At 33.2% G+C, this 57,671-nt stretch carries 44 protein-coding genes (1 of these 44 running past the window's edge); 21 read left to right on the top strand and 23 right to left on the bottom strand.

Annotation, left to right across the window (positions count from 1 at the left end):
* The 4 genes from ACSVH7_RS14415 to ACSVH7_RS14400 form a co-directional block, all read right to left on the bottom strand.
* On the bottom strand, positions 1-1,779 hold the 5' portion of the coding sequence (locus tag ACSVH7_RS14415; protein WP_438067387.1) for a prolyl oligopeptidase family serine peptidase. The gene continues 576 nt to the left of window position 1, outside the view; 1,779 of the gene's 2,355 nt are visible here — the first part of the coding sequence; its start codon is at positions 1,777-1,779; its stop codon lies off the left edge, out of view.
* Positions 1,780-2,394 carry a hypothetical protein gene (locus tag ACSVH7_RS14410; RefSeq protein WP_438067386.1) on the bottom strand — a complete coding sequence of 205 codons (615 nt, stop codon included), beginning with the start codon at positions 2,392-2,394 and terminating at the stop codon, positions 1,780-1,782. It lies immediately after the preceding gene.
* Positions 2,395-2,430: 36 nt separating this feature from the next.
* On the bottom strand, positions 2,431-3,294 hold the full coding sequence (locus ACSVH7_RS14405; protein ID WP_438067385.1) for a Cof-type HAD-IIB family hydrolase: 864 nt from the start codon (positions 3,292-3,294) through the stop codon (positions 2,431-2,433).
* Between the two features lie 83 nt (positions 3,295-3,377).
* Positions 3,378-4,328, bottom strand: coding sequence for a PhoH family protein (locus tag ACSVH7_RS14400; RefSeq protein ID WP_438067384.1), 951 nt, complete (start codon positions 4,326-4,328; stop codon positions 3,378-3,380).
* Between the two features lie 108 nt (positions 4,329-4,436).
* Here ACSVH7_RS14400 and ACSVH7_RS14395 point away from each other — a divergent pair, with 108 nt between their 5' ends.
* From ACSVH7_RS14395 to dnaN, 5 genes are all read left to right on the top strand, one after another.
* A complete protein-coding gene (locus tag ACSVH7_RS14395; RefSeq protein ID WP_438067383.1) occupies positions 4,437-5,264 on the top strand; it encodes an SAM hydrolase/SAM-dependent halogenase family protein in 828 nt (275 codons plus the stop codon).
* A 32-nt stretch (positions 5,265-5,296) separates the two neighbouring features.
* A complete protein-coding gene (locus ACSVH7_RS14390; RefSeq protein WP_438067382.1) occupies positions 5,297-5,593 on the top strand; it encodes a putative quinol monooxygenase in 297 nt (98 codons plus the stop codon).
* Positions 5,594-5,641: 48 nt separating this feature from the next.
* A complete protein-coding gene (gldF, locus tag ACSVH7_RS14385; protein ID WP_438067381.1) occupies positions 5,642-6,367 on the top strand; it encodes a gliding motility-associated ABC transporter permease subunit GldF in 726 nt (241 codons plus the stop codon).
* Positions 6,367-8,052 carry a gliding motility-associated ABC transporter substrate-binding protein GldG gene (gene gldG, locus ACSVH7_RS14380; RefSeq protein ID WP_438067380.1) on the top strand — a complete coding sequence of 562 codons (1,686 nt, stop codon included), beginning with the start codon at positions 6,367-6,369 and terminating at the stop codon, positions 8,050-8,052. The genes gldF and gldG overlap by 1 nt, the downstream gene beginning before the upstream one ends.
* Positions 8,053-8,154: 102 nt before the next feature.
* Positions 8,155-9,273 carry a DNA polymerase III subunit beta gene (dnaN, locus tag ACSVH7_RS14375; protein ID WP_438067379.1) on the top strand — a complete coding sequence of 373 codons (1,119 nt, stop codon included), beginning with the start codon at positions 8,155-8,157 and terminating at the stop codon, positions 9,271-9,273.
* A gap of 468 nt (positions 9,274-9,741) precedes the next feature.
* On the opposite strand, the gene ACSVH7_RS14370 is transcribed toward dnaN, so the two are convergent.
* From ACSVH7_RS14370 to ACSVH7_RS14360, 3 genes are all read right to left on the bottom strand, one after another.
* On the bottom strand, positions 9,742-11,514 hold the full coding sequence (locus tag ACSVH7_RS14370; protein ID WP_438067378.1) for a MutS-related protein: 1,773 nt from the start codon (positions 11,512-11,514) through the stop codon (positions 9,742-9,744).
* Positions 11,515-11,825: 311 nt separating this feature from the next.
* A complete protein-coding gene (locus ACSVH7_RS14365) occupies positions 11,826-12,665 on the bottom strand; it encodes a universal stress protein (RefSeq protein WP_438067376.1) in 840 nt (279 codons plus the stop codon).
* Positions 12,666-12,743: 78 nt separating this feature from the next.
* Positions 12,744-13,001 (bottom strand): hypothetical protein, encoded by a 258-nt coding sequence (locus ACSVH7_RS14360; protein WP_438067375.1) that lies wholly within the window; start codon positions 12,999-13,001, stop codon positions 12,744-12,746.
* A gap of 27 nt (positions 13,002-13,028) precedes the next feature.
* On the opposite strand from ACSVH7_RS14360, the gene mnmE reads away from it, so the two are divergent.
* The 8 genes from mnmE to ACSVH7_RS14320 all read left to right on the top strand — a co-directional run bounded on the left by mnmE (position 13,029) and on the right by ACSVH7_RS14320 (position 20,398).
* Positions 13,029-14,417, top strand: a complete 1,389-nt coding sequence (gene mnmE, locus ACSVH7_RS14355) for a tRNA uridine-5-carboxymethylaminomethyl(34) synthesis GTPase MnmE (protein WP_438067374.1) — start codon at positions 13,029-13,031, stop codon at positions 14,415-14,417.
* Positions 14,418-14,660: 243 nt separating this feature from the next.
* Entirely contained in the window at positions 14,661-15,233 is a 573-nt protein-coding gene (locus tag ACSVH7_RS14350) for a helix-turn-helix domain-containing protein (RefSeq protein WP_438067373.1), read from the top strand.
* 10 nt (positions 15,234-15,243) lie between these two features.
* Positions 15,244-16,380, top strand: coding sequence for a tyrosine-type recombinase/integrase (locus tag ACSVH7_RS14345; RefSeq protein ID WP_438067372.1), 1,137 nt, complete (start codon positions 15,244-15,246; stop codon positions 16,378-16,380).
* Positions 16,370-17,272: a hypothetical protein gene (locus ACSVH7_RS14340; RefSeq protein ID WP_438067371.1), complete on the top strand. Its 903-nt coding sequence runs from the start codon at positions 16,370-16,372 to the stop codon at positions 17,270-17,272. Before ACSVH7_RS14345 ends, ACSVH7_RS14340 begins: the two co-directional genes overlap by 11 nt.
* Positions 17,273-17,483: 211 nt before the next feature.
* Positions 17,484-17,819, top strand: a complete 336-nt coding sequence (locus ACSVH7_RS14335; protein WP_315146244.1) for a helix-turn-helix domain-containing protein — start codon at positions 17,484-17,486, stop codon at positions 17,817-17,819.
* Between the two features lie 12 nt (positions 17,820-17,831).
* Entirely contained in the window at positions 17,832-18,044 is a 213-nt protein-coding gene (locus tag ACSVH7_RS14330; protein WP_438067370.1) for a hypothetical protein, read from the top strand.
* Positions 18,031-19,323: a DUF3987 domain-containing protein gene (locus ACSVH7_RS14325; RefSeq protein ID WP_438067369.1), complete on the top strand. Its 1,293-nt coding sequence runs from the start codon at positions 18,031-18,033 to the stop codon at positions 19,321-19,323. The genes ACSVH7_RS14330 and ACSVH7_RS14325 overlap by 14 nt, the downstream gene beginning before the upstream one ends.
* 79 nt (positions 19,324-19,402) lie before the next feature.
* Positions 19,403-20,398, top strand: a complete 996-nt coding sequence (locus tag ACSVH7_RS14320) for a DUF6371 domain-containing protein (protein ID WP_438067368.1) — start codon at positions 19,403-19,405, stop codon at positions 20,396-20,398.
* Between the two features lie 9 nt (positions 20,399-20,407).
* On the opposite strand, the gene ACSVH7_RS14315 is transcribed toward ACSVH7_RS14320, so the two are convergent.
* The 13 genes from ACSVH7_RS14315 to ACSVH7_RS14255 form a co-directional block, all read right to left on the bottom strand.
* The gene (locus ACSVH7_RS14315) at positions 20,408-20,662 is read right to left on the bottom strand and encodes a helix-turn-helix domain-containing protein (protein WP_315146231.1); all 255 of its coding nucleotides are present in this window, start codon (positions 20,660-20,662) and stop codon (positions 20,408-20,410) included.
* A gap of 127 nt (positions 20,663-20,789) precedes the next feature.
* Positions 20,790-21,863 (bottom strand): hypothetical protein, encoded by a 1,074-nt coding sequence (locus tag ACSVH7_RS14310; protein ID WP_438067367.1) that lies wholly within the window; start codon positions 21,861-21,863, stop codon positions 20,790-20,792.
* Positions 21,864-22,368: 505 nt separating this feature from the next.
* Entirely contained in the window at positions 22,369-25,953 is a 3,585-nt protein-coding gene (locus tag ACSVH7_RS14305; RefSeq protein WP_438067366.1) for an AAA family ATPase, read from the bottom strand.
* 76 nt (positions 25,954-26,029) lie between these two features.
* On the bottom strand, positions 26,030-27,262 hold the full coding sequence (gene sbcD / locus ACSVH7_RS14300) for an exonuclease subunit SbcD (protein ID WP_438067365.1): 1,233 nt from the start codon (positions 27,260-27,262) through the stop codon (positions 26,030-26,032).
* A 231-nt stretch (positions 27,263-27,493) separates the two neighbouring features.
* Positions 27,494-29,875: an AAA family ATPase gene (locus ACSVH7_RS14295; RefSeq protein ID WP_315146220.1), complete on the bottom strand. Its 2,382-nt coding sequence runs from the start codon at positions 29,873-29,875 to the stop codon at positions 27,494-27,496.
* On the bottom strand, positions 29,868-30,572 hold the full coding sequence (locus tag ACSVH7_RS14290) for an ABC-three component system middle component 1 (RefSeq protein WP_315146218.1): 705 nt from the start codon (positions 30,570-30,572) through the stop codon (positions 29,868-29,870). The genes ACSVH7_RS14295 and ACSVH7_RS14290 overlap by 8 nt, the downstream gene beginning before the upstream one ends.
* Entirely contained in the window at positions 30,553-31,887 is a 1,335-nt protein-coding gene (locus ACSVH7_RS14285; protein WP_315146215.1) for an ABC-three component system protein, read from the bottom strand. The genes ACSVH7_RS14290 and ACSVH7_RS14285 overlap by 20 nt, the downstream gene beginning before the upstream one ends.
* A 205-nt stretch (positions 31,888-32,092) precedes the next feature.
* The gene (locus ACSVH7_RS14280; RefSeq protein ID WP_438067364.1) at positions 32,093-35,296 is read right to left on the bottom strand and encodes a type I restriction endonuclease subunit R; all 3,204 of its coding nucleotides are present in this window, start codon (positions 35,294-35,296) and stop codon (positions 32,093-32,095) included.
* A 3-nt stretch (positions 35,297-35,299) separates the two neighbouring features.
* Positions 35,300-37,348, bottom strand: coding sequence for a DUF262 domain-containing protein (locus ACSVH7_RS14275; RefSeq protein WP_438067363.1), 2,049 nt, complete (start codon positions 37,346-37,348; stop codon positions 35,300-35,302).
* The gene (locus ACSVH7_RS14270) at positions 37,341-39,176 is read right to left on the bottom strand and encodes a DUF262 domain-containing protein (protein ID WP_438067362.1); all 1,836 of its coding nucleotides are present in this window, start codon (positions 39,174-39,176) and stop codon (positions 37,341-37,343) included. Before ACSVH7_RS14270 ends, ACSVH7_RS14275 begins: the two co-directional genes overlap by 8 nt.
* A 145-nt stretch (positions 39,177-39,321) precedes the next feature.
* The gene (locus ACSVH7_RS14265) at positions 39,322-40,230 is read right to left on the bottom strand and encodes a hypothetical protein (protein ID WP_438067361.1); all 909 of its coding nucleotides are present in this window, start codon (positions 40,228-40,230) and stop codon (positions 39,322-39,324) included.
* Positions 40,231-40,238: 8 nt separating this feature from the next.
* Positions 40,239-41,492 carry a restriction endonuclease subunit S gene (locus ACSVH7_RS14260; protein WP_438067360.1) on the bottom strand — a complete coding sequence of 418 codons (1,254 nt, stop codon included), beginning with the start codon at positions 41,490-41,492 and terminating at the stop codon, positions 40,239-40,241.
* Positions 41,489-43,069, bottom strand: a complete 1,581-nt coding sequence (locus ACSVH7_RS14255; RefSeq protein WP_438067359.1) for a type I restriction-modification system subunit M — start codon at positions 43,067-43,069, stop codon at positions 41,489-41,491. The genes ACSVH7_RS14260 and ACSVH7_RS14255 overlap by 4 nt, the downstream gene beginning before the upstream one ends.
* Positions 43,070-43,785: 716 nt before the next feature.
* Here ACSVH7_RS14255 and ACSVH7_RS14250 point away from each other — a divergent pair.
* The 5 genes from ACSVH7_RS14250 to ACSVH7_RS14230 all read left to right on the top strand — a co-directional run bounded on the left by ACSVH7_RS14250 (position 43,786) and on the right by ACSVH7_RS14230 (position 50,435).
* Entirely contained in the window at positions 43,786-44,310 is a 525-nt protein-coding gene (locus tag ACSVH7_RS14250) for a hypothetical protein (protein WP_438067358.1), read from the top strand.
* Positions 44,300-44,992: a nucleotidyl transferase AbiEii/AbiGii toxin family protein gene (locus tag ACSVH7_RS14245; protein WP_438067357.1), complete on the top strand. Its 693-nt coding sequence runs from the start codon at positions 44,300-44,302 to the stop codon at positions 44,990-44,992. The genes ACSVH7_RS14250 and ACSVH7_RS14245 overlap by 11 nt, the downstream gene beginning before the upstream one ends.
* 8 nt (positions 44,993-45,000) lie before the next feature.
* Positions 45,001-48,009, top strand: a complete 3,009-nt coding sequence (locus ACSVH7_RS14240) for a TOTE conflict system archaeo-eukaryotic primase domain-containing protein (protein WP_438067356.1) — start codon at positions 45,001-45,003, stop codon at positions 48,007-48,009.
* Positions 48,010-48,523: 514 nt separating this feature from the next.
* Positions 48,524-48,883, top strand: coding sequence for a hypothetical protein (locus ACSVH7_RS14235; protein WP_438067355.1), 360 nt, complete (start codon positions 48,524-48,526; stop codon positions 48,881-48,883).
* A 280-nt stretch (positions 48,884-49,163) separates the two neighbouring features.
* Positions 49,164-50,435 carry an acyltransferase family protein gene (locus ACSVH7_RS14230; protein WP_438067354.1) on the top strand — a complete coding sequence of 424 codons (1,272 nt, stop codon included), beginning with the start codon at positions 49,164-49,166 and terminating at the stop codon, positions 50,433-50,435.
* 226 nt (positions 50,436-50,661) lie between these two features.
* On the opposite strand, the gene ACSVH7_RS14225 is transcribed toward ACSVH7_RS14230, so the two are convergent.
* Positions 50,662-51,120: an RNA methyltransferase gene (locus ACSVH7_RS14225; protein WP_438067353.1), complete on the bottom strand. Its 459-nt coding sequence runs from the start codon at positions 51,118-51,120 to the stop codon at positions 50,662-50,664.
* Between the two features lie 159 nt (positions 51,121-51,279).
* Between ACSVH7_RS14225 and ACSVH7_RS14220 the strand changes: the two genes are divergently transcribed.
* From ACSVH7_RS14220 to ACSVH7_RS14210, 3 genes are all read left to right on the top strand, one after another.
* Positions 51,280-52,041 carry a S1/P1 nuclease gene (locus tag ACSVH7_RS14220; RefSeq protein ID WP_438067352.1) on the top strand — a complete coding sequence of 254 codons (762 nt, stop codon included), beginning with the start codon at positions 51,280-51,282 and terminating at the stop codon, positions 52,039-52,041.
* Between the two features lie 437 nt (positions 52,042-52,478).
* Positions 52,479-53,312, top strand: a complete 834-nt coding sequence (locus ACSVH7_RS14215; RefSeq protein WP_438067351.1) for an AraC family transcriptional regulator — start codon at positions 52,479-52,481, stop codon at positions 53,310-53,312.
* A 71-nt stretch (positions 53,313-53,383) separates the two neighbouring features.
* Positions 53,384-53,935, top strand: a complete 552-nt coding sequence (locus ACSVH7_RS14210) for a cupin domain-containing protein (protein ID WP_438067350.1) — start codon at positions 53,384-53,386, stop codon at positions 53,933-53,935.
* Between the two features lie 509 nt (positions 53,936-54,444).
* Here ACSVH7_RS14210 and ACSVH7_RS14205 read toward each other — a convergent pair.
* Positions 54,445-55,065, bottom strand: a complete 621-nt coding sequence (locus tag ACSVH7_RS14205; RefSeq protein ID WP_438067349.1) for an L-threonylcarbamoyladenylate synthase — start codon at positions 55,063-55,065, stop codon at positions 54,445-54,447.
* Between the two features lie 70 nt (positions 55,066-55,135).
* Positions 55,136-57,469 carry an ATP-dependent helicase gene (locus ACSVH7_RS14200; RefSeq protein WP_438067348.1) on the bottom strand — a complete coding sequence of 778 codons (2,334 nt, stop codon included), beginning with the start codon at positions 57,467-57,469 and terminating at the stop codon, positions 55,136-55,138.
* Positions 57,470-57,671 lie beyond the last annotated feature (202 nt).

The following is a 57,671-nucleotide window of genomic DNA, read 5'->3' as shown; positions in this document are numbered from 1 at the left end:
AACAGTATAGCCTAAATCCGTCAATAAATTATGGAACATGTATTCTCTATGGTAATTACTCCAATAATTGTGGGCGTTTTGTAAATATCCCGCGCCATGTACAAAAATTACCGCAGCTGTATTGGATTTCGCCACTTCAGGTTGATACAATCTTGCGTAAACGGAAGTGCCATCTTGTGCTTTATAGGTTATTACTTCCGGTTTTTTCCATTTGTAGCTTTTGAAAGCTTCGGATGCAGAACTTGTAATAGGATTAAGCTTTGCGTTTTTTACATTAGAAGCTAAATACAATTCCCATGGTTTGTCTTTATACGAATATCGAACTAAAAGTGTTGTTTCATCTGGTGACAAACTTACTTCGTGTGCTCCATCGGCTGTCAATATAGGTTGCAAGGCCTTATCACTAACATTCAATTTATAAAATTCACGATTTCCAGGATGCGTGGTATTCGTTGATAGGTAAAATACTTTTTTATCTTTGGACAAGGTTACGTCACGAACCTCCCATTTACCACTAGTCAACTGTGTTTTCTTTTTAGTTTTTAGATTAAAAGTATACAAATGAGAAAATCCAGTCGCTTCAGATTGAAAATAAATAGTTTCATTGTCATACAAAAAGCCTAAACTTCCGGATGTAAATGAATAAGATGGAATCCCCGGACCACCAATCCAAGCCTCATCATGTTGATGTTCTATCTCTTCGAAAGTACCGTTTTCTAAATTGAGGTTCACTAACCAACGATCTTTATTATCTTGGCTTCTGATTTCTACCACAGCCAAAGAACCTGTTTCGTTATACACCGGATCTTGAGCAACAATTAATTTATCTTCTTTCTCTTTCTTTTTTAAATTATCATACAACGCATAATATTCTGGTTGCTCCTTGAGGTGTGATAATTTTGAAAAATTAATCATGTATACGGTATCTTTCGCTACATTATAAATTCCCATTTTAGTATTTACTAAATTTTTGACAGACACTTTCTCTTTCGTATCTGGCGATTGGTTGTAGCCGTCAGCGGTGATGAAAACTTCCATTTTTTCACTTTTATTTTTAGCCTCTTCGGTGAGTCGAAAAGTGGCATATTTCCCATTTGGATTCATTTTAAAAGCTTCCAAATTATCGTCACCATACCAATATTCCTTAGGAAAATCAGATTTTATGGATTTTGCACGATCAGCATTCCATTTCTTTTTAGCTTCTTGGTCCCTAATGAATTGAAAAAGTTCTGTTTGTTGTGTTTTCAAAAATGATATCTCCTCCTCTTTTTTGGGCTTTAAAGTGCCTTTTTTAAAATTAGTCATCTGAATCAAAGTTCCTTCTTTGGTATCAAACTGCATCAAATTTTCATTTTGCTCAAAAAATAATACCCCATCTTTACTTGCTAACTCCAAATTAGCAATAGCGGCAGTAGTTGCATAAAGTTTTTTGGTTGCTTTGTTTTTTATCGAATACGAATAAATAGCGCCTTTATTGGTGTAATAGCCAATGGTCCCATTTTTGTTGAATTTGATATTAAATCTTGAAAAAGCAGCTTCTTCAGGTGTGGCTAGTTTTGGTACTGAAACTCCTTTTTGCCAAAAATACGTACTTGCTCCCCATTCTTTGTTGGGATTCCATTCAAAAAACACTTTTTGCCCGTCTGCGGACCAACGAGGATTTTCAGGTTGCCAACCGATGAAATCATTTCCTTTCATGATTTCTTCCAATTTTAGCGATTGGTTGTAACCCAGAAAAGTAGTTAAAAGTAAAAAAAGGGGCCATTTGTTTTGTAACATTTATTCTTGTTTTTTAATTAATTCTAAAAATCCTTCGCCGTTGTTGTTGATTGAATTGATAAATTCTGCTTCAGTCACACCGTTTAAAATTTTAATATTTTCAATGGATGTTACATAAAATCCTGTTTCTGTGATGGAATTAGAATTCATCTGATATATAACTGCTTCCCCCTTATCATTTTTTTCTTTTAAAAATGCTGGAAACCAACTTCCATGATGTTGATACAAAACTGGAATTTTGGGAGGCGTAATCGGTGTTTCTTCTTTTTTATCCTCCTTAATTAATTTTTGCTTTGCCATTTCTTTATGTTTTTCATAGCCTGGAATGAAAATTTTAAGTTTCTCATCAATGGAGTCACTTATACGTTTAAAAAAACTGAGACGAACTAGAAAACCACAAACCATTAAAAAGGAAAAAAGTAAAATGACACCGAAAATATTAGCCATGTTTTTGCCTAAAAAATTTTCTAAACCAAAATACTTTGCCATACCGCTACCAAACTTGGCAAAAAAAACAAATGTTTTTTGAATAATCATCATCAAAACATAAAGGGGCAATAAAAACAGCACACCTGCTATTGTATTATTTTTCACATTATTCCAAAATTTTTCCATAAGTATAAAAATTAGTTATATAGATTATTCAATATTTCAAAAAAAGTTGTGTTTCATTTTCTTTAAAAAAAAAATCATCTCATTTAGATAATGAGCAACTGCATCTTCTTCATTCGAGCCAATTACTTCAAGGTGTCGTAATTGATCTTTTAAATTTTGAGGCGCATTTTGCATCACCAAACCTTTGGCCACTGCTTGTAACATTTTTTCATCATTAAAACCGTCTCCAAAAGCAATGGTTTGATCAAAAGTAAGGGATTCCCTTACTAAAATTTTAGCAATAGCCATACTTTTATCAATTGATTTGTCCATAAATTCAAGACAAAAAGGCAAACTAAACGCGAAAGAAAGAGCATCAGAATGCGTTTTCATAATCGCCTCTTTTAAGGTGACTAATACATCATGGTCATCATGCGTAAAAAAAAGTTTGATGGCACTAAAATCTTTTAATTTTTTAAAATCAACTACTCGGGGTGGGTAAGATAAATCTTTTTGAAAACTACTAATTTTTTGGTTGGTTTTAGAAGTCAACCATTCTGTTTCTTTGAACAATACTGCTGTTATATTTGGGTCGATCTGTAAATCAAATACTGATTGTATAATTTGGCTATCAATAGTAAGAGAAAAAAGAAGTGTTTCGTCAGGACAATGAATTCTGGCACCGTTCGAAGTCACAAGATAAAAAGGGATTTCCAATTCATTTACAATGGCTTTTGCATCCAAATGATGTCGACCCGTAGCAATTATAATTTTGTATCCTTGAAGGTGTAACTTTTTAAATACTTTTTTAGTAAAAGGCGTAATTTGATGGTTCGCATTCAATAAGGTCCCATCTAAATCAGAAATTATTACTTTAATTGGTTGTTGGTTGTCTCTCTTCATTTTTTTTCCTGCGCTCATTACTTTTATAATTTAAAACATAAAGCGAAAAGAAAAACCTGGCAGGTTCACTCTTTTCGCTGAATTAACTAAAACTAATTTTTTTAATCATTATTCTCTATCTGCTTGTAGGCATCGATTACTTTTTTCACTAATCGATGACGGACAATATCTTTGTCATCTAAATAAATAATGCCAATTCCTTCTATATCTTTTAAGACCAATAAGGCTTCTTTTAGTCCAGAAATAGTTCTTCTAGGTAAATCTACTTGTCCGGGATCCCCTGTAATCATGAATTTTGCACATTTACCCATACGCGTTAAAAACATTTTCATCTGAGAATGTGTGGTGTTTTGTGCTTCATCCAAAATTACGAAAGCATGATCTAAAGTTCGGCCCCTCATGAAAGCCAAAGGAGCAATTTGAATAATCCCTTTGGTAATAAAGTCTTCTAACTTTTCATTTGGAATCATATCACGCAAAGCATCATAAAGCGGTTGCATGTACGGATCCAATTTTTCTTTCATATCACCAGGCAAGAAGCCCAGATTTTCTCCAGCTTCTACTGCAGGTCGAGTTAAAATTATTCTTTTGACTTGTTTTTCTTTTAAGGCTTTCACGGCCATGGCTACCCCTGTATATGTTTTGCCCGTACCTGCAGGTCCGACAGCAAAAACCATATCGTTTTTATGTAACGTATCTACCAACAATTGTTGGTTTGGAGTCATAGCCTTAATGATTTTCCCCCCTACTCCATGTACTAAAATCTTATCGTAATCTAGATTTTTCTTATGTTCATCATTATCATTCAAGATGACCCTTTCAATCACATTTAGGTCAATTGTATTGTAACGAGAAAAATGTAACATGAGTCTTTGAAACTGTTTTTCAAACTCGTCCAAGACCTCTTTTTCGCCAAAAGCTTTTAAAGTTGATCCACGTGCTACGATTTTAAGTTTAGGGTAATACTTCTTAATCAATTCAAGATGAGAATCTTGCGTTCCCCAAAATTCTTTTGGAGCAATATCGTTTAGCTCAATGGTTCTTTCGTTCAAAATGGAGTGGTTTTTAATTAAAAAATAATCGCTTAAATTAGTAGCTTTGCAACTCTCAAATTTAATAAAAATAGCTTTTCATTGCCCTAAATAGTTATAAACAAAATTATGTCAATAATTACTCTTACTACCGATTATGGATTGAAAGACTACTTTGTGGGCGCACTAAAGGGAAAGCTATTAACGATTAATCCAGAATGTAAAGTAGTAGATATTTCACACGATATTGATCCTTTTAACATTGTGGAAGCTAGCTACATTTTAAATGCAGCTTACAGTAGTTTTCCAAAGGGAACCGTGCATTTAATTGGTGTCGACATTGAATTGACCAAAGAGAATCAGCATATAGCCATAGAGTGGAACGATCATTTCTTCATCGCTGCCGATAATGGTATCTTGAGTATGCTATGTCAAAAAATTATTCCGCAAAAAATGGTTGCCATCAATATTCATGATCGATTACACGAAGGTGCAACAGATTTGGAAGTTTTTGTGCAAGTTGCCAGCCATTTGGCAAACGGAGGTTCATTAAATGTTATTGGTAAAGAAATCATATCAATAAAAGAAGTGACAGAAATGAAAGTCAACCTTAATGATCAAGGTAACCAACTTTCGGGCTGTGTTATCTATATAGATCATTTTGGCAATGTGGTCAGTAACATTACGAAAAAACACTTTATTGAAGCTGGTAAAGGGCGTTCTTTTGAGATTTTATTAAAGTCAAAAAGTATTAAATCTATAGTTCCAAAATACTCCGCAATTGCCACTTCTAATAAATTTCCTCCTAAATATTTCGAGGGTGATAAGTTAGCTTTATTCAATGAAGCTGGCTATTTGGAGATTGCTATCTACCGAAGTAATCCTTCAAAAGTTGGATCCGCACACAGCTTACTAGGTTTGAATTATAGAGATCCTATAACGGTTATTTTTACTTAATACTTAAATCACATTAACTTCAAAATAGTATCATGTTTGTACGAATTGTAAAATTGAGTTTTCATCCAGAACACATTACAGTTTTCTTAGACAATTTTAACGTAATGAAAGACCAAATTCGTCAAGCTCCAGGGAATCGTTTGTTGGAATTATATCAAGATAAGATGAATGAAAATGTGTTTTTTACTTACAGTTATTGGGAAACAGAAGCTGATCTTGAAAACTACAGAAAGTCTGCCTTATTTAATGAAGTATGGACGTTTACTAAGCAGCTATTTAATGATAAACCTGAAGCTTGGAGTGTAGACAAATTAATAAGTTTGCCGTAATTTTTGATGCAATACTAAATAAATAAAACTTTTCAAATTACATAAAAAATGAAATCTATTATCATTAGAGAAATAAAATCCTTTTTTGGATCGCCCGTTGGCTATTTGGTCATCGCACTATTTTTACTCCTGAATGGACTTTTCCTTTGGGTTTTTGAAGGAGAATACAACATTCTTACCTCTGGATTTGCAGATTTAACACCTTTCTTCACTTTAGCACCTTGGATTCTCCTTTTTCTAATTCCTGCCGTTACCATGCGAAGTTTTTCAGATGAAAGAAAACAAGGTACCTTAGAATTATTATTAACGAAACCTTTGAATATTTGGGAAATTGCTGGTGGTAAATTTTTTGGAGCATTTTCACTTATAGTTATCGCAATTTTACCCACTTTTTTATATGTCTTTATTATTTCAAGCCTTGGATTCCCCGAAGGCAATATTGACATGGGCAGCACTATTGGCTCTTATTTCGGATTACTATTCTTGATTGGAGGATATACTGCCATTGGTATCTTTACTTCTACTCTTTCAGAAAATCAGATTGTAGCCTTCATCATTGCCGTTTTCCTATGCTTTGTTTTTTATTTTGGATTTGAAGGATTGTCCCGCGTTTTTAAAGGATGGAGTGCATATATCACTTATTTTGGTATGCAAGATCATTTTAAAAGTATGAGCCGAGGCGTTTTGGATACGAGGGACATAAGTTATTTTACAAGTATCACGGTTTTATTTTTATCCCTTACTGTATTTAACCTAAAATCTTTTAAAGCGTAATGAAAGTCTCCCAAAAAAATAACTATACTCAATTATTCTATACCATTGCAATCGTTTTGACATTGCAAATCATCGGTACTTTTTTCTTCTATCGATTAGATTTAACTAAGGATAAAAGATATACCCTATCCACTACTTCATTAAGTATAGTAAAAGAAGTAAAAAATCCTTTAGCTATCAAAGTATATATGGGAGGTGAATTACCCGCAGAATTCAAGCGTTTACAACTAGAAACCAAACAAATTATAGAAGAATTCCAAGCCTACAACAACCAAATTGTCGTTGAATTTGTAGATCCAATGGAAAATGAAGAAGAAAGTATGGATCTTCTCAAGGACTTATACAAAAAAGGGTTAACACCCATAAATATAACTGTAGATGACAAAGGAAAACAATCACAAGCTATGGTGTTTCCTTGGGCTATTGCTGCATATGACGGCAAAGAAGTGGCAATTCCATTGTTAAAAAATCAAATGGGAACTTCTACTACTCAGAAAGTAATAGGATCTGTACAACATTTAGAATATTCTTTTTCAGATGCTTTTAGTAAAATATCCAAAGACAAACAAAAAAAAGTGGCTATCCTTAAAGGTAATGGTGAACTAAAAGAAGCTTTTATTGCTAAATTTTTATTACAAATAAGAGAGCGTTATTTTATTGCTCCTTTTACCCTTGACTCAATAGCAAAAGATCCCGCAGGAAGTTTAACAGCCTTAAAAAAATATGACTTAGCTATAATTGCAAAACCTACCGAAGCCTTTAGTGAAAGCGAAAAACAAGTATTGGATCAATACCTGATGAATGGAGGTAAAACCATTTGGCTTTTAGACCAAGTAGTGGCTGAGATCGATAGTTTATACAATCCATCTGGCGCAAATCTAGCCTTTCCAAGAGATTTGAATATTAATGATATGTTGTTTAAATATGGTGTCAGAATCAATCCTGATCTTGTTAAAGATGAACAAGGAAGTCCAATACAGTTAGCTTCTGGTGAACCCGGAAGTGCTACTCGTTTTCAACAATTCAATTGGAAATATGCTCCTTTAGTGACTCCAACAAGCAAACATCCCATCGTAAAAAATCTAGGAGGTATCAAACTCGATTTTACCAATTCTATTGATACTTTAAAAAATGGAATAAACAAAACAATTCTTTTACAGTCCTCACCCTATTCCAAACGAATCGGTACGCCTACCGAAATTAACTTGTCGATGGTATCAGAAACGACTACTCCAGAGGATTATCCAAATACAGGAAATATTCCTGTAGCCATTTTGTTAGAAGGTTCATTTAGTTCTGCTTTTGAAAATAGAATTCAAGCTTTTGAGCAAAGTAATTTTAAAAACAAAAGTAATCCTACAAAAATGATAATTGTTTCTGATGGTGATATCTTGCGTAATCAACTTGACAAAAATGAGCTACCAGTAGAACTAGGTTATGACCAACGTTCTGGCAATCTTTATGACAACAAAGATTTTTTAATGAATTGTGTTAATTTTTTACTAGACGACAACGGACTTATCAACATTAGAAGTAAAGATTTAGACCTCCCATTATTAGATAAAGAAAAAGTATATTCAGAATACACTTTTATTCAAATACTAACAATTGGGCTTCCAATTCTTATTTTAGGTGTTTTTGGTCTAGTATTTACGTATCTTCGCAAACGAAAATATGCCCAATAAGTGTTAATAAAAAAAATATAAAACTAAACTAGTTTACAATATATTTGTAGTTAGGTATTCTAGCCTAGTCGAAATAGAATCCAATAAAATAAAACCATACCCATGAAATTTATAGTATCGAGTTCGTACTTATTAAAACAATTGCAAGTCTTAGGAAGCGTAATTAACAGTAGTAATACCTTACCTATTTTGGATAATTTTTTATTTGAATTAGACAATAATCAATTAACTGTTTCTGCCTCTGATTTAGAAACAACAATGTCGGCTTCTTTGGTAATTGATTCTACAAGTGTTGGCAGCGTTGCAGTACCAGCAAAATTACTTCTTGAAATTCTAAAAACATTCCCAGAACAACCGCTGACTTTTACAGTTGAAGATAATAATACTATTGAAATTAGCTCTAATTCTGGAAAATATGCCTTAGCCTACGCCTCAGGAGACGAATTTCCTAAAGCTATGCAATTGGACGAACCTTCAGTAACTTTAGTTCCAGCAGATGTGTTAGCTACCGCTATTAGCAAAACTATTTTTGCCGCTGGAAATGATGATTTAAGACCCGTGATGTCTGGAGTATTTTTTCAGTTTTCACCTGAAGGATTGATATTTGTCGCTACTGATGCTCATAAATTGGTAAAATATGCTCGTACTGATGTAACTGCCTCAGAAGTAGCAGATTTTATTATGCCTAAAAAGCCATTGACTATTTTAAAAAATATACTTTCCACATCGGATGCTGAGGTTAAAATAGAATACAACACTAGTAATGCTACTTTCTCCTTTGACAACTATAACTTGTTGTGCCGTTTGATCGATGGAAAATATCCTAACTATGAAGCCGTAATTCCAAAAGAAAATCCTAACAAGTTAGTGATAGACCGTAGTCTTTTCTTAAGCTCAGTGCGTCGTGTGGCTATTTTTTCAAATAAAACAACACATCAAATTCGTTTAAAAATCGCAGGTGCAGAGCTGAATGTTTCAGCTGAAGATATTGATTATTCCAACAAAGCCGAAGAACGTTTGACTTGTGACTATCAAGGTGACGACATGCAAATTGGATACAATTCGAGATTCTTAACCGAAATGTTGACCAATCTTCAATCTGATATGATTATGCTAGAAATGTCTTTACCTAATCGTGCGGGAATTTTAACGCCTGTTGATGGTTTAGAAGAAGGAGAGACAGTTACCATGCTAGTAATGCCGGTAATGCTAAATAGCTAATCCACTATTTATTCAACCAACCAAAATACTTTATCAAAGTCCGTAATTCCATATTGAATTACGGACTTTTTTTTGGGAGCAGAAAGAATGGGGATTTCTAGAAACATCGTCCCGCTCTACGTTACAATCTTTGCTGCCGAACCCCGGCAACAAAGGATTTCCACTGCGATCGGGGCTAAAAGGAAAGATTTAGCTTCTTTGGCAGCACTTAAAGAAGCTGTTATTTAGTTTACAGAATCTGCAAAGTTTTAAGACCTAGTTGGTCTCATTCCTGCAATCATTATCAATAAAATACCTACAAGGTCAAAAAAAAAAAAGACCTTGAAGGAAATCATAACAGAAATTGATGGTACTCTACACGACCTGCAAGGTTTTCAAAACCTTGTAGGTCTTACTCATTATTATAATTCCGAAATACCTACGAGGTCAAAAAAAAACCTTGCAGGGAATCCAGAAAAAAACTATTGATTAAATGACTCCCATCTTTTTCATCAAAAAAGTAGCGCTCTTATTTTGACAAATTCCATCTCGCAATTGATAATCAAAATGCAACTCATCATTTTTAATTTCGACTTCGAAACATTTATTAGTCAAAATATTTGAAAAATCGTGGGTTGTCAAACAAACCTCAATATCGTGGGTTGCAATCGCGCCAATGGCTTTTTTGGCAATTACTTTTTTGACCACCTCAATCGTTCCGCTGCGCTTGTCATCGGAATTCGTGCCCCGCAAAATTTCATCCAATAAAACAAAGGCAGGACTTTCGTCCAATCCATCCATAATTTGTTTGAGTCGCTTGATCTCGGCAAAAAAGTAGGATTCACTATCCGATAACGAATCCGACAATCGCATAGATACCAAGACTGGTAAAGGATGTACATTCGCTTGTGTGGCGCAAACAGGGGCTCCCATTCCTGCCAAAACCATATTGACTCCCAAACTTCGCAAAAAAGTACTTTTGCCAGACATGTTAGAACCTGTCAAAATCAAGAACGATTGCGGCTGAAAATTCACCGTATTCCCTACTCTAGTTTTGGGATTCAAAAGCGGATGGCTCAGGTTTTCAAAAGCAATTTTATGCTCATTATTCAACTTTGGAAATGCAAAATCAGGATTATTGAATGAAAAATTGGCCAAACTATTGAGCATTTCAAATTCGCCAATTACTGACAAGCTTTGATCTAAATTGATGGCATGATTTTTTTTCCAATTCACTACTCCAAGCAAAATATGAATGTTATACAAGAAAAAACCATTGAATAATACAGCAGTTAATAAATTGCTAGTGCTGTCCATTTTTGAGAACAAATCAGATAATTGTTTCAACTGAAGACTTACTTTGTAATTTTCATGAACTAATTGTTGTTGTAGATGAATGTTTTTGTGACTACTAAATTTTTCATTTTCAATTTTTTCAATTAGTAAGCTGTAATTGTAGACAATTGCATTAATTTCCGATGAATGGGCAGTTTCAGACAAAATACGCTTTAGAAAAATGCCCGAAACTCCCAGATTAATCATAAATAAAAGTCCGAAAGACTTAGCTAAAACCAAACTGGAGGTCAAGCCATAACTTATACCTAAAATTGCTAAAATAACGGGAGAAACAAAAGCAAAAATAACGGCCAATTTTGGCACTGGATTACTATTGAATACGCTCCAACGCAAGAGTTTTTGATACATGGCTTCGCTATCTTTCCCAACTTTGGCGGTAGCCAAAAAAGTTTGGCGCCACTCTAATTTTTCACGTAGCTCCTTGATTGCTTCCTGAATTTGTTCAATTGCTGTTGCCGAATTTACTTTTAACAAATGAGAAGCTAAGATTTTTTTTCCCATGAATGTTCCGGTGCGATTCAGACTTTGGAATAAAGACTGTTGACCAAAAATATCCAAATCATAAGCATACGGATGATGAAAATCATTATACTCGATTCCATCTTCAAAAGGACTGTTTTTACGTTCTAAAAAATCAATTTCATCAGCATTTATGGCCACTAAAGTTTGGGCGATTTTCTTTTGATACGTTACGCGAGTATGCCAACGCATTAAAACAAAAAAAGCGGCAACGGCTAAAAGACCTAAAAAGACTAAGCTATTACTATCGTTTTTTTGATACCCATAAATAGCCAAAATCAATACTAAAATAGCCGCTAAGCGCCCAAGGCTAATGCGATTGTAGTGTAGTTGCAATTGTTTTACTTGAGCTTCGTAAAGTGCTTTTTTTTGTCTGTAAATTTCCATTGGATTATTGTAGTATGAAAGGCAAATATAAGTGTTTTCAAAAGTTATGAAAGCAGAAAAAAGACACAGATTGACACAGATTAATCATTGCGTGCTGCGTGGTGAAAAAACTTTAAATTACAATAATTAATCGTGTGCAGGTATGCGTGAGGGATTGAAGTGGAGCTCTTTTTTTATCCCTTTTTTCAAGGGATAAAAAAAAGCGGGAACGTAAAGCCCGACCCGACCTACTGAGCTTGTCGAAGTATTGGGAGGGGCACGCCCAAAGTAAAATTAGTATTTTTAACCGCTATCGTCTCTCGATTCAATGCTTACTTTTCGTCACTTTGTAGTGCCAAAATAGGGATTTCTGAATAATCTGAAAATTTTCGGGTGAGACTCGGATTAAATAATTCAACAAAAAAATTGCGTTTGTAAGTTACCATTGCCAGAACATCAATGCTTTTTTGAGATACAAAATCGAGGATAGTCCCTTGTACATCCTCTAAAGGAAGAATTGTAAATTGAACCGGTTCGTTAGCAAATTGAGTTTCCCATTCTTGGATGGTAGCTTGTTTTACATCGGATTGATTTGTTTTTACGTATAAACATTTTACTTCAGCATTTGTTTTTTTAGCGATTGTGCAAATCAATTGTAAGGCATTTTTATCTTTTTCTCTAAATTTAGTAGTGAATCCTATAGTTTTTATTTTTTTGTAAGGAGCTACGAGAGGTACACTTAAAACGGGAACGGAAACTGAACTTATCACTGAACCGGTGTTTGTCCCTATAAAAAATGTTTCCCAACCATTTGCTCCAGCTGTTCCCATCACTACAAAATTGATATTTTCTTCTTTGATCACAGTTTGGATAGTGGTCACTAAATCGCCGTCCATCAAACGATGTGTAATTTTTATATGACCTAGTTTTTCTTTTTCAGCAATGGCATGTAGCATTGGAATTTGCTCTTTAAAGACATCAAATTCTGCTAATTGTAAGGATTCATAAATAGTGTAATAATTGAGTGGTGTAAACTGACCATCAACGACCGGTAACTGAAAGGTGTGTAGTAGCACCAACTCACCTTGAACTACATCGGCTAAGTGTAGCGCATGAACAAAAGCATTAGTGGCTACATCGGAAAAATCTGTTGGAAATAATATCTTTTTCATGACTTTTGGTTTAAAGTACTGCTAAAATTATAAAATGTTTAGCCTTTATCGCCTGATATTTATCAGTTTACCAAATATTTAACTATGAGATACCGAAACAATCACAAGTAGCAGTATGGCAGGGCATTCGCGCATAAAAAAAGTAAGCCACGAATTACACCTATTGTTACTAATGGTCATCGAAATTAAAAATCGAACGTCACGAATTCCGTCAACTTTAAAAATTCGCGTCTTTAAAACATAATATTTAAGGTTTATTAGTGCAGTAGTAGCAGGAATTTTAGAAAGTGAATGCCCTGAGTGGCGAAGTAAATTGAAAAGCCGATACTTTTCCATACTTTTGTATTTAAATTGTCACCTCCTATGATTCCAAACGATTCTATAGTTGCTTTAGCTACTCCCTCGGGTGCTGGAGCTATTGCCATCATTCGTATTTCTGGTCAAGATGCCATTCAAATTGGGCATTCTGTTTTTCGTTCTATCAAAAACAAAGACTTGACTACCCAAAAAACACATACGCTGCATTTGGGACATATTATGGATGGAGAAAAGACCTTGGACCAAGTATTGGTTTCGATTTTTAAAGGACCTAATTCTTACACGGGAGAAAATACGATTGAAATTTCATGTCATGGTTCTACGTATATTCAGCAACAAATTATTCAGTTGTTATTGCGTAAAGGTTGTAGAATGGCTGATGCCGGTGAATTTACGCTAAGAGCCTTTTTGAATGGAAAATTGGATTTATCCCAAGCCGAAGCCGTTGCCGATTTGATTTCGTCAGACAACGAAGCGAGCCACCAAATTGCAATGCAGCAAATGCGCGGAGGTTTCTCTAACGAAATTGCTAAACTACGCGAAGAACTGTTGAACTTTGCCTCACTAATCGAATTGGAATTGGATTTTGCCGAAGAAGATGTAGAATTTGCTGACAGAACTCAATTTCACGAATTGGTCAACCGAATTGAATTTGTATTGAAACGTTTGATTGATTCTTTTGCAGTAGGAAATGTAATCAAAAACGGAATTCCAGTGGCTATTGTTGGCGAACCGAATGTTGGAAAATCGACTTTATTGAATGCAATACTTAACGAAGAACGCGCTATTGTGTCTGAAATTGCGGGTACCACTCGTGATACTATCGAAGACGAATTGGTCATTGGCGGCATTGGTTTTCGATTTATCGACACGGCCGGAATTCGAGAAACGAAAGACTATGTGGAAAGCATTGGCATCCAAAAGACTTTTGAAAAAATAGAACAAGCGCAAGTCGTAATTTATTTAAGCCCAGTAACCCCAAAAGGTGGAATTTTGGATAACGTGAAATTGGAACTTGAAAAAATAAAAAATCAGTATCCGTTAAAACCTTTGGTGGTGATCATGAATAAAAAAGATTTATTATCCGAAAATGAAATTCAAAACATTCAAAATCAAATTCCAAATATCCTTTTAATTTCCGCTAAAAATAAAGAAGGTATCGAGGATTTAAAGCATCAATTGCTTTCATATGTTAACACTGGTGCTTTGCGTAATAACGAAACAATAGTCACAAATACAAGACATTATGATTCGTTACTTAAAGCTTTAGAAGAAATAAAAAAGGTAAAATTTGGACTGGAAACGAATTTATCTAGTGACCTTATGGCTTTGGATATTCGTGAAGCTTTGTACCAATTTGGACTCATTACAGGTCAAGTTACGAATGACGAATTACTGGGGAATATCTTTGCTAATTTTTGTATCGGCAAGTAAATACCCAAAACTTCACAAGAAAAGCCAAATCATAACACAGTTTAACCCTTGAATTTCAAGGGTTTTTTATTTTCACAATTTTTCATGTCGTGGTTTGAATTATTTTTTTTTATGCTTTTTTGTACCTCCAGTGTACCTCGTCCATTTTTTTTATTAAATTTACATTAAGACTGGACAGATTATGTCCCTTATTTACCCTTAATTCTATTTATGTCCTAATATTTCTAACTATTATAATAAAAAATGAGCTCCAATTTAAGCGTAAATCGTGTTTGTGAATACTGCAAAAATACATTTGTAGCCAAGACAACGCGCACTAGATTTTGCTCACCTATTTGCAATGGAAGAAACAATAAGATGATCATTCGGAATTTAAAAATTAAAGAAAGTGATTTAGATACTTTATCAAAATCAAATGATACACAAACCCAAAAAATTGAAGAAATAAAAGGAAGAGATTTTTTGACGGTTAAAGATGCTTCCCTACTATTGAATATTTCGACAAAAACCCTTTACCGATTAATTGAAAGAAAGGAAATCAATTCCTTTACTTTTTCACCACGAAAAACATTAATCAGAAGAAAAGATATTGATTCCTATTTTGATAAGAATCTAAAAGAATTAGAAAGCAGCAAAAAAACAGTTGAGATTGATATTAATCTTGACAATTCATATACCATTCAAGAAGTACAGGAAAAGTACAATATTTCGAATGGTGCACTTTATAATTTGATTATTCGATTTAAAATACCTAAGAAAAAACAAGGTAAATATACTTTGGTGAGAAGAGAAGATATTGATTCCATTTTCAATTAAATAAAAAATCATGGCAAATGTAACCCTCCGAAAAAAAGCGTTAGCAAATAATAAGTCGAGTTTATACTTAGACTACTTTCCTCCTATTATTAATCCTAAAACAGGAAAAGAATCAAGAAGAGAATTTTTAGGGCTACAGCTATTTGAAAAACCAAAGAACGATATTGAAAAAAGCCACAACAAATCCACCTTAGAATTTGCTGAATTGATACGATCCAAAAGACTTACTCAGATTAAAGAGAAAGAATATGGATTTAAAGAAAACATCATTTACAATAAAGACTTCATTGAATATTATGCTTCAATAGTAGATGAATACCTTAACATAGGGAGCAGATCAAATTATAGTACTTGGAATACTTCATTGAATTATTTTAAAGTTTTCGCTGGAAACAAATTACAAGCTAACTTACTAGATCAAAACCATGTTAAGAAATACAGAGCATTTTTACTTGAGACAAAAAACTTAAGAACACAAAAAAAGAAGCTATCAAGAAATACTGCAGCCGCCTATTACAAAAATTTTATTTTCATTCTAAAAAAGGCATATAAGGACAAAATAATAGAACATAATCTTGCTGCCGATGCGGATTACATAAAAGAAGAAGAAACGTATCGAGAATACTTATCCGAAAAAGAATTGGAGAAACTATGGAATACGGAATGTAGTTTTACAAAATTAAAACACATGGCACTTTTTTCAGCTTTGACTGGATTACGATTTGTAGACATTAAAACTTTACCGTTTTGCAATATCTATTCCGATATCCATCAGGGACATTACATTAAAGTACGAGAGCAGAAGACAGGTAATTTATACAATCATCCTATATCTGAAAATGTGCTAAACATTATCAACTTACAAACCAAGGAAAATGAATTTGTATTTGGTACTATTGCATATACAGAAATAACAAAACCTTTGAAAAATTGGCTCTCTGACGCTGGAATAACCAAGAAAATTTCTTTCCACAACTTTAGACACACCTACGCCACTTTACAATTAGCCAACGGAACAGATATTTACACGGTTTCAAAACTTTTGGGTCACAAAAATGTTTCGACTACACAAATTTATACCAAGATAATGGACAAAAACAAAATAGTTGCCGCTAACCGTATCAAACTGAATTTAAATGAAATATAAAACCACTTATGATTATTTCTATAATAAAACGTATTCTTTAGGTGAAAAAATGATACAAAATTCCCTAATAGAAGCTAAAAAAAACTCAAGAAGTTTTGCGTTTACCTTAGAGCAGATTAACAAAAAAAACAATGAATTAATTGTAAATAACTGCAAGATAAAATCTAGTAAATATCTGATTGAATTAGAGAAAGTATTTAAAAAAAGCTTATCTACTTATTCTGAAAACAGCATTGCACTTACACTCCAAAATGAGGTATTAACGGCATTTAAAAAACTAAAATCTTCCGAAATTCCTGCAGACTATACCTTTAAAAAATTTAGTGCAGATCTTGGAATTTTGCAAGGAATCAACGATGTAGATTATCGATTTTGTGAACAAATGGACTATTTTAAAACAAAATACGAATGCAATCAACTAAGTGATTTTTCCATTGCAGCCATACAATCTGAATTGGTTTCAATTGCTCCTTCTTTAGATTTTGAGCAACATAATGAAGTAAAGCATGCGAAAATCAAAAACTCAGGAACCACCTCACTTCCAAATAATTTAACATCAGAAGAAAAAGCTTTTTTGTTTTACATCCTTTGCAAAGCATTGAGCGAACCAAAAACCGAACCCTCTAGCGAAGGTTTTAATTTACCTTACACAGAATTAATCCGATTGAATACAATCATCGATTTTAAAGATAAATTCTGTTTTGAAAACAATTATAGAGATTCAAACAATTATAAAATTTTAACCAAAGGAATTGAATTTTTCCCCAATACGGAAAGAATAGCTTTTTTAAACATATTGATTGAAAAATTAAATGATTTACTACTCCCGAAGACTACAAAATATATCAAAGAATTACTTAATAAAGAGTACAATAAACAGCTAAAACGCTAAACCATATCTAAACAATAGAAAACAGAACCTACTTTTCTCCACAAGAAAATAACTAAAACCCAAATGAGATTACTATCTAATCCTCATTTGGGTTTTCTTTTTCTATAAAAAAAAGCTCGGAAAGCTTGAATTTATTGGCTTTTTTTTCAAACCAAAAACTACACTACTTACCACACGAAAATCCACAAGTCATTATCCCCAAATTTGAATCATGGAAAATCAACAAATCTACATGATCACAGAAGCAGGAATAAAAGTACTGACGGATCAAATTACGGAGAAAATTTTAAAAGCTATTCAACCCTCAAACACTTCTGACGAGGATGCTTTTTTATCAATTGAAGAAACCGCAAAAATTGTAAATCTTACTAAAGCAACAATTTATGGTTTAACACACCAAAAGGTAATTCCTTATCATAAAAGAGGAAAACGACTTTACTTCTTAAAATCTGAAATTTTGCAATGGATTAGAAACGGCAAAACAGAATCTAAATCAGAATTAGAACTTCGTGCCGATGCCTATTTATCAAAAAGACGTCTTTTTTAACCTTATTAAAAAATGAAACTCAAAAAAAACACAAAGAAAAAGCTTTGCAAAAAGGTAACTTCGTTAGAGAAGAATACGCTTCAATTTCTTATTTCCAACTTAAAGCAACGATTTTACTTGATTCATAATCTTCCAGAAAAACCAAATGGAACTAAACCCTATTTTGATTTAAAAACCAAAAATGTTATGTATTTAAATCCAATTACTAAATATGAAAATCAATGATATTAAAGATGCTATTGATAGTATTACTTTAACTAAAAAAGAAGTGGCAACACAGCAATTACATCAAATTATTTCCTTACTTCCTATGGAAATAAGGAATTTAATTTATGATGCTTTTGTACATCAAAGGATACCCAAGGAATATTTATTGAGTTCCATTTTGTTTGCTTTTAGCAATGCCATTGGGTTATCCTTTTCAATAAATGCAATGGGATATACCAATTACTCTAATTTATATTTTGCCATTGTAGGAAGTAGAGGCGATAGTAAATCTCCTGCCATGGATTTAGCAACTGCACCACTCCATAAAAATGATGACAAAAATTACCAAGAAGCGAAGAAAAATAAATTGGAGGACCCGAGCAACAATTGTTTTAGAAAGCAATTGTTTTTACAAGACGCAACGATAGAATCGGCCTTATATGTACATCATAAAAACCCCTATTCCATTGGTATCTTCATTGACGAACTTTACTATTTAGTACAAAAAATGGCCAATAAGAATAGTAACGAAGGATCTGCATGGCGCACCTTTTTTTTACAAGGAAACACCAATAAGCATATTGACATTTCCAGAAAAACAACCGAAAGTTACCGAATCGAAAAATCGTATCCCACCTTAATGGGGTCCATTCAAAACCAGTTTGTTCCGCAACTTTTTGCCGACGGAAACCTTGAAAGTGGCTTGATTGATCGCTTTTTGTTCACCACAAAATTAACCTGTAATACTAAACTATCCATCAACAAAATATCGGACATTACTATTGACAGATACGCGACTTTACTTCTAAACGTATTACAATATAGAAATGAAATTGAAGCCACTACTGAGATTAATTGTATTACACTAAAACTAAATGAAGCAGCTGAAAAAAGAATGTTTGACTATTCGCAATCCTTGATAAATGAACAAAATATCCTTTCAGATTATAGCCGAGAGTACCTTGCCAAAATGCTAATAAACATTCATAAAATCACTCTTTTGGTCCATTTGATTGAGAATGCCTCTACTAGCGATTTCAACAAGCCTATTCTTGAAACTACTTTGGAAACTGCGATTGAAATCAATGCGTTCTATTTTACTAATTTCAAAATTATACTAGAAGAAAACATTTCTAATTCAACAAAGAAACCCTCCATAGAAGAGATTATCAAATTAGCTATAAATAATGGGGCTACTCAAAAAGATGTAGTGGCTATATCTGGCTTGGATAAATCTACCATTTCAAGAAAATGGAATAAAGTAGTCAACAACATGCAACTAACAACACCACCATAATACTTTGAAAACCCTAGTAAAATTAGGACTTAGCAAAAACACTAGCCTTAATTGCAAGTTGCATTTAAAAATTATCATTATGCTCAAAAAAATAGCTCTTCATCTGAAATTTGATCCCAAGCGAGATTTTAAATTAAAAACGCCATGTTGCCAACGCAATAATAAAGACGGTAAGTTTTCCAATTATCTCAATTTACCCCCACAATTTGGGTACTGCCATTCGTGCGGAAAAACTAGCCTTCCTCCTACTCGATATGAAAATGAACAGGGCAATGAATACATTTGGAATGACCTTTCGAATCAATTTGACCCTATTGCAATGCCTTTGCAAAAGAATTCAACTTCCTTTGCAAAAGAAGTTGATTCCGTTGCAAAGGAAGTCGGTTTTGTTGCAAAAAAGCAAGAAAACGTTGCGGCTGTTTTGCAAATTTCGAAATACATTCCAGAAAGTCTTATTTGGAGCTACTTTCATACAACTCCCGAAAACAATTTATTGCAATACCTTTGCAAAGTGTATGGCAAAACAAAAATGGAAGATGCCAAAACAACTTACGTTATAGGGACAACTCACGATGGCGGAACTGTATTCTGGAATATTAATGCTGAATTAAAAGTGCAAAAAGCCAAAATTTGTTACTATGATGAAAACGGAAAAAGAAGCAAAATCTTCAAAGTTCCTTACAAAAACGAAGACGGATATTACTCTTGTTTGTTCGGTGCACACCTCCTCAATGATCAATTAAAAGGCAAAAAAAACATACTACTTGTAGAAAGTGAAAAAACCGCTATTGTTGGTTACCTGCACTTTCCAGAGTACATTTGGTTAGCTTATGGCGGGCTCAATGGTCTTACCGAAAACAAACTACAACCATTAATTGGTCATACCGTAATCATCATTCCTGATTGTAGCGAAAATGCTGTTCAAGTCATTTCTAATAAAATCCCTACTCTGATTTCACTTGGAATCAATGCCAAAATTTGGGACATGACCGAAGGCAAAACCGATGCGGAATTGAAAAGTGAAGGCATTTACAACAATGATCTTGAGGATGTGTTTAGGAAATTTGTGCAATGAAGCACCTCATTATTTATTAATGCACATAATACTATCCATGACCTCCTTTTTCTTATAATAAATTCTATTTCCCAAACCATAACTAGTCAGTCTACCACTCTTAGTATGTTTCCAAAGGGAGGTTTCATTTATTTTTAGCAATTCGCAAGTTTCGGCTCTAGAAAGTAATCTTTCCCCATCAATACCTGCAGAAGCCTTTACTTGCTCTAGTTCTTTCTGAATAGCATCTAATTTTTCTAAAATTATTTCGAATGGATTTTCCATTTTTAATATAATTAAGATTAATGACAATAGCATGACCTACAATTGGTTTCAAACGATAAATATAAAAAGCTAATAACCTATGATTCAGAAATCAATGGTTGAAAAGACTTTTATATTTCCACTTTTTTTATTTAGCGTCCAATATATCATCTGGTCTGTTGATCAATGGATCAAGCCAATCCGCTTTATCCGTTGCCCAATTTATCCATTCTTGTTTTTCTTGAGTTAGGTTATTAGTATTTATTGCATGTTGCTTTTCAGCATCAATATAATTTCTAATTAATAGCGCTTTGTTATATTGTTCCGAGAGTGCAACCAAATTGTTGAAATTTTTAATTTCTTCTTCCTTACGTTTTTTTATTTTCTCCTTACGTTCTAATTCTGCATCATATTGTAATCTCCATAAACGCGATGCCTCCTGTTGTTTTTTCTCTTCTTGAGCATAAATTTCAAGTTTTGCAAGTATCCTTGCTAGTATTTCTTCAAGTTTAACCTTTCCGTCTCGCCACTCTTTTTCTCCCGAGTACTTACCTATTTTAAGTATAAATTCTCCTGTTGGAACATATTCTGAAAAACTATGTTCTGTTGTGGCAGGTACTCTTTTCGTTGCTTCCCTGAGGTCAAATTCAATGTAAATCCCATCGATTAAAACACAAGTTTGGTAATTATCTTTTGCAATAGTATGACCTCTATAACGTAACAACTTGGTAAAGGCATCCATAAAACACAATGCCCTTTCGCGATGCTTATCACCTACCCTTATTGGATAACGCAACTTTTTATATTTATCATAAAACACATTACATTTACTTTCAGCCCAATACTCCTTGGTCTGCACAGTTAACAGGTCTGGTTTATTAATTTTATTAGGAACCACTAAAGGAGCCTTGGGATCATTTTCGATTTCTTTGGTTCTTATGGTCAAAGGGGTTTGGTCCACGTTTACAGAATTCCCTTCTTCTCTTATCGTTAAAATAATTTTATCTACACCGCCAAAGACAGGATTAAACATTGTTTTGTTGATCTTTTTATTGAATTTTAGCTTCATCCAATATCCTCCATCCGGCATGGGGATTTCAAATTGTTTACACAGTTTTTTTATTCCATCAGTTGAAAGTGCATATTCTTGAATGAGCTTTGATACTGGCGTAGTCCATACTTTATCGTATAATTCTTTTCTAGTTAATTCAATAGTTTTCATAAGGTTAACTCTTTAAAAGACAGAATTAAAGATACAAAATGTTGACTAAAAACGAATTAATCAATTTGAATTAAACGATAAACAAATAGTTAAAATATTTTATTGAATTTTGGTTTCTGCTGGGGTCATATTTATCTGGACTTGTAATCTTGCTTCTATAGGCAGTTGATATTAAGTTTTGTTTTTGCAACAAGCGATGATATTTTCTGAAAGCCCCAATAAATTTCAATGATTACTTTTTTTAAATCATTGATATAAATCACATATTTATCCATTAAGCTAGTCGATTATTTTAAGAATTATTTTTTTATTTAGTAATATATTATCTGTTTGGTTAGGAAATAAACTAACCCTAGACTCGCCATATTACCAAACGGCTATTGGCTATAGTTTCTTTATAAAGTGCGGTTTAATTTCATTATTTAATTCATTACCTATATTTTATGAATTCATTTTCCTTTAGTACTGCTCAAAGTGCCAAACTTTGAGCAGTACTTGATAATTTTTAATCCACAATTTCAATAGTACTAAACTCACTTGTGTATTTTTTTACTTGAATTTGAGTGGTAATTCTCTTTTTCAATTCTTCAACATGAGAGATGATTCCAATTTGACGGTCATCATTTTGGCGAAGCAGCTCAAGCGTGTCTAATGCATTATTCAAGTTCTCAGGATCTAGTGAACCAAAACCTTCGTCAATAAAAAGGGAACGGATTTTAGTATTCTTACTCGCAAGGTCGGATAATCCTAATGCTAATGATAAACTTACCAAAAAAGTTTCACCACCCGAGAGCGAATTAATATTACGAATTTCTCCAAAAAAATTATTGTCTTTTATTTGCAATTCCATTTCCTCTGAAGTGTCATCTTTGAAAAGTTCATATCTGTTGAACATGGTTTCTAGATGCTTATTGGCATGTTGCACCAATAGAGAAAGTGTAAAATCTTGGGCGAATTTTTTGAAAGCTTTACCATCGGCAGAACCTACCATTTTATTTAATAGATCCCATTTTTGGAATACACTATTTTTTGTTTTTATGGTATCAAGGATCAGCTGGTTTTCTTCTTCGATTTTATTATTAATCTTGATTTGCTCTTTCAATTGCCCGATTTCTTGGTTTATTTTAGTTTTATTTTCCTCCAAAGCCACTTTTTCGATATTTAAATCTGCTGCTGATTTAGTGGTTAAAGGGTTGGAATTGAGTTCTTCTTGTTTGAGTAAATTAGCATTCAATGCCCCTTCGATTTGTTGTCTTTGATTTTCGAAAGATTGTTTTTGTGTGATTAAGAAGGCACTGTTTTCTAAGTTTAATGCTACTTGTAATTGCCCAATGTTTTCGAAGCCATTTTCAGTCAGTTTATGATCTAAATGTGATTTTGAAAGACGAAATGCCTCATCAAGGTCTAAATTTTCAGCAACTAATTGCATTAAATCTGTTTGTTTATTTTTGATAGAAGACAAGGTTATTTCCTTTTCACTATTCCATTTTGTTACCGAATCTTGTTCTGCTTTAACTTTAGTTTGCAAACGGTACTCTTCCTCTTGTGGTGATTTCAATTCAAAGCTGGCTGTTTGATCTTTCAATTCATTCTCCAACAAACTTTTTTTAGCGATAAGTACTTCATCCTCTTTTTGATGCATCGAAACACTCTCTCCTAAGCTGGTACTTTTTGTTAAAAACTCCGTTATAGCATTGTTTACAGTTATCATCTCAGCATTGTTGCCTTTTAAAAGCTCATTTTCAGCATTCAATTTTATTAAATTCTCCCCTAGCTTCTTTCCGATTTCTAAAACGGCCGCGATGTCGTTTTCTTCTAAATTCTCATCAAACAAAACAAATGTTTTTTTAACAAATTCGAAATTTTCAGCTATGTTAACTTCCTTTTCGTCTATTTGTTTTTTAGCAGTTTGATAGGCTGTATAGGCTAAATGAATCTCATTTAATTGGTTGGTTTTATTGGAATATAATTTATTAACACGGTCATAATTTGAATTCAATTCCGATAGTTTCTTAATCTCGGCTTGGACAAAGTTTAATTCAGCTTCCAAATGGAGGATTGTAGCTTCAATATCCTCTATTTTTAACTCTTTTTCTACTTGTAAAACGGATTTTAATTTATCAATAGCCTCCTGAATTTCAGCAATAGATTCATTTGTACTTTTGATTTGTTGACTGTAACTTGCTGCTTTTTTTACAACTTCTTCCTTTTCTTTTTCCTTGGATTTTATTTCGAAATCAAGTTCCTTTATTTTTTCGTCAATATCATTTTTGGATACTATTTCTGGTAAATTAAGGGTATAGGGATGTTCTTTAGAACCACATAACGGACAATCTTCCTCCTCTTTTAAATTGTGACGGTGTTCCTCAAAACTCGCCAATACCTGTTTTAAGTTTTTATTTTCATATAAAATAACCAGCGATTTTTTTTTGTCTAAAATGGCTGTTTCTAGAGTTTCCATGGATAAATTAGCAGTGTTTAATTCGGCGGAATTTACTTCTAGTTGATTATTTTGCCTCTCTAATTTTGGAAGATACTCTGATAATTTCTTCCAATTTTCTACATCGGTTTTTGTATTGTCTTTTAGTTTGGATATGTTTTCAAGGGTAACTGACTCTTTTTTTTGTAATTCCAATACCTCAACTTCCGATTTTAAAGCGTCAGTTTCGTTTTTTGTGTTTTGCAATAACTGTTCTATACCAACATTTTTCGTGTCATAATCAGAAATCCGTTTTTGTAAACTTTCAATAGTGTAAGATTCAATTTCTTTTTGCAATTTTTCAATATCCTCTTGTTTTAAGTGTATAGCACCTTTTTCGGTTTCCCAAGTCCCATATTTCTCGTATTGTAAAATGGTATTTTTGTTCTCTCCAATTGCAGTATCCAAAATTGATTTTTTGGCCAGTTGAACTTTTAAATCTTCTTGGTTTGAATCGAAATTGTTTTTAGCTGTTTTTAAATCTTCAGCATTCTGTTTTAGGTTTTCGTTGTTGTTTGCAATCGTAGCAAAAGTTATTTTGGCACTTTCTATTAATGGTTTTTTACTAGTTTGCTCCTTTTGAATTGCTTCAAATTTATGGAGTGCACTTTCTAGTTCGGGTTGAATGGCTGTCATTTTTTGATTAAGCCCTTCAATTTCATCCGTTGTTCTTTGTATGTTTTCAGTATTTTTCGTGCATTCTTTTTCACAGTTTCGAAAAGCTTGCCAATCTTTTTCTATCAACGTTGCCTTGTTGTAATGCTCTAATTTTTTATACGATTCGACATTCTCTAAAAAATGCTGCTTCACCAATTCGAGCGAACTTTTATGTTGATCGATTTCCTTTTTTGTGTTTTCAACAGCCGCCAACCAAGTAATTTCGCCTAGAATTTGGATTAATTTCGGTTCTATTTCCTTAATCGTATTTTCTTTTTCTTCAAAGGAAACGGCAATCGCATTTAATTCTTCTTCATTTAAAATATTCCCGTTTATGGTCGCTCTTAAGTTATTTATTTCGGTTTCAAAACCCTTTGTTTGCTCAAAAACTTTCTTCGAGATTTCTTCATAAATTTGCGTCCCGGTTATTTTGCTGAGCATTTCGGCACGCTCGTCTGGTCTTGCCTTTAAAAATGCAGAAAAATTATTTTGAGCCAGCAAAATTGATTTGGTAAATTGCTCGTATTTCAGCCCAATAATTTCTTCTATCATTGGGTTTACATTCGATACTTTTTCGGCAATCAAGCGAAATTCACCGTTCTCTTTTCTAAACAATTTTCTATCATCCGTAACATTTATTTTCTTGTTTTTGTTAAATGAAGCTGCCCATCTTGCCAAATAAACGATGTCATTTACCTCAAAAGTAACCTCAGCATAAGCCTCTTTTTGATTGCGGGTGATTATTTCTGAACTTTGTTTGTCGTTACCGTATCGATTTATTTTACCATACAATGCCAAAGTAATTGCATCCAAAATGGTTGATTTTCCCGCACCTGTTTGTCCGGTAATGGCATACAAGCCCGCATGTTCCAAAATGCCATCGGTGAAATTAATTTCGGGTTGCACCCCTTTTAAAGATTGTATGTTATTGATGTTTATTTTTAAAATTTTCATAGGATGATGCTGTTTTTTTTGAGAATAGAGTAGTATTTTAATCCTGAAATAAAAAATATTCAATTGTTTTTGAAACCTAATGCGTGTTATCAATTTCATCCAATATTTGCATGAACAATGGCATTATTTCGGTAATACTTTCTTCGTCCATTCCTTTCTTTTCGCATCTCAAGGTGAAAATTTTCGGAACATCTTCTAAAGGATTATTATCCGTTCCGGCAATATATTCAGCTCTTACCGATTGATTGTCGGAGGAGGTAAACTTGGTGGTTCGGCTCAAAATTTCTATGTTTTTTTCAAGACATAAATCATTGATCTTATTATTGAATTCAATATAATTTACGGCTTCGGTAATGATGATTTCGGCCCATGTTGGCAATACTTGTGAAGGTTGATGGCCTTTTATTTTTTCAATAATTTCATCAGCCTTTCCTTCAAATCGAATCACGCTTCTTTGAAAAGGAATAGACAGTGATTCATGCACTATTCTATTATCGGCAATAGTCAAAATGGTGATTTCTTTTAGATCATTCCGTTCGTTAAAACTCAACGGAATGGGGGAACCGGCATATTTTACAATCACATTATCCGGATGTTGGATCATTTGAGGTTTGTGAATGTGTCCCATCGCAATATAATCATATCCGTCTGAAAATACAGTCGATGGTATTTGTCCGAGTGTGCCCACCAAGGAATGCATTCTTTTTTCGGCAGGTTCACTAAGTAAACAACCCGTTACATACAAATGCGCCGTACCAATAACGGGGACACTTGGATGATTCGTTTTGGCTTGTTCCAACAAATTATCATAATGTTTTTTTACTTCAGCTGTAAATAAACCGTGGGCTTCATTGATGTTTTCTCCCTCGGTAATTTTACGAATATCACCATCCCGAAGGTAAGGCACTGCGGCCACAACGGCAGCGACATTAGTGGTTCCGCGTTTGTAAACAGGAATTAGTTCTCCCACATTGTTTAGATCACCACCGACAATACTTACATTTAAAATTTTAAAAATATCTTTATAAGAATTTAATCGAGACGCAGAATCGTGATTGCCACCTATAATTATAACTTGTACATCCAATTTATACGCCTCCAATAAGAAATAATGGTACTTATTTATGGCTTCTACCGAAGGACTCGAAACATCAAAAATATCACCTGCAACAATTATGGTATCAATAGCTTGTTTTGCTATGATTTGCAATAGCCAATCTATAAAATATTGGTGTTCTTCACTTCTTGATTTTTGCAAAAAGGTCTGTCCAAGATGCCAATCGGCGGTGTGTATTACTTTTAATGACATAGAGTCGTGTTATTAATATTGTTAAGGTAGATTTTGATTGAATATGAGGATCAATATATTCCTGAATTTTTAATGTTTTTTACAACATTATAAACACACTAATAGTTTAGAAGTGTTTTCTGCCGCATCCGATATTTTAAAAATGAGCAATTCACTTTTTTTTTTAGGGGTCAAAACAATTAAAACGAAATGTAGACACTTCACTGGAGATTATTTTAAGTAAGTTTATATTTAAAATATTGATTGTTCTAAAACTAATTTCTGAACATTCTGAATTTTAGTTTTCATATCGTATTTATCAAATTTATATTGCATATATCTTGAAGTAAAATCATCGTGAGTTGATGTAATAATTTGATAATCTTTGAATTCATTTCTAATCAGCTCAATAAACGTATGAATGTTTAAATCATCCATTGTTTGGATAGGATCATCGATTGCTAAAAATTTAAAATTTTGATTGGTATTATAAACTTTATTCAATGATAGACAAAACGCTAATGAAACTACAGCCATCTGACCCGAGCTTAAATGATACACAATGTCATGATCTGATGTATGACCTGTTTTAAAAACAACATTATTATTCTGTCCAGTTGGATTAATCTTAACAAAAATACCCAAACCTTGTTGATAGCTTTGTAAAATCTTCCCTGAGTAAATATAAAATGGAATCTTTATTTTGTTTATCATTTCCGCTTTATGTCCTTGAATTGTTCTATGAACATTATCATAGATTTTATTTACTCTCTCAATAATCGTTTTAAGTTTTTCATGCCTAGTCATTAGAAACTGAAGTTGATCATTTGTTAGATGAGCATAACGTCCTTGTATATACTCCTTTTTTGATAAAAAATCCTCTACTTCAAGTTTTTTTAAAGTTTCTTTATCTGAATTAAAATATTGAACATAAAGATTTTTATTTTCTATTTCATCTTCGTTATAATTTAAGTCCTTTAATAACTTACTTACCAAAAACAATTTTAATTGTGCTAATTTATCATCTATTTCAACTTTATTTACCGGTATACTACTACAGACAATTTTGAGAATATCTTCTCCATTTAATAATGGATAGCTTTCAGAAATTTGATTAATCGTTGCCTCATAATTAGTGTAATTTCTAACTATTGCCAATATTTCGGGTTCAATTAGTTTATTTTCCTCAATATACTTTTTAGTAAAAACAGAAATTTTTTCACGAAAAGCTTTAATTTGCTCAATTAAAAATTGCTTCTCTATCAGTTTAGAAAGATTAAATTTCTCTAATGTTTGGGTTTTGAATTTTATCGCTTCTTCAAGTTTTGAAAAAGATTCAAATTCTGTATTACATAATGGACAGCTATTTTCAGAAATATTTTGAATCTCCTTAATTTTTACAAAAGCGTTTAGTGCTTTTTCTCTTTCTTGCATTAATTCCGAAACAATAACACCTATTTCACCTAAATCCCTGTCAATCGTATTAATCTGTTTTTCAACTTCCTTATATTTTCTACTCTCTTCCTCCTGATCGTTCAAGAAAAGAGTAAAGAATTCTGGATTTATAAAACTTGTAACTTCTTGTGAATTAAATTCAATAGCTTTACTTACTCTAATATTTTTTTCTGAGATTTTATCTGCTAAATCTGAAGAATAAATACTTTTAATAAGTAATGATTTTAGTAAACCATCATTATTTATTATCTCTTCATTTAACTTTTTGTAAAGTAATGATTTGTCATATTCAATTGGATTAAAAACTTGTCGAAACTCTATAAGCTTACCTAATAGTTCTTCAAAAGCATTTAATTTGTTCGTTGGGTCATTTATTAAAAAAAACGGCTCTTCACTATCAAACTCGAATTCGGAATCCGGAAATAATTTTTGATATTCAACCGATTTTATATCTGGAATAGATTCCTTTAATGCCATAATTTTTTGGTCAATTTCTGTTGATTGACGTTCCAAATTTGTTTTTAATTCCAGTAATCGTTTTTTACCCTGCTCCTCTTTTTCAATATTAAATAAGAATCCTAAAGATGATCCTTTATCATCTTCGCTTTTTCTTAAAAAATAAATACTGTTTTCTTGCTGTATGTAATTAAAAAGATAAAAAGTTGATGAAATATCTATGCTTGAATTTTCACCATAAACTAGTTTATTAATATCTTTTTGTTCCACAGATTGTAAAGCTGTTAAATCATCAATATCAAAATAATTGATGTCCTCTGTTAAATAGGTTTTAAATATTTTACTGGCATCACTTGGTATGAAATTACGAGATGATTTTACTTTTGTAACAGAACGAGCATCATCATAGTGTTTTATAATTATATATTGTTCCCTGGTTGCAGTATTTTCAATCCATAATTTTAAAATGACGTTTTCACCATCCGTATTTTGAAAAAAAGGCTTGTTTCTGTCTTTGTTCTTCTTTTGGACAGTATCAAACCATTCTACACGGTTAAATTCACCTGTTAGGCATAATTCAATTACCTCAAAAATGGTAGTCTTTCCAAAGCCATTTGGACCAGAAAGAATATTTACGTTTATAGATAAACTATCAAAATCAAAAATAGTTCTAGGTTTTATTCCTTTAAAATTCTGAAGATATATTTTCTTTATTTTAATCATTTGACATCATTTTCAAAATTAAATCGATTTTTCTTTCATCTTCGACTCTACTAAAATCGATTTCATTAATATCACTATGATATTTTATTAATCTATCAAATCTTAAAGAATCTTTTTCCAAACTATTCTTTAATTTATTATTTAAATCAAAGTATTCGTTTTGAGAAAATAATATTTTTAAAAATGGCAACTTTATAAAAAGCTGTATCACTACCATGTATTCCATTAAATCTGAACTATATCCAAAATCAGAATACTTATTGAATTTACCAGAATCATTTAGCTTATCTTGGAGAAAATCAATCGTAGGTTTTTTTAATAATTCAGATATGGATTCTTCTGTATATAAAATGACATATTTTTTAAAGAAATATTCATTTTCTTCAATCAGTAATATTTGTTGTTGTAACTTAGATAAAGCTTCTAAATCTTCGCATTTTACCGTAATAATTAATGATGAATTTTTCTCAATTTCAGCAATGCCACTTGTGTCAACTAATTTCTTATAGACTTCTAAAATATTTTTATAATCTTTATTGTCATAAAAATTTTGAGTATTTTTTATCGAGAACAATTCGGATTCATTAATATTTATATTGAAGAAAAATGATTTGTTTTTATATGAAAAACAATCAATATCACCTGGGTGTTTATCGATACCATGTTGTTCAAAAATACTATAAAGTAACTGTTTCATTTGCTAGTATATTTTTTGCTTCATCACGATTAATTAGTTTTGATTTTGAAGAGAATGACATAAATTTTTCTTCTTCTTTACCATCTTCATTATTAATGATAATATTGTTGATTTTGGGGATGTTGTCTAAAAAATTTGCAGAAATGTTTCTATTTATTAAAGCATGATTTTCCCAAAGCATGTTTTGGGAATTTAGATTATCTAATATTACCGATATTACTGTTTTGACTTCTTCTTCATCACTAATTATGGCAGTCAAAACATATTTTAATTTGTCTCCTGTATTAATATATTGCACAGAGTTTTCAATAATTTCGGGTAATATGTTTTTGACTTCTAAAAGTATTTTCATGAATACTTGTCTGAGTCCATTTGGATTAAAATTATAATGTGGAGTGTTGAGAGATTCTAAATTTTCATTTAGATTAAGTTTTTTTAGAAAATTTAGAAAATCTAAATCCTCAAGTTCATATAATTGTTGAATAATACTTGATTTGAGTAATTCAATATGATCATTATCTTCTTCTACTGTATGAGTTTTTACTTTATTAATAAATTCATTGTAAAACAAGTTTCTACTAATAAATATATTATTCGAAGAAACATCATTTGTTTCATTAATGATTAATAAAAGTTCTTGAAAGCTAAACCTTATGTCATATAAATCTTTACTTGGTTTGGTGGCATGTTCACATCTTATTTTTTCATCTAATTTGAACGATAGACGGTTTAATGCCATACTTGCTAAACCTTGATTACCATTATGAAAATCATGTGAATTAAGTTCCTGCGCTAAATAATTACTTATTTCTTCCGTGCCACAATTGAAAATATTTGTGTTGTATTCATATCGCAATATACTTTTTGGATTTCCACCAACTGAAGTAAAATCATGAGCAGGCCAATTCCCTATACTTTGAACAGTATGTAAAAAATTATTTCCAGTACACCATTGTCCTGGTTCGTAATTACCAGTTTCGATTTTTTTACCATGAACATCTTTTTCAAATTTCCCATTTAATCCGATTTGATAAATTGGAACACCTGCAAAAACTGATTTGTAGGTATTTAGTAAATGACCTTGTGAATAATATGCTTTTACCTGATGAACTGATAATAGCTCTTTTGCCACATTTGGTAATTGTTTAGATATTGCAACGTCTTCATTATTTTCATATTCTACATAATGAAAATCAAATTCATTTTGTAAACCAGACTGTATTAATCTTCGCATTTCTCTCAAAGCAACTAATAAGCCTACTTGTCCTTGATGTGAATAACCACTCCAACTTGCTGTTGCATTTCTTGAACTCATTTACCAACTTTTTTAATTTAATAAAGTACTTTATGAATAAACACCCTTTGTAATATAGAATTGTGATTTGATTTATAGATATTTATGGAAAATCACTAAATCAAACATCCAAATTATATCAAATGTCTCACCTTAATTTTATTTTGTTTCATTAACCAAGTATTTTACCTCGTTGTTTTTGAAGACAAATTCACCAATTTGAAGGCTAGAGATGTGATTGATACACACTATTCCCGCCTCCATAATAATTAGAATAAATATGCTGATAAATTGCTACGGTTTTAAGGCTAACTTCTTCATCGGTATACACTTCTTGAGGAAGCCATAGCAATTGGTTGTAAATCTCACTTTTCACTTGTGCAGTAACCTCTCGTTTTTCTCTCCAACGATCAATTTTTAATTTCTCAGCTTTGAGTTTTTCAAGTGTTTCTTGAGCTACTTTTTTAACTTGTTTTAGATCTTTGCCTTCTAATTCTTTTCCTTCTCGCAGTAAATCAAAAATGGCTAAAGTTTCTTGGTCTTTTAGGTTTTCTCTAATGGTTCGTTGCTCTTCAAAAGTCAAATCTGCTACATAATTACTCAGTTTGTCAAAGGTGGCCATGGTATCTTCTAAGGATTTCCCTTTGTTGTATTCTTCGACTATCTCTTTGTACCTTTCGTAAAAATCCAAACGCAACGGATTTTCTTTCAGCATTTGTTGCAATTTTTTATCTATGGCTTGTTGCAAATCAAAAACTAAGGCGTTTTTATGTGGTGCTTTTGCAAAAGCAGCTTTCAATTTTTCAAAATCCAGTTTGCTTAAATCAACGTAAATTTCCTCCTTGGACTCTTTGATTTTACTTTTTTCCAAATGAACACTCTCGTTGACAATATTTTGCAATTGCATCATAATCTCAGTCACATCTGCCGATTTCACGTTTTGATTTAGCAAACTGTAAATGGCATCAATAGCATTGAATTGCTTGATGTACGGTTTTGCTTCATCTTCTGGAAACAAGGCTTTGTATTTTCTAAAAACAGAACGAGCCATCATTTCAAAACTGGTTCGGGTGGTTTCGTTTAAGCAGATACAATCGGCTGCTTTATTAAGCAAACCAATTTTTTCCATTGGTTTAACATTGAATAAATCAGAAAGTTTAAAACCTAAAGTTTGTAGATAGTCTTTGACTTCTTTAATTGCCAATTTTAACTCTTTTTCTAGATCGCCAATTTCTTCAACGGCTTTTCCGCTGTCAGCTCCTTTACCTTTACCACCTTCTCCGTACACAGAATACGCCTGTTCCAATTTTTTGTAAACGTTTCCGTAATCGACGATCAAACCATTTTCTTTTTCATCATCGTATACGCGATTCGCCCTTGCAATGGTTTGCATGAGTGTATGTCCTTTGATAGGCTTGTCCAAATAAACCGTTGATACGCATTGTGCATCAAAACCGGTAATCCACATCGCACAAACAATAGCCAGACGGAAAGGGTTTTCGGAATCTTTGAATTCTTTTTCAAGATTACGCTCCACCATTTTACGACGGTGTTGCTCTATGTCTAAATTCATTTTACGGAATTTATCCACTTCATTTTGCTCACTGCTGACCACAACGCACACTTCTGTTTCGGTAACCTTATTGTATTTTCTTTGTAATTCTTGTGCTTCTTGTTGGTCTTGTGCTTTGGAAATACGATCTCCGAGTTCTTTTAAATACAGAGGCCAATACTTCATGATTAATTGATGCATCCGCACGGCTGTTGGTTTATCAAGTGCCACATACATCGCCTTTCCTTGATAGCCTCTTTCGTTGAAATGCCAAACAAGATCTTTTGCAATAGCATCTAAACGTTTCTCGGCGGTAAGAATGGGGTAATTCTTTTGAAATAAATAGGCTAATTTTTTCTTTTTGTCCTCCTCAAGATTCTCATCTTCCAAAACCTCAGCCATTTTTTCATCTAGCTCAGGATTGTCAATTCCAAGTTTTTCACCTCTATTGATATAAAGTAAAGGCAATGTTGCATCATCTTCTATCGCCCTTTTGAAATCATAAACCGAAACGTATTCTCCAAAGATATTTTTAGTTAATTCTTCTTCATCTTTGATAATTGGTGTTCCTGTAAAACCAAGATAGGAAGCATTTGGCAAACCAAAGAAACGCATGTTTCTGGCATAAGTTCCGCCTTGTGTACGGTGCGCTTCATCTGAAATCACGATGATGTTTTTACGATTGGTAATCAGTGGATATTCTGTTTCCTTTTCGGGATCAATAGAAAATTTATGAATTAAAGTAAAAACATACCGGTGATTTTCAGCGAGTAATTCCCTAAGATGATCACGTCCTGTAAGTCCGGGTTTATTTCCTGCAACGATATGTTTATCATTTACAATTCCAGCTCCTGAGAAGGTATCGTATAATTGATTTTCTAATTCGGTTCTGTCAACCGCGATAAGGAAAGTATAGGCTCCTCCAAATTTTCGGTGTACTTTTTCACATAGAAAAACCATTGAATACGACTTTCCACTGCCTTGTGTATGCCAGTAGACTCCCAACTTTCCTTGAAGGTCTTCGATGTTACGCACATTTTCCAATACTTTGTTTACGCCGATATATTGGTGGTTTTTGGCCATTAATTTCACAACATCACCACTACTTTCATCAAATAATAAAAAGTTTTCGAACAAATCCATCAAACGATGTGGTGCGCAGGTTCCGCGAATCATGGTGTCTAAACTAACCACTCCTTCTTGCTCTTCCTCAATACGTTTCCAATCCAGAAAGAATTTGTACGGACTCGTCACGGTTCCTACCTTGCTAGCTACACCATTACTGAGTATGATGAAAGCATTGGTATGGAAAACGTGCGCAATAGTGTCTTTATAATCTTTGATGTTGTCATTGTAGGCATTGCGTAAATCGCTGTGGTGGCCTTTTAGTTCAAAGAAAACTAAGGGAACACCATTTACAAATCCAATTACATCCGGACGGCGGCTGTATAATTCGCCCACGATTTCTAATTGACGAACGGCTAGAAAATCATTGTTGGCATAATTGTTATAATCAAAAATCTTGAGTTTCTTCTTTACCAATTCACCACTATCGTTGGTATAGACTACAGGAATCCCGTTCTTGAGTACGTCATATTTTTCTTTGTTGATACTCGCCAAGGTTTTGTCAGCCACTTTTTGAGCCAGCAATTCATACGCCTGTTCATAGACTGAAAGGGGTAAATCAGGATTTAAGGCAGCTAAAGCCTGAATCACATAGCGTTTTAGAATCACTTCTGATTTGTTCTCACGGCCTAATAGACCTTGCTCACCAAAGGATTCTTTTGTCCATGCGGTAACCACTTTCCAACCCAACTCTTCCAATACATCTTGAGTGGCTTGTTCTATGAGGGCGTCTTCTGAATATTCGTAGCTCATTGATTAATTTTTAATAAGTTCTGACAAAACTTTAGGACTACCTCCATTAAAAGTTCCTTTAGTATTTACCAATTCTCTGATATTCTTAAAATACTTATCTTGTCCCTCATGTTTATAATGATTGAATGAAATAAATCTTCCTTGACTCCAAAGTTCTTCATTCAATTTTGCCGCATACCATTTAAACATTTCTAATTTTTCATGGGTTTCAAAATTCACTTCACTATTTATAACTACTTTTTCTGAATATAATTTTTCTAAATCATTTTCTAAAAAATCTCTAAAAAATGAATTAAAAACCCCTTCTTCTATTTTAATTGAACGAATGATTTTTTTCCAATCCCCAAAATCATATCTCCAATAATAGCTAGCCCAATTTTCGGTCCAATATTTGCCATAAAAAAACAGTGTATTTCTTAGTTTATTTGCATTCATAAAGTTGACACTGTCTTTTTCCGCATGTAATGGGAATAAATTGTAAAATTTAAATTTAATTAATTCTAAAGTTTGTTTACATGGGTTTTCTTCAAAATATATTAGATGGGAAGAATTTATATTTTGCAAATCTGCCCCATCTAAATTCAGTGGATGGTCTTCAATTTCCCAGATTAAACTTTCTATATCTAGTAAATCATTAGGTTTGGTAGATTCCACTATAGAAAGATAATTGTACTTTATTTTTTCATTTGATTTTTTAGATTCTTCTTGATCATTATCACTCTCGTCTTCATTACTATTTGATCCAAAAATTTTATTCTCAATTATGGATTCAACTGTTTTATACAATTGGTTAACACCACGATTATTATTGTTTTTTCTAATAAAAAAGAACCTAAAAAACCGCAACAATTCTAAATCATCGATTGTCTTATTTAATTCTTGTTGCTTGTTAATGAATAATAAGAAGGACCAAATAAAGACCATTCTATTTTGTTCTGAGGATCTATTTTTATCTCCATAATCAACATGCCAATTGGTTACATTATCGTTAAATATTTTCCATACTTCATTATAAAAAGTATCAATCCATTTTGTGTGTTTGTGATGAGACTTCAAATGTTCTTTTCTATTAAGAAAGAACTCTAACGAAGTTATATAAGATTCAACTTTTTGTAAAGTTAATATTTCATTCACTTTACAAAAGGAAAACTCCTTATCCTTTCTTGTACGTATATAATTTTCTAAACCAGCTATGCAATCAATGAAGCTATTAAAACCAAAATCTGCACTTTGTATAGCGCGGTTTTGATCTCTATTTTTCCAAAATATTTGTTGCCACTTTTCCCATTTAATACCAGAATCAAATAAATCTTTGTCTTCCAACATTAAAGCGGCTTTCGTAATTTCATTTGCTGCTAAGTCTTCACCACGAGCATTCATCGTGATATACAATTCTTCTCCTTCGGAAGTAGCCTCTGTCTTAAAATGCCAAAAAACAATCTTATTTATAAAATGAGAATAGTATTTAGTAGCATCATTAAAAATTTCTGTAATATAGTTAAGTGCTTTGACAACTAAGCTAACACTTAAATCATTTTTATAATCATCCAAAAACCACGTTTGCTGACCAATTTGTTTAAATTCAGAAACGGAGTTAGTTTTTTGAATAAATTCTAAGAAAAATAGCTTAGTAGTATCTCTAACTTTAAAATCAAAACACATTGAGTCTTCCTCGAAACGTATCAAGTTTAAAAATTCGTTTTTTCTATCTTCTTTTAAAGCAAAGTAGAACAGCATTAAAAACAAAGTTGTAAAACGTTGTTGACCATCAATTAGATTTTCATCTAAAAAACGGTCATTTTGAACTTTTACATAATCTGGTTTATAGGAATACAAAAAGCCAATATTAATTTTTTGAGCTTCACTTGGCAAATGACAAACATTGCAGGCAACGCCAATTTTATCTTTTAAGTTCGTTAAAAATTTCTTTATTACATCTTCATTATTACCCCAAACATATTCCCGTTGTATCTCAGGAATAATAAAATTATTTTGAGATAATAACGTTAAAAGATTTTCTTCTTTTAAGAAAGCTTTTGTTTTCTTAGACATCAGACTTGTTTTTAAAAAATTTTTCTAAAGTGATTGCTATTTCATCGGCGTTTTTTCGAACATCGTCAAAATCCCAGTTGCCCAAATTTTCTTGAGATTTATGTTTTAAAAACACCTTAACGGTATGCTGTCTTACATACAATCCATTAATGGTATTTGATAAAATTTCACTTCTCTTTTTCCTATAGCCATCGTTGCCGTAACCTCTGTTTATTGTTTGATGTAGCAAAACTAAATTACCGATAGAATTAATTGGGGTTTTTTTGTGGATTTCTGTTTTTAAACCATTCAATTTGTTTTCTCTTTCTTGAATTTCAAAGGAGTCCCAATCTTCTTTTGAGAAAGGAAAATCTATTTCGGATTCTAAAGATTCAATATAATTCTTTAAAGCACAAAAGTCGGTAAGTTCCTTTAATTCTTTGGGAGTCCCAGAGAAAATATGCTCTTTATCCTCTTTATAATTGGTGAAATATTTTGCATTTAAAAATGGAAGTGGGTTTCCTATTTCATTATCTTTAGTATGAGTAATAACATCTAATAGTAACAAAATATTACTTAATTGACCTGATTGATACCAATTGGTTTTTTCTAGAGTATCATAATCAGTAATCTTTCCTAATAAATGGTTTTTAGCTTCTTCAATTGTATCACTTTCTTCTTTTGTACATATTAGCTCTTCAATTTTTGAAACACACCACTTATTAATAAAATGATCTCTGGTATTTTGTGATTTTCCCCATTCTTTTAAAACCTCTTTAATCTTTACTTTTTTATGAGAGAATAAAAAACCTAAATAATGGTATATTTTTCTGTTTTCAAACCAATCTTTTAACGTGCGATGAAGTTTTAGTATGGATTGATAAATTTCGTCAGCCTTACTTTCTTCAAAAGCCTTAAGGGTAATTTCATTTTTCCCTTTTGTTTCAATCCAAATTTTATACAAAAGATTTATAGGATGTAAATCTTGATTAAATTTGATTGATTCTTTACTTCCAGTATTTACACTGGTGAAATTTTTAAAATATTCTTTTACTTCTGCTTTACTCCACCATGCATTCAATTCATCCAACTGCCATCCGATACGGGTTCTGCGTTGATTTAATTTTACTATATCTTGTATGTCTTCAGCATCATAATCCTCCAATTCTTGTTTTGCCACTCTTGTAATGAGTATGGCACGCACTAAATCGGCACCATCTAAATGAACTTTTCCGGCGTTTAGATTCATAAACAATTCCTGCTCATTTACATTTTCTACCTTGTTTACAATTAGTTTTACATGTTTAAGCAGTACTTCTTTAAAAGCTTCTTTGTCATTGTTTTGCTGTGTAAACCAATCATGAATTGTTCGAATTGCTGTGTACATAAAAAACACATCCTGAAAATCAAGATCTTCTTCTTGTTCCTTTTCAAATGCTGTAAAATTTTCGGAATTTATTATACACTCTATGATTTCGTCTTTGTTATCAATACAATTTTGAATAAAAGTATTTGATATTGTTCTTACAGCATAAATAAGTTTGTTTGATAAAAGTTTTTTTTCTCCAAGATAAGCAAGTAACAAAATAGTGGTGGTTAAACGCTGTTGACCATCTACAACATTAATATGCGTTTCATTTATTTCAGATTGAAATAAAGTTATGTTTTGCAAACAATAAAAATGACTTTCATCTTTTGTTTTAGAAAAAATGTGAATATCATCTAACAACTGTTTTACCTGTTGTTGGTTCCATTTGTATCCTCTTTGATATTCGGGAATATTGAATTTTTGAGTTTCTTTCAAATAAGTACCAAATACCTCTTGAATCGAATATAATAATTTAGCCATTTTCTATAGTTTATAAAGTTTGTGTTTCCTACTCCTCCACATCAATCATCCCATTCATTAACCTTGGCAATAAAATATCGCGTGCTTCTTTGAAAAGACGGTTTTGGTTAGTTAGATTTTTAGTACTTTCATCAAGAAGATACCTTTAATTCAAAAAGAATCCTAAAAATTGCTTTTGAAAACCTGAACTACCATTTACGGCTTCAAGAATGGTTTCGCAATCGCCTAAATATTTATTGGCTTCATTAATAGGCATTTTATCGGTTCCAGGATATAAGTAGGCTATATACAACAAGTTTTTATCTATCATTAAAGCTAAACGGGAAACAAACTTCTTAGCAATACTGTCAGCTCTATGAGGATCGAGCTCTACTACAATATGTTCATTTAGCTCTTTGCTGTATCCATAAATATCAAAACTATCTTTTCTACCCTCTTTAGTTTTGAATTCTGTTTCCCATTGGTAGTTAGTAACTGTTTTCTCTAAATGATCTTTGAGACAATCTTGCAATTCGGTTACCAATATTTTTAGTTCGCCTTGACTTTTATTTTTATCTCGTTTAAAATCGAATGTAAAAGCTTCTAAAGCTTTTGTTATTTGTTTTTTACTATCAATTGCATTGGTAACTTCTTTCGGTATAACCCGATTTATCATTGGCAAAATTTCGGTAGCACCTGTACTTAAGTGAAAAAAAAGCCTTTTGGTACTATTGCCTCCTTTTTCGCTACCCGATTGGCCTGAAGTTTTAATTTCTTTACTTAGTTTCGTGATAAATGGATCTATATCTATATATGTGAAATCAAATGTAGATAGACCATCGACCGTTAACATACGATCTGATAAAGTAGGATATTTAGCTTCTCTAGTAGATGCGATGTAAATTTCGACTCCTTTGGCATGATTGTTTTTTAGATTTTCTAAAACATATTGTAGCAGCAATTTATAATCGGGATTACGTTGCGCATTAGATTTTTTTGCACCACCGCGAGACTCCAAGATAATACCTTTCATCCCTTTAAATGCTCCGTTATATAACCATTTGTTTTCTTTCATATCAAATTTTAATTAATTGAATGCATTGTTTCTACATACAACTCCTCCACATCCACCATACCACTCATTAACCTTGGCAATAAAATATCTCGGGCTTCTTTGAGAAGGCGGTTTTGGTTTTGGAGGTGAAGAATTACTTCAAAATTGTCTTTAACCACATTATGGAATTTTAATAGAAATTGAAGAGCTGGTAAAACAGCTTCTATTTTTTCAAATTTACCTTTGTTTACATTAGTCATAGTTGCACCGTTACTTCCAAGACCTTCTAAAACAGGTTTTAATCCTTTTGCTATACAATAAAAATAAAAGGAAAAATATTCTTCATAGAATACAATTGAATTAATTTGTTGATTGGTTTGACAATCTTCAGATGCTAGAGCAAATGCTCCAGCGGAACCTATACAACTAACCATTAAACTGTTTTTTGGGATAAACTTATTTTTTTGAGAATTAGCTCCAAGTTCAGTAAGTGTTTGATTACTGTCTATAACATAAGGAAAACCTGCCATGTCTGGCGTTTTTACAAAAGGAACATTTCCATTAAAAAAATCTTCATTTGCAGTTGATGGCGTTTTACCTGTAATTATTTTCCCGAAAAACTGAAATTCTTTCTTCTCCCACCCCTCAGGCAACCCAGTCACTTTATCAAACACCGCCGTTTCATAACCCGGGAAACGCATTTTTACAAACCATTCCTCATAGGTGCGTTGGGCTTTTTCTTCCAATAATTTGATGCGTTTCAGGTTGTTCTCTATCAAATCATCATAAGAAGATAAAATGGAGGCTATTTTGCGTTGGGTAGAGAGTGGTGGGACATTGAGTTTGATCGCACAAAAGTTTGATTTACTTACATGATGTCTTCCTGATGCAGTACCTGGGTTTGCATTTTCAACTTTCGGCAAACTGTATTTCAATAAATAAAAAACAAAATCTTCATCATAATCCTTAGATGGAATTACAACATTAACTGATTGATTTGTAAAACAATATTGGTCTGCTTGAAACATTTTTTCACCAACAGTACCAATGGTTACGACACCTGTTGCTTTAGGTGGTATGTATGAATTATTATATCTTTTAAATGCTTTTTCAGAATAATTTTCTTCCCAACTGGTTACGTATCTTCGATCAATATCCATATCAGTTGGTTTGATAAATGGATAAGGTCCTCCATAATTATCAGCATCTTTTTTTGGGGGTGTATTTCCTGTAATCACCTGACCTAAATCACCAATTGTGATCTCTTTCCATCCCTCTCTCATACTTGCACGCTTTGGATTTGTTGCATCAAATGGTTGGCTTCTTCGTTCAAAGTAGCTAGTTCGCTGTGAATTTCGGTTATACGTCCTTGGTAATCAAAATCCATATCTAGTTCGACCACTACGCCTACATAACGGCCTGGAGTAAGACTGTAATCCTGCTCGGCTACTTCTTTCAAATCTACAATCTTGCACAAACCTTCTACATCTTCGTAATTTCCTGTTGGGAACTTTTCATTGAACCAGGCATTGTTGGCGCTTAGTTCGGGTTTTTCGCCACGAAAAAGTTGCATGATAGCGGTCAATCCTTCGAGTTGTTCTTCGCTAAAATCGTTGATCGTAGTCGTCACCTTGCGGAACGTATTACGGGCATCAATCATCAGGATTTTGTTTTTATTCTCGGGCTTTTTGCCTTTGTTGTAAAACCACACGTGGCAAGGCAGCGAACGGGTATAGAAAAAATTATTCCCTACCGAGACAATACATTCTACTGCACCCGTTTCAATGAGTTGTTGGCGTATGCGTTTTTCGGCATTTCCTGCATCGGTAGCCGAGGAAGCCATCACAAAACCAGCACGACCTGTAGCATTCAAATAGGAATAGAAATACTGCATCCATAGGTAATTTCCGTTTCCAATAGATCCAGCACCCGTTAGTGGCGCTCCAAATGGAAGGCGCTCGTCTTCGGCTAGGAATTTGTTTTTGGCATCGACCTTATCCACATTAAAGGGAGGATTGGCCATCACAAAGTCGCACTTTCCTGTAAGATTATGTGGGTTGGTATAAAAGCTGTTGCTTTCTATGATTTTGCCTTCAATCCCGTGAATGGCCAAGTTCATTTTGGCTAGTTTGGCATTGTTGCTTTTGAGCTCGGTACCATAAACGGTAATGGCTTCATTGACACTTTTGCTTTCGTGATCTTGAATGAAATGAGCTGTTTGTACAAACATACCCCCAGAGCCACAAGCGGGATCATGAATGATTCCATGATTGGGTTGTATGAAATTCACAATCAGGTTTACCAATGAGGGAGGCGTGAAAAATTCGCCCCCTTCTTGCGCACCCGCTCCTTGCATAGAGAATTTCATCAAGAAAAATTCGTAGATGCGTCCAAATACATCGCCTTTGGCATGACGAACCGCATCTTTATTGAATACACGCACCAAGTCTCGCAATAATTTATCGTCGAATTCTTGGTAGCTTTTTGGGAGAATACCGGATAAATCTGGGTATTCGGCCTCAATGAGTTTCATGGCATTGTTAATGGCATCGGCTATGTCTTCGCTTTCAGGAAGTGCCGCTAGGAAATCGTATTTGGCTTTTTCGGGTAACATGATGGCACCCGCAGCCGCGTAATCGTCTTTGAGGGCTTCACGTTGCACCCCTGTACGAGGATTGATAGGCAATGAATTGGCTATAGCAATTTTGGCATCTTCGTACCTATTTTGTGCAAAGCGTAATAGTACTAATCCGAGTAGAGGGTCTTTATATTCGGCAGCTGTCAATTTGGAGTTCCCTCTTAATTCGTCGGCGGCATCCCAGAGTTCTTTTTCTAAATTCTTTATTTGTTCTTGGGTCATTTTCTATTGTAAAAACGTGTAGTAATCGATTTTTTTGCTGAAAGGCTAAAATATCGAATATTTAATTAAAAAGCTTACGGAAAACCGTAAAGAAAGTAATAATTTTTAATGTAGAGTGATTATGCATTATGTGAGATAAATAATAGTATTTTCGTTTAGTCTAGCCAGTTATTTCTACTATATAAAGACATTTGGTAAATTCATTTAGATGCATTTTAAATTCATTTAATTTCCCCAAACATAACCATAAAAGCAAACTGAAACAATCACTAAATCAAGTGATATTTATGTCTTAAAATCTTCTTATTCTCTCTCCTAAAAGTTTATGGAATTTTCTTCAATCGTAACAACCCAAAAAACAACCCATCAAATCAAAGAGACATTTTCTATCCGTATAACAATATAAAATTGATTAAATTTCTAAAGACGTATACTATGCCTTCTAAACGACTAAAATTTTCAAAGTACAAAAAAGCTTTAAAATTTGGCCTAGTAGTAGTTGTCGCAAATTTTGCAACAACTCACTTTGCATCCAATTTTAGCAAAGCGAATATATTTACCAATAAATTTTCATAGTAAGTTATAGGACATTGATAACGGACATATTTCAGAGAGACTATATCGCATATCGCGATATGCGATATAAAAAACACAAACTATTGTATTACAATATAATTTTACCTAATATTGCATATCGCAATATGCAATATAAAAAAATGGCACAATTAAAAAACAATCTGAAACCACAAGATATAGTCATTCTACTTAAGATTATAGCTCTGGGGGATGAAAACTGGTTTCACCATACACTTGCACTAGATTTAGGAATGAGTCAATCCGAGGTGACACAATCGCTCAATCGCTCTAAATATGCGGGGTTAATAGACAATGCTCGTAAGAAAGTAAACAGATTGGCATTCAATGAATTTGTTTTACACGGACTAAGTTATGTCTTTCCACAACAACCAGGTCCTATTGTAAGAGGCATAAATACGGCACATTCCTCAGCTCCTCTAAATCAAACAATTAATTCCTCCGAAAAATATGTTTGGCCATTTGCAAAAGGAAGCGAAAGAGGCCAGGCTATAGAGCCTTTATATAAAACCGTAGTAGAAGCAGCTCTAAAAGACCAAAAATTATATGAACTTTTAGCATTAGTAGATGCCTTAAGAGTAGGAAGAGTAAGAGAAAAAGAAATAGCAAAAAAAGAATTAGAAAAAAGAATCCTAAATGCACAATAAAATAATAAACTTAGCATTAGTTGCACAAGTAGCCGAGGGGCTAAAAGAATTGAGAGAAAAGATGGTTTTCATTGGAGGGGCTGTAATCAGCTTATATACAGACGACCCCGCCGCGGATGAAATAAGACCCACAACTGATATTGACATGACTATCAATTTGGCAAATTATGCTGAATGGGCAAAAATGCAAGAACGATTAGCAGAACTCAATTTCTATCCTGACCCAGAGGGACAATCTATTTGTTCATACAAGTATGACAAAATTGCAATCGATATAATGCCTGCCGAAGATAGTAGTATTGGGATTTCAAATACATGGTATAAACCAGGATTTAAAAATCTACAAGAAATCGTATTACCAGCAGGTATAGCCATAAATATTTTACCATTCCCCTACTTTCTTGCGACTAAATTTGAGGCATTCAAAGACAGAGGTGCAAATGATTTCTATGGAAGTCATGATTTTGAAGACATCATTTATTTGCTTGACAATAGAACAACTATAGTTGAAGAACTAATAAATGCTGACATTGATGTAAAAGAATATATCAAAAAAGAATTAGCAACTTTAAAAAAACATCCACAGGCTCACGAAATCTTGGCTATGCATTTACATCCTTATCTCAGAGAAGAAAGGTTTCCTATAATGATGGAAAAAATAAATGCAATTATTGAAAATTAATTTAACAAATGTCATTATCAACACTATCTGATAAGATCCAGTTATTCAAATCTGTTTTTATTGGCAGAGAAGATGTATTTGCCATACGATGGGAAAAAGGTGGCAAAAGCGGTTACATGCCCGCATATTTCTATGACCCATATCGATATCGCGCTCATAAAATGAATGGCGGTTCTTTTCAAACATACGCAGATAAAGAATACTTGCCTTTCTCAGATATTGAAATAGAAAAACATCTAAATGGGTATCAACAAATAGGAATTTATCCTTTGTTGAAAAACAACACTTCTTGGTTTTTAGTTTCTGATTTCGATAAAGAGAATTGGATAGAGGACTGTAAAAAATTTATGTCTATCTGCAAAGAAATGGAGATCCCTTCCTATTTGGAACGTTCGCGTTCAGGTAAAGGCGGACACGTTTGGATATTTTTTGAACAACCTTATCCTGCCATGAGAAGCAGAAAAATATTTAATTCTATTTTGGAAGAAGCAGGAATTTTTTCACTATTTGACAAGAGTTCAAGTTTTGACAGACTATTTCCTAATCAAGATTTTCTTTCCGGAAAAGGATTTGGAAACTTGATTGCCCTTCCTTTTTATAAAAAAACATTGGATGAAGGAAATAGCTGTTTTATTGATTGCGATAATTTACATTCATTTGAAGATCAATGGAATTATTTGAGAAGCATTCAAAGAATTTCAGCATTAAAGCTTGATGAGCTCTTTCAGAACTATAATACCACTCAAAATATTCCTGCAATTTCTTTGCTTAAATCAACAAATAAAAAATTAACCATAACATTAAACAATGTTGTGAAAATCAATCGAAATGTAATAACCATACCATTAGCAAATTTCCTAAAGGAGGAACTAAATTTTTTGAACTCCGAATTTTTGATAAAAAAGAAAATCGGTAAAAACACATTTGGAATCGATCGTTATTTCAATTTTATTGAAGAAACTGAAAATGAAATAATCATTCCAAGGGGTTTTATTGGAAAAATAATTCGATTTTGCAGAGAAAACAAAATCGAACATGATTTTATTGATGAAAGAATAAAAATCAATGAAGTTTATTTCACATTTAATGCTCAACTCCAAGAACACCAACAATTTGTAATAAACACTGTAGGTAAAAAAGATTTTGGGGTGATTGTGGCTCCCGCCGGCTCAGGAAAAACGATAGTAGGATTAAAAATTATAGCTGAGAAAAAACAACCCGCTTTAATCCTCACACATCGTAAACAAATTTCAGATCAATGGATAGAAAGGATAGAAACCTTCTTAGGTATACCAAAAAATGAAATTGGAAAAATAGGACAGGGAAAAACAAAGATTGGAAAACAAATTACTGTTGCAATGATTCAGACTCTTTCAAAAGAACTTGAAAAACCTGATGCAGTTAAAATTTCGAATGCCTTTGGAACCATTATCCTAGATGAATGCCATCATATTCCTGCCGAAACCTTCAGAAATACAATTTCAAAATTGAAAACCTTTTATTTGTATGGATTGACAGCAACTCCATTTAGAAAATACAATGACGATAAATTGATTTTCATTCATTTGGGAGAAATAATTGCCGAAATAAAATCGGATCAAATCAGTAAATCTAAAAGGCCAAAAATCATTATTAGAAACACCGATCTAGAAGTCCCATTTAATTCAAAGACGGACAAATTTGAAACTCTATCAAAAATCCTAGTTCACGATTCAGGCAGAAATAAGACAATTCTTCACGATATATTTAACGAGTTGAATTCCAACAAGAAAATTGTAATTATTACAGAGCGGAAAGAACATATTGATTCACTCTACCAATATCTAAAACAATCTCATGAAACAGTAACTTTAAGCGGAGAAGATTCTGAAAACAACAAAAATTTAAAATGGAAAATTCTTAAAGATGGAAATTATCAAGTACTGATTACCACCGGTCAGTTTTTTGGAGAAGGGAGCGACCTACAGAACGCCAATTGCCTATTTCTTGTCTATCCATTTTCTTTTGAAGGTAAATTGATCCAATATATAGGTAGGGTACAGCGTTCCGATATAACACCAACAATTTACGACTATCGAGATATTAAAATTGACTACTTAGACAAAATGTTTCTGAAGAGAAACACTTATTATAGGAAAATTATTAAACAAGCAACCTTGTTTGATGAACCTGAAGAGAAAATCATTGTTTCAAAAAACAATTTTACCCTCGACAAAAAAGTTAAAATTAAATTTGATGAACTTGAATTTCACTATGGAAGCATTACTTTTAAATACGAAATTCCTGAATTGAAAACTAAGATTGAATTTGATATCGAAAATCTTGAAATCAGACCTGAGTTTGAAGTTCTAAAATCCTATTTTTCAAAAACGTTCAAATCAAAGGCAATCAAGGTTATTATTAATGCAGAATTCGAAAACGGCAAACTAATTTCGCAATTAGCAACTTCTGAAGACCTTCAAAAGATGAATAGGGAATTGGTTGAAGGAGTTAAGTTTAAATTCATAACAAAGACTTTTTTGGGTAAAACAAAGGCTAACGAAACAACAAACTTACTGAATATAAAACAGTTACAATCCGAAAATAAAAACAACTCCAAGTTATATGATTCAGGAGAAGAATTATTGAATGATTTTTTACGAAACAAAAAATACAAACACCAAAGGCAGTTGGAATATTTGGCCGACCACCATGATGGAGCTATTCTAAAAATTCGATTTGTCCTTAATCCATTTTCATTTCTTTTTCTTTTGGCAGGAAAAGAGGGTTTCCATATTGTTTTAGAAACACTAAATACAGAAGAAGCAACATACATTTGGCATTTCGAAAATGACAATCAATCACTTCCAGACAAATTAAAGTTAGTTGACAATGATCTTAACAATATTAGAAACAGAGGGAGACAACTATTTATTGAAAATCCTCCCGAGAATTTCAGCCGAATTCACCACGATTATTCAGACGATCGAAAAGGCTTTGTAATTTGGAAAGATTTGATTGAAGAGAGAATAAAATAAAACCATTGCAAATTACAATATTGATAAAATTTTAAATATCTATAAATCCTAATAAATATTGAGTTATTTGTACAATTACTCTTTTCTATGATTAATTATGATTTGAAAAAGCGAAAGATGAAAAAAATATAAGTAAGCTAGTTTTAGTTAAATAATAAAAAAATATTTACAAAACATAACTCGAAAATGAACAAACCCCCATAAACACTAGGATCTCATTTTCCCAAACAAAAATTAGCACAAAAATTAGCCTAAAAAAATTCCTTTTTAAAACGAGGCTAAAACCCTCAAAAAAATAACCAAAGAGAGAATTATTGTACTAACAATTTCTTAAAACCTTGAACTACAAGGTATATAATTAGGATTAATTACGAGAAAGATAACAATTGATATGTTTTTATCAAAAAAATAACTAATTTTACAATAAAAATATAATTTGATGTACCTAAACTGTACCTTATAACCTCTTAAGTACTGTAAAATAAAGATTTCTAATTTCTGTATCGGCAAATAAATGACCCCACAAGATATAATCGGAACCTACTCCATTTCAGGAAGTAATCAAGAAGCAAACAACATAATTGCGTATCAAGGTGTTTTGACACTAAGGCTAGACGAACATAATCGAATCCAAGCCCATTGGTTGATAAACGATGAGCAAGAACAAACAGGTTTTGGATTTTTCAAAAATAATATTTTAGTCATTAATTTCAAGTACAAGGGAGACGACAAAATTACCTACAAAGGTGTTGTGGTCTATCAGTGTATTACCAAAGATGTATTAGACGGTTTTTGGTCCGAAAAACATGGTGACCCAAGTTATTTAGGCACAGAATACGCTTTACGAATCAAAAGTTCCGAATTTCTTAACTAAATTTTAGCTGATGTAGCCTTTGAATTGCGTTAGAACTTAGCTAAGTTTTATATTCTAACTATGTAAAAGTTTAATATTTTTTTTTATATTTCTTATAATCCTAAGGTTTCATTTGATAATGAACGTTTCAAGATTAATGATACAATGGCAAATTATAGTGAAATTACACCAAAAACACTTCAAATTTAAGAATGCTAAAAAAGTAAAAAAACTTTTGAATAGTATAAAAAGAAATCATTTATTTGAAATAAAAAATATTCCCTGTCCAAAAAAAAAGACCATGACTAAAGATCGATTACTCTCCTTAGATATTTTTAGAGGATTTACTATTTTATTAATGACAATTGTCAATAATCCGGGTAGTTGGAGTGCCATTTACCCTCCTTTAGAACATGCGGAGTGGAATGGTTGTACCCCAACAGATTTGGTTTTTCCCTTTTTTATTTTCATAATGGGAACTGCTATCCCTTTTGCTATGCCAGAAAAAACATGGAATGCTAGTGTTTTTCAAAAAATAGTAGTCCGTTCCATTCGTATTTTTTGCTTGGGGCTTTTCTTGAATTTTTTTAGTAAAATAGCATTATTCGGCCTAGAAGGAATTGCTCTAATGGTTTTGCGGTTAGGCATTACATTCTTGGTTGCTTATGCTTTGTTAGGAAATTTTTCTCTAAAAGTAAAATCAGGTTTAGCATTCGGTCTTTTAGCTTTGATGCTCTTTTTGGCCTTTAGTGGCATAGAAGCTTATCGAGAAGTACGCATTCCAGGAGTTCTTCAACGAATTGCTATTGTTTATTTTTTTGCAGCTCTTTTATATTTGAAAAGGGAGTATCAAAAACAAATCCTTACCGCCTGTGTTTTATTGTTGGGTTATTGGGCAATCATGACTTTGATTCCAGTTCCGGGAGTGGGTCCTGCTAATTTAGACAAAGGCAGTAATTTGGCCGCATGGTTAGACAACACCCTACTTAATGGACATCTATGGGACGTAGTAAAAACCTGGGACCCCGAAGGAATTTTGAGTACCCTACCTGCCATTGCTTCGGGAATCATTGGTATGTTAATTGGACAACTTTTTCAACTTCCCATCTCAAAAATAGAGCTGGTAAAGAAAATTGCTATCTATGGCCTTGGCCTGTTACTATTGGGGGTATTTTGGGATATTTTTTTTCCGATAAACAAATCTCTTTGGACCAGTTCTTATGCCGTTTATACAGCGGGCATTGCTAGTCTTTGTCTCATAGTTTTGTACTACATTATTGATGTAAAACGTGTCGACAAATGGTGCCAAGTTTTCTTGTTCTGGGGTGTAAATCCAATGATCGTTTTTTTCTTTTCAGGTATAATACCGAGAGTCTTAAGTGGCATCCAAATTCAAAACCCAAACCTACCCACAGAAACCCTTTCGATTCAAAGCTATCTTTACGACTTTATAATAAGTCCTTGTTTTGAGAATCCCATGAACGCCTCCTTAGCTTATGCCTTGAGCTACGCTACTTTTTGGTGCATGATATTATGGATTTTATTCAAAAAGAAATTAATTTTCAAGGTGTAAGCCGTATCTCATTTTAAATTACAATGATGCTTTCAGACAAGGCTATCTAGTACAAGTCCGCTGTCTTCAATCGATACAACATACCCAAAAAAGCAGCTTTTTAAACTGCACTTTTGGGTGTGTTGTACTACGATTTTAGTCTTTACGGACTTTTTGTTCGTATCCTTGACAACATTGCTACACTTCAAATTAAAGTTTTAATAAACCATCATGATAATCGAGAAATTTAAGATCTAGGTTTGGACAAATTCCTGTCGTACATCACTATACTTCCAGCCACAGAAACATTCAAACTTTTTTGCGATTTAAATTTTACCAAATAGTGGCATTGCTGCATCGCTTTATTAGACAACCCATGATCTTCAGCTCCAAGCAAATAAACGCATCGTCTTGGATGTTCAAAAGTTTCCAAATCAACGGCCTTTCCACTTAATTCGACACCAACCAATCGTGCTCCTTTAGGTAAATTTTCATAAAAATCTTCAAAATTTTCATAATGAAAATAGGGAATGGCTTTCACAGCATCATGCGTATCACAGGCTTGTTTAGCATAACGATTGCCAATTGTAAAAATAAACGTAGCGCCCAAGTTTTGCGCAGTTCGCCATAAAACCCCTAAATTTTCGGGTGTTTTACCATTCTGTATCCCAATACCAAAGTATTCATTTATAAAGTTATCATTCATGTTTGCAAAAATACAAACTCAAACCTAACGATTTCATAATTTATTTGAGCAAATCTAAGCTAAGTATTATTTTTAAGTCATCAATCCAATTCATTTGGCATACTAAAGAATTGTATTCAATGATTATCCCTATTTTTGCCACTTTAAAAAATATATCCCATGAAAAAACAAATGACACTCTTTGTACTTGTCGCTTTTTTAATCTCGCAATCGAGCTTTGCTTGGGGCAAAAAAGGACACGCTTTAGTGGCCGAAATTGCCTTTACCTACTTGGACCCTTCCGTAAAAGCCATAGTGACAAAATACCTAGATGGGCGCTCTATTCAGGATGCTGCCAATTGGATGGACGAACTTCGTGACGACCACTCCTACGACTATTTAAAACCGTATCATTATGTCAATTTTGACAAAGGTATAAAAGTAGTCAACCACGAAGGAGACAATATCATTTTCCGATTGACCCAAACCATACAGGAACTAAAAAACTACAAAAACCTTTCAAACGAAGAAGTAAAAATGAAAATCTGTATCATTTTTCATTTGGTGGGCGATTTGCACCAACCGCTGCATGTGGGTTTTGGCACAGACAAAGGCGGTAATACCCAACAAATCAACTACAACGGAAAAGGAACCAACCTGCATTCTTTTTTTGATAGCGGCATCATCAACGCCAGAAATATTTCGCTCAGCGATTGTTTGGCACTCAACACCTATTCAAAACACAAAATCAAACGATTGGGTAAAATCAATACCGTAAAATGGGCCAAAGAATCTCGAAGCTACTTGCCTACCATTTACGATTATAAAAGCAATGTCATTCCCGAAACCTATGTAGACACCCAAGCCCCAATCATCAAAAAACAGTTACTGCATGCCGGGATAAGATTAGCCTCTGTACTAAAAGAAATATTTAGTACTTAAAAATAAAATATACTTATTTTCTTTCAAAGGCATTCTGCTTTAAAATTAATGAGCAGTACAATTTATAAATCAATTCACATTTTATTATACGTTTATGATAACACCAATTATGAAAGTATTTAAGCTTTACAAGATTTCAATACCTAATATACTACTTTTATTTACCATCCTAAGTATGAGCAGCTGCAGTATCCATAACACCAATAGTGGCCAGAAAAAAATTCCTCCTGGACAAGCTAAAAAAATTAATGGAAGTAAAAGTCCAAAAGCTTACGCACCAGTTCAACAAAAAAAACAATAATACTAATAAAGCCTTCAGAACATACTATTCCGAAGGCTTTTTAAATTAAAATAAACACTAAAAAACTTCATTTACAATAGCTTAGCAATTCAAAACAATGATTTCGTACCTTTAAACTATTCTAAACAAGTAATGTATGGTCTTATTAGAAGTACAGCCCTCAGCAGCCTTGCAGGAATTCATTCGGGTCTATCGGATAATACATTTTGTATTTGATTCAAGAGCAACGCTTCCTTTTAAGGCTTATCCGCCAAGAGCTGAACACTGTTTGAGTTTCTACCCCAAAGACACCGAAACAGTTTCTTACACCAAGAGCGCTACTAAGATTAGCAATTTGAAAAGCGTACTTATGGGACAACAAAGTGAAATTACGAATCGTTACGTTGGCAATGATTTTTTGGTGTTTCAAATCGTTTTTCGTCCTGGAGCTTTATTCAGAATCACAGGCATTCCTTCTTATGAGCTGACCAATTCCTATATTGATGCAGAAACTGTCTTTCCAAAAGAAATAAAGAACATCAACGAACAATTACATCAGGCCAAAGATTCTATTGAGATGAAAACGATTATTGAAACTTTTTTATGGCGGCAAGTTCAACACCAAAAGAAAGACGCACATCGGTTGGATATGGTTTGTAATACTTTATTGAGTGCTACTCAAAATTTCAGCATCGATTCACTAGCGCAAGCTTCTTGTTTGAGTCCACGCCAATTTGAACGAAAGTTTGTAGAACGGATGGGAGTGTCTCCAAAATATTTCAGCAAAATCATTCGGTTTGAAAGCACTTTTAGAATGAAAAATAAATATCCCCATTACGATTGGCTTACCATAGCCATACAATGTGGTTACTATGACTACCAACATTTAGCGAAAGATTACAAAGAATTGACCCACCACACCCCTACAGCATTTCATTTATTGGATTTGAATTCTCCTGAGCGGAAATTTGGTGAAGCGGATACCTATTAAAATGTCGTTTTTTTACCATTTGTTGCTGAAATTTCATAGCAAATTTGTACGGTAACCAACAACAAAAGACTATGAAACGAAGAAATTTTATTACCGCATCAGCTGCTACCATTCCGTTATTGGCTTTAGGACACAAGTTACCTACTCCTTCCACAAGAACTCCAAAAGGCTTTGTTGTAAAAGCCAACCAAAGTAGGTTTGAGAAAAAAACACTCATCAACGGCAGTAGTCCCAACAATCTCAAAATTGCCTCCAAAGATACCGATGGTGTGCTTAGTGTTTTTGAGTACATTGGAAATGAAAAAGGAGGACCGCCATTACATATTCATCCTAATCAGGATGAGATTTTCTTTATTGTAAGTGGTGACTATCTCTTTCAAATAGGTTCGGAACGCTATCAAATACAAACGGGAGATACTATTTTCTTGCCGCGCAATGTTCCGCATACCTTCTCTCAAATATCGGCCAAGGGGAAAATGATTTTCTTTTTTCAACCCTCAGGAAAAATGGAGGATTTCTTTAGAACAATTGGCAACCTCACTGAACAACCAAAACCAGAGATAGCTGCTAAAATTTTTGAAGAACACGAAATGAAAATTGTTGGACCTCCATTAGCTTATTGATTTTAAAAAAAATAAGCGTTTATCTTTTGGTGCTCGCAAACAACGAGTATGTACTCTTAAACAAATCTCATTTTGCAACGTAATGATAAAATAGCAGTATTATTAAAACTATACTGCTATTTTTTGGTTATGAAAACAAAATCTACTCGTTAGCCCCGATTTCTTTTGAAATCCTTGTGTCCTGGTTACACTGCATCGGATTACTTCGTTAATTGTCTGTCACTCGAGTACAATGTAAATCGGGACGATACTAACTGAAAATCGAGAATCATTCTGCTCCAAAAAACAAATTACATCACAAGAGCCACACAAAAAAGGCAGGTCTTTCGACCTGCCGAATGCAATCTCAATATTGTTTTAATAACCAATTAAATATATTAAGAATTACATTATAGTATAAGTTATTAAAATTTTTTTTTCTTTGTTTAAGTAAATGTACTATAAATTTAACAAACACCATGCGAAAAAAATTGGTTTTTTAGCCAAAAATAACGCGATTTAGCATTTTTTTAAAAAACATCAAGCGTTCCTTTTCCTTCCCTTATTACAACAGGCTCAAATTCAGACAAATCAATAATGGTAGACGCTACATTTTCTCCGTAGCCACCATCGATGACCAAATCCACTAGATTCTGCCATTTTTCAAAAATTAATTCTGGATCGGTTGTGTACTCAATCACATCATCTTCGTCGTGTATAGAAGTAGAAACAATTGGATTGCCTAACATTTTAACCATTTCGAGAATTATGGAATTATTGGGCACACGTATCCCTACCGTTTTTTTCTTTTTAAACTCTTTGGGCAAATTATTATTCCCTGGCAAAATAAAAGTATAAGGCCCTGGCAACGCTCGTTTCAAAATTTTGAAAGTTGCTGTATCAATTTGGCGCACATAATCTGAAAGATTGCTTAAATCATGACAAATAAAAGACCAATTCGCTTTCTCTAATTTGATGCCTTTGATTTTGGCAATTCTTTCCAAGGCCTTAGTATTGGTAATATCACATCCCAAACCATACACCGTGTCGGTTGGATAAATAACTAAACCGCCTTCTTTGAGCACTTTTACCACTTTGGCAATAGCCGCCTCACTAGGTTTGTCTTCGTATATTTTAATGAATTGTGCCATACAACATTTGTTTTGTTTAAAAGTTTAAAGCTATGCTAACTATTAAAAACGACCTTTATACTTTATTAGATTACCCAATCACATCTAATTTTGCAAATCGCAATAATAATTTTTTAATTCCGCCTACTTCAAACTTGATTTCGGCTTTTTTATCGGCGCCGGCTCCCTCGATATTCAAAATTTGCCCTCTCCCAAAACGCTCATGCATTACAAGATTCCCCACTACCAATTGATTATCAAATAAATTGACTGCACCCGAAGTACTCGCATTACCTACGGGTTTCAACTTCCGTATGGGCGCATCGGATTTGGGGTGTTGGTCTGTTACATACTTAGGTGGAGTTCCTGCTGTAGGCTTCGCTAATCGTAATCTCGACTTATCTACATCGCCAAAAATATCACTGTCAATTTGGGGCTTATAACGATAGTTACTTTCAGCAGGCGTTAAATATTCTAAAAACTGACTGTCAATTTCCTCAATAAATCGAGAAGGCTCACAATCGGTTAATTTACCCCAACGGTAACGCGATTGTGCATACGTCAAATAGGCCTGATGCTCGGCGCGGGTTAAAGCCACATAAAACAAACGGCGTTCTTCCTCTAATTCACTTCGGGTACTCATACTCATGGCACTTGGAAACAAGTCTTCTTCCATTCCTACTACAAACACATGGGGAAATTCTAGACCTTTGGCTAAGTGAATCGTCATTAAAGCCACCCGATCTTCATCACTCGTGTCTTTATCCAAATCGGTAGCCAAGGCCACATCTTCCATAAATTCAGACAAGGCGCCACGAGCACCGTCAATTTCTCTTTGTCCTTCGGTAAAATCTTTAATACCGTTTAAGAGTTCTTCAATATTTTGAATTTTTGCCATTCCCTCCGGTGTAGCATCTTTTTTCAATTCTTGTACCAATCCTGTTTTTTTGGCCACATGATCGGTGATATAAAAAGCATCTTGGTTTTCATTGATGACTTGAAAACTCTGAATCATGGTCACAAAATCATGCAATTTGTTCTTGGTCCCTGCATTCAATTTCAAATCAATTTTATCCACATTTTGCATCACTTCCCAAATTGACCGCTTGTAATGATTCGCTGCAATGGTCAACTTTTCAATAGTGGTATCCCCTATTCCTCGAGCGGGATAATTAATGACTCTAACTAGCGCTTCCTCATCTTTGGGATTGATTACCAATCGCAAATAGCACAATACATCTTTGATTTCTTTACGCTGATAAAACGACAACCCGCCGTAAATTCGATAAGGAATATCTCTTTTGCGCAACGCATCTTCCATGGCTCTTGATTGGGCATTCGTACGATACAAAATAGCAAACGAACCATTGTGTAACTGATGCTGCATTTTTTGTTCAAAAATAGTACTGGCCACAAATCGTCCTTCTTCGGCATCAGTCATGCTGCGATGCACTTTTATTTTAGGACCAAAATCATTGGCCGTCCAAACAATTTTGTCTAATTTAACTTTGTTTTTATCAATGATAGTATTGGCCGCTTCCACTATATTTCTAGTGGAACGATAATTTTGCTCCAATCGAAAGGTTTTTACACCCTCATAATCTTTTTGAAAATTCAAAATATTATTGATATTCGCACCTCGAAAGGCATAAATACTTTGCGCATCATCCCCCACCACACAGATATTTTGAAATTTATCCGATAAAGCTCTTACAATTAAATACTGAGAATGATTGGTATCTTGGTACTCATCTACCAAAATATAACGAAAACGATTCTGATATTTAGCCAAAACTTCAGGGAAACGCGTTAATAATTCATTGGTTTTCAACAACAAATCATCAAAATCCATCGCTCCAGATTTAAAACAACGCTCCACATATTGCTGGTAAATTTCACCCAAACGCGGTTTTTTAGCCATGGCATCCGCCTCCATCAATTCCGGATTATTAAAGTAAGCCTTCACAGTGACCAAACTATTTTTGTAACTCGAAATTCGACTCAAGACTTGTTTGGGCTTGTAGATATCTCTGTCCAATTGCATTTCTTTGATAATACCCGAAATACAACGCAATGAATCCTGAGAATCATAAATCGTAAAATTAGAAGGATACCCCAAATGATCTGATTCTGCTCTCAAAATACGAGCAAAAACCGAGTGAAACGTCCCCATCCATAAATTTTTAGCTTCTCCAGAACCCACAATTTGGGAAATACGATTTTTCATCTCCCGAGCCGCTTTATTGGTAAAGGTCAATGATAGTATATTAAAAGCATCCACGCCTTGATGCATCAAATAAGCAATTCGAATCGTAAGTACTCTTGTTTTTCCCGAACCCGCGCCAGCAATGATAATCATAGGACCATCTTTTTGCAGTACAGGTTCACGTTGGGCTTCGTTGAGTTGATCGATATATTGGTGCATAACATTTTTATTAAAGGTAGGCAAAAATAAGGATTTAAGTACGATATCCGAAAGCCAAACCCTCAATTTCACAAATTAAAAACAGTACTCTTACAACACCTATTTGGGCGTGACCCCAGCTAGCAAAAGGGGCATCAAGCGTTGGTGTTAGGCGCCCCTTCTGCTAGCTGCGGTCGGGCTATCCGCGCTACTTCGGTAGCCA

This window comes from Flavobacterium sp. TSSA_36, assembly GCF_051547165.1.
In the GTDB taxonomy this organism is placed as follows: Bacteria; Bacteroidota; Bacteroidia; order Flavobacteriales; family Flavobacteriaceae; genus Flavobacterium.
The sequence above is the reverse complement of the archived record's forward strand: the minus strand, read 5'-3'. Positions and strand labels throughout refer to the sequence as shown.

Bases quoted from the DNA above. Each gene is read 5' to 3' on its own strand.
- ACSVH7_RS14335 (WP_315146244.1), top strand. From the start codon at position 17,484: ATGGAAAATCAACAAATCTACATGATCACAGAAGCAGGAATAAAAGTA.
- ACSVH7_RS14350 (WP_438067373.1), top strand. From the start codon at position 14,661: ATGAGCTCCAATTTAAGCGTAAATCGTGTTTGTGAATACTGCAAAAAT.
- ACSVH7_RS14230 (WP_438067354.1), top strand. From the start codon at position 49,164: ATGACTAAAGATCGATTACTCTCCTTAGATATTTTTAGAGGATTTACT.
- mnmE (WP_438067374.1), top strand. From the start codon at position 13,029: ATGATTCCAAACGATTCTATAGTTGCTTTAGCTACTCCCTCGGGTGCT.
- sbcD (WP_438067365.1), bottom strand. From the start codon at position 27,262: ATGTCATTAAAAGTAATACACACCGCCGATTGGCATCTTGGACAGACC.
- ACSVH7_RS14255 (WP_438067359.1), bottom strand. From the start codon at position 43,069: ATGACCCAAGAACAAATAAAGAATTTAGAAAAAGAACTCTGGGATGCC.
- ACSVH7_RS14320 (WP_438067368.1), top strand. From the start codon at position 19,403: ATGCTCAAAAAAATAGCTCTTCATCTGAAATTTGATCCCAAGCGAGAT.
- ACSVH7_RS14345 (WP_438067372.1), top strand. From the start codon at position 15,244: ATGGCAAATGTAACCCTCCGAAAAAAAGCGTTAGCAAATAATAAGTCG.
- ACSVH7_RS14365 (WP_438067376.1), bottom strand. From the start codon at position 12,665: ATGAAAAAGATATTATTTCCAACAGATTTTTCCGATGTAGCCACTAAT.
- ACSVH7_RS14215 (WP_438067351.1), top strand. From the start codon at position 52,479: ATGGTCTTATTAGAAGTACAGCCCTCAGCAGCCTTGCAGGAATTCATT.
- ACSVH7_RS14410 (WP_438067386.1), bottom strand. From the start codon at position 2,394: ATGGAAAAATTTTGGAATAATGTGAAAAATAATACAATAGCAGGTGTG.
- ACSVH7_RS14305 (WP_438067366.1), bottom strand. From the start codon at position 25,953: ATGAAAATTTTAAAAATAAACATCAATAACATACAATCTTTAAAAGGG.
- ACSVH7_RS14200 (WP_438067348.1), bottom strand. From the start codon at position 57,469: ATGCACCAATATATCGATCAACTCAACGAAGCCCAACGTGAACCTGTA.
- ACSVH7_RS14220 (WP_438067352.1), top strand. From the start codon at position 51,280: ATGAAAAAACAAATGACACTCTTTGTACTTGTCGCTTTTTTAATCTCG.
- gldF (WP_438067381.1), top strand. From the start codon at position 5,642: ATGAAATCTATTATCATTAGAGAAATAAAATCCTTTTTTGGATCGCCC.
- ACSVH7_RS14275 (WP_438067363.1), bottom strand. From the start codon at position 37,348: ATGTCTAAGAAAACAAAAGCTTTCTTAAAAGAAGAAAATCTTTTAACG.
- ACSVH7_RS14250 (WP_438067358.1), top strand. From the start codon at position 43,786: ATGGCACAATTAAAAAACAATCTGAAACCACAAGATATAGTCATTCTA.
- ACSVH7_RS14260 (WP_438067360.1), bottom strand. From the start codon at position 41,492: ATGAGAGAGGGATGGAAAGAGATCACAATTGGTGATTTAGGTCAGGTG.
- ACSVH7_RS14265 (WP_438067361.1), bottom strand. From the start codon at position 40,230: ATGAAAGAAAACAAATGGTTATATAACGGAGCATTTAAAGGGATGAAA.
- ACSVH7_RS14225 (WP_438067353.1), bottom strand. From the start codon at position 51,120: ATGAATGATAACTTTATAAATGAATACTTTGGTATTGGGATACAGAAT.
- ACSVH7_RS14245 (WP_438067357.1), top strand. From the start codon at position 44,300: ATGCACAATAAAATAATAAACTTAGCATTAGTTGCACAAGTAGCCGAG.
- ACSVH7_RS14240 (WP_438067356.1), top strand. From the start codon at position 45,001: ATGTCATTATCAACACTATCTGATAAGATCCAGTTATTCAAATCTGTT.
- ACSVH7_RS14395 (WP_438067383.1), top strand. From the start codon at position 4,437: ATGTCAATAATTACTCTTACTACCGATTATGGATTGAAAGACTACTTT.
- gldG (WP_438067380.1), top strand. From the start codon at position 6,367: ATGAAAGTCTCCCAAAAAAATAACTATACTCAATTATTCTATACCATT.
- ACSVH7_RS14235 (WP_438067355.1), top strand. From the start codon at position 48,524: ATGACCCCACAAGATATAATCGGAACCTACTCCATTTCAGGAAGTAAT.
- ACSVH7_RS14280 (WP_438067364.1), bottom strand. From the start codon at position 35,296: ATGAGCTACGAATATTCAGAAGACGCCCTCATAGAACAAGCCACTCAA.
- ACSVH7_RS14325 (WP_438067369.1), top strand. From the start codon at position 18,031: ATGAAAATCAATGATATTAAAGATGCTATTGATAGTATTACTTTAACT.
- ACSVH7_RS14370 (WP_438067378.1), bottom strand. From the start codon at position 11,514: ATGGAAATTTACAGACAAAAAAAAGCACTTTACGAAGCTCAAGTAAAA.
- ACSVH7_RS14205 (WP_438067349.1), bottom strand. From the start codon at position 55,065: ATGGCACAATTCATTAAAATATACGAAGACAAACCTAGTGAGGCGGCT.
- ACSVH7_RS14285 (WP_315146215.1), bottom strand. From the start codon at position 31,887: ATGAGTTCAAGAAATGCAACAGCAAGTTGGAGTGGTTATTCACATCAA.
- ACSVH7_RS14360 (WP_438067375.1), bottom strand. From the start codon at position 13,001: ATGGAAAAGTATCGGCTTTTCAATTTACTTCGCCACTCAGGGCATTCA.
- ACSVH7_RS14290 (WP_315146218.1), bottom strand. From the start codon at position 30,572: ATGAAACAGTTACTTTATAGTATTTTTGAACAACATGGTATCGATAAA.
- ACSVH7_RS14310 (WP_438067367.1), bottom strand. From the start codon at position 21,863: ATGAAAACTATTGAATTAACTAGAAAAGAATTATACGATAAAGTATGG.
- ACSVH7_RS14210 (WP_438067350.1), top strand. From the start codon at position 53,384: ATGAAACGAAGAAATTTTATTACCGCATCAGCTGCTACCATTCCGTTA.
- ACSVH7_RS14390 (WP_438067382.1), top strand. From the start codon at position 5,297: ATGTTTGTACGAATTGTAAAATTGAGTTTTCATCCAGAACACATTACA.
- ACSVH7_RS14405 (WP_438067385.1), bottom strand. From the start codon at position 3,294: ATGAGCGCAGGAAAAAAAATGAAGAGAGACAACCAACAACCAATTAAA.
- ACSVH7_RS14340 (WP_438067371.1), top strand. From the start codon at position 16,370: ATGAAATATAAAACCACTTATGATTATTTCTATAATAAAACGTATTCT.
- ACSVH7_RS14330 (WP_438067370.1), top strand. From the start codon at position 17,832: ATGAAACTCAAAAAAAACACAAAGAAAAAGCTTTGCAAAAAGGTAACT.
- dnaN (WP_438067379.1), top strand. From the start codon at position 8,155: ATGAAATTTATAGTATCGAGTTCGTACTTATTAAAACAATTGCAAGTC.
- ACSVH7_RS14315 (WP_315146231.1), bottom strand. From the start codon at position 20,662: ATGGAAAATCCATTCGAAATAATTTTAGAAAAATTAGATGCTATTCAG.
- ACSVH7_RS14270 (WP_438067362.1), bottom strand. From the start codon at position 39,176: ATGGCTAAATTATTATATTCGATTCAAGAGGTATTTGGTACTTATTTG.
- ACSVH7_RS14295 (WP_315146220.1), bottom strand. From the start codon at position 29,875: ATGATTAAAATAAAGAAAATATATCTTCAGAATTTTAAAGGAATAAAA.